Origin of the sequence: Limosilactobacillus reuteri (assembly GCF_013694365.1) — a bacterium.
GTDB lineage: Bacteria > Bacillota > Bacilli > Lactobacillales > Lactobacillaceae > Limosilactobacillus > Limosilactobacillus reuteri_E.
Genome location: NZ_CP059275.1, coordinates 403700 through 461370 on the forward strand (window position 1 = coordinate 403700; position 57671 = coordinate 461370).

The following is a 57671-nucleotide window of genomic DNA, read 5'->3' on the forward strand; positions in this document are numbered from 1 at the left end:
ACAATTCATCGGCAAGTAGAACAGTTGAACCTTCCTGGCTTACCAAAAGATTACTTAGATTACTTCTTTGGTGTCAGCGATGAGATTAAAAAGTTAGCTGATGAATTGAATGAGTATAAGATCAATATGGATGAAATTACGAAGCAACTAATTATCGTTGAGTCAGACCTAGACACATTAAATGACAAGACTGATATTCTTCGTGATAGTGCGGAATTAACAGAACGATTCCAACAATATGCAAATCGATTTAGTGATAACGAAAAGATTGCAGCAGCAGCTAAAAAATCCCAAGAACTTTTTAAGCAGTTTAACTACACGGCAAGCTTAGAAGCAATTGCGACCGTTTTAGAAGAAATAGAACCTGGTAGCTACAAACGAATTGAAGATACCTATTATCGTGAAATTGGTAAAAATTAAATGATCTATTTTGATAATAGTGCGACGACAAAGATACTACCGGATGTTTTGTCGACATACGAAACCGTGAGCCAAAAGATTTGGGGGAATCCAAGCAGCTTACATAATTTTGGTGAAAATGCTTGGAACCTTCAAGAACAGGCACGCCAGCAGATCGCAAAGTTATTCGGGGTTAAGCCTAGTGAGATTATTTTTACTAGTGGTGGTTCTGAAGGAGATAACTGGGTAATCAAAGGAACTGCAATGGCTAAGCACCGTTTTGGCAAACACATTATTACGACTAGTGTTGAACATGCGGCTGTAAAAAATGCATTGGAGCAACTAAAAGACTTCGGATTTGAGGTTACCTATCTCCCGGTTGATAAAGAGGGACGAATCAATCCCGCTGATGTTAAAGCCGCTATTCGTCCAGATACTATTTTAGTGTCTATCATGGCAGTTAATAATGAAATTGGAACGATTCAGCCAATTAAAGAAGTGGGAGAAATCCTTAAAGATTATCCAAACATTCACTTTATGGTGGATGCTGTTCAGGCAATTGGTAAAGGATTAGATGACCAAGTATTTAGTGATCGTGTTGATTTTGCCACTTTTTCTGGTCATAAATTTCATGCTCCACGAGGAACCGGTTTTGTTTACGTCAAGAATGGGCGCAAGTTAGAGCCTTTGATTGCTGGTGGTGGTCAAGAGCGGACACTACGAAATGGAACAGAAAATACACCTGGTAATGTTGCAATGGCAAAAGCAATTCGGTTAGTAAAGGAAAATGAAGCGGAATCAGTAAAACGTGAACAAGCAATTAAAGAACGGATTTACGACCATTTAAGTAAATTTGATCATGTAAAATTGATTTCTGGCCGCGATCAAGGTTTCGCTTCCCATGTACTGTGCTTTGCAATTGTAGGAGTTCGGGGTGAAACGATTGTTCATGCCTTTGAAGACAAGGATATCTATATCTCAACTACTAGTGCTTGCTCGTCTAAAAAGCATTCCGAAGCCGGAACATTAGCTGCCATGAAGGTTCCAGAAGATATTGCAACAAGTGCAGTTCGGATTAGCCTTGGGGATCAAAATACCCTTGAAGAGGCTGATCAGTTTAATAAAACATTTGATGAATTATACGCTGGCTTTAAGAAAATTATTGAATAAGTGCAATATACAGAAATTATGGTTCGTTATGGTGAGCTTTCGACAAAGGGACATAATAAAAAGTCCTTTATTGATCGTTTAGGGGTAAACGTACGAAAGGCCCTTCATAGCTTTGACCAGGTAAAGGTGCATGCACAACGTGATCGGTTGCATGTTGAATTAAATGGAGTTGACTATGATCAAGTGATGAATCGCTTGAAGTTAGTGTTTGGGATTCAAAACTTCTCGCCATCAATTAAAGTTGATAAGACTTTTGAAGCGACTGCAGAGGCAGCAGCGCAGATGATCGCTGAACAAGTTGATAAGCCAATTACCTTTAAAGTGGAAACTCGTCGATCAGATCACCAATTTGCAATTGATACCTTTGAAATGAACAACAAGCTAGGAGGATACCTCTTAGATAAGTTTCCTGATAAATTAAAAGTTGATGTTCATCATCCAGACCTAACTTTACGAGTTGAGATCCGTCTTAATGGGATTTTCCTTTCAAGTGAAACGATTAAGGGTGCTGGTGGTTTGCCAGTTGGTACCGCTGGTAAAGGAATGATGATGATGTCTGGTGGAATTGATTCACCAGTAGCTGCTTACCTTGGGATGAAGCGTGGCGTTTCAATGGAAATGGTTCACTTCTTTAGTCCGCCATATACTAGTCCCCAAGCTTTAGCAAAGGCCAAGCAATTAACTGAACGTCTTGCAAAATATAGTGGAAGTATTAAGTTTATTCAGGTGCCATTTGCCGAAATTCAAGAAACAGTAAAGGAAAAAGTTCCTGAAGGTTACTTAATGACAATTCAACGGCGAATGATGCTTCGGTTGGCAGCTGCCTTAATGATTAAGCGTCATGGTCTGGCTATTTTTAATGGTGAATCATTAGGGCAAGTTGCTTCTCAGACAATGGAAAGTATGCTGGCGATTAATGATGTAACTTCTTATCCGGTATTGCGACCAGTATTGTCATTTGATAAGACCGAAATTATTAAAATTGCCCAAGATATTGATACCTATGATCTTTCAATTCTTCCATATGAAGACTGTTGTACTGTCTTTACACCGCCATCGCCAAAAACCCGGCCAAACGTTGAGCGGGCTCGTGAATACGAAAAACGACTTGATATTGAAGGGTTAATGCAACGAGCTCTTGATGGGATTGAAATTACGGAAATTCATCCTGGTGAAGATTATTTAAACCAAAATGAAGATGTTTTTGCTGAATTACTTTAAATGACAGAAAAAGATATGTCAACCAAGTACGATCCAGCGGCGGTTGAAGAAGGCCGTTATCAATGGTGGATTGATCAAGGATTCTTTAAACCAAGTGGTGACAAAAAAGCTCACCCATATTCAATTGTTATTCCACCACCGAATGTTACTGGTAAGTTGCACTTAGGTCACGCTTGGGATACAACTTTACAAGATATGATCATTCGACAAAAGCGGATGCAAGGCTATGATGTATTATGGGTTCCTGGAATGGACCATGCTGGTATTGCTACCCAAGCGAAAGTTGAAGCCCGGCTTCGTAAACAAGGAATTTCTCGTTATGACCTTGGTCGTGACAAGTTTGTTCAACAAGTTTGGGACTGGAAAGATGAATATGCTGATATTATTCACCAGCAGTGGGCTAAGATGGGTATTTCTGTGGATTATGACCGCGAACGTTTTACCCTTGATGAAGGATTAAATAAGGCTGTTCGAAAAGTCTTTGTTGATCTCTACAATAAGGGCTTAATTTATCGTGGAACTTACATCATCAACTGGGACCCACAAGCACGGACGGCCTTATCAGATATTGAAGTTATTCATAAGGATGATAAGGGTGCATTCTACCATGTTAAGTATCCATTTACTGATGGAACCACTTTTAACGGTAAGGATTACATCGAAATCGCCACTACTCGTCCAGAAACAATGTTCGGGGATGAAGCGGTTGCCGTTAACCCTAATGATGAACGGTACAAGGACTTAGTTGGTAAGAAGGTCATGGTACCACTTGTCAACCGGGAAATTGAGATTATTGCTGACGACTACGTAACACCTGAATTTGGTACTGGGATGGTTAAGATTACCCCAGCTCATGATCCAAACGACTTTAAGGTAGGTAAGCGTCACAATCTTCCTGAACTGAATACAATGAATGAAGATGCCTCAATGAACGAAAATGCTGGTAAATACGAAGGCATGGACCGTTTTGAAGCTCGTGAAGCAATCGTTAAGGACCTTCAAGATCAAGGTTATATGTTAAAAGTTGACCCAATTGTTCACTCTGTTGGTCACTCAGAACGAACAGGGGTACAAGTTGAAGCCCGTCTTTCCACACAATGGTTTGTTAAGATGAAGCCATTAGCCGAAGCAGCTCTTAAGAACCAAGATACTGATGACCGAGTTAATTTCGTTCCAGAACGATTCGAACACACCTTTACGCAATGGATGGAAAATATTCATGATTGGGTTATTTCTCGTCAATTATGGTGGGGTCACCGGATTCCAGCTTGGTATAACAAACAGACTGGCGAAGTTTATGTTGGTATGGAAGCTCCTAAAGATGCCGAAAATTGGGAACAAGATAAGGATGTCCTTGATACATGGTTCTCTAGTGCGCTTTGGCCATTCTCGACGATGGGCTGGCCTAATACTGATTCAGCAGACTTCAAGCGCTACTTCCCAACCAATACTTTAGTTACTGGTTATGACATCATCTTCTTCTGGGTTTCCCGGATGATTTTCCAATCGCTTGAATTTACGGGTCGGGCACCATTTAAGAATGTTCTTCTCCATGGTTTGATTCGTGACGAACAAGGGCGAAAGATGAGTAAATCCTTAGGAAATGGTATTGATCCAATGGATGTTATCAAGAAGTACGGGGTAGATGCCTTACGGTGGTTCTTAATTACTGGTTCAACTCCTGGTCAAGATATTCGTTTTAGCTACACTAAGATGGATGCAGCTTGGAACTTTATTAATAAGATTTGGAACGCTAGTCGTTACGTTATCATGAACCTTGGTGAGATGCCTGCTCCTGTCCTTCCTGATAAGAGTAAGTGGGATTTAGCTGATCGGTGGATTTTGAGTCGGTTAAATGCAACTGTAAAGCAGGTTAACGAACAGTTTGACAAGTTTGAATTTGGTGAAGCTGGGCGGGCGCTTTACAACTTCATCTGGAATGATTTCTGTGACTGGTATATCGAAATGACCAAGGAGAAACTCAATAATGGGACTGACGAAGAAAAGAATGATACTAAGAATATTCTTGGTTATGTTCTTGATCAGACCTTGAAGATGTTACATCCAATCATGCCATTCGTTACCGAAAAATTATGGCAATCAATGCCGCATGATGGTGAATCAATTATGGTTGCAGATTACCCAGTTGCTAATGCCGAACTTGATGATCCAGCCGCAACTGAACAAATGAATAGTTTGATTGAATTGATTAAGGCTGTTCGTAACATTCGAAATGAAGCTAATGCGCCAATGTCTAAACCAGTTGACATTTTGGTAAAAGTTGATAGTGATCACTTGGCACAGATGTTGAATGATAACCGGGATTACATTGAACGCTTCTGTCATCCAGAGAACTTAACTATTGGTAAGGATGTTGAAGCTCCTAAGCTTGCGATGAGCGGTATTTTGACTGGAGCAGAAGTTTACATCCCAATGGCTGAATTAGTTGACCTTGATGAAGAACGAGATCGGATGGAAAAAGAGATTGCTAAACTTGAAAAAGAAGTAGAACGTTCACAAAAGAAGCTTGGCAATGAAAAGTTTGTTAATAATGCGCCGGAAAAAGTTGTTGAAGCTGAACGACAAAAGGCAACGGAATGGCAACAAAAATTAGCAGCTGCTAAAGAACGCCTTCAATCACTTCAACAAGCTTAGATGACTATTCTTAGTCTGGCACGTTTCCAATTTGCCATGACGACGGTTTACCACTTCTTCTTTGTTCCGTTTTCGATTGGAACAGCTTTTATCGTCGCCATTATGGAAAGTATGTATGTCTCAACTAAAGACGAAACATACAAAAAAATGGCAAAATTTTGGGGAAATATTTTCTTACTTAGTTTTGCGGTCGGTGTTGTTACAGGTTTGATTCAGGAATTCCAATTTGGGATGAACTGGTCGGATTACTCACGGTTTATGGGTGATATCTTTGGTGCTCCATTAGCCCTCGAAGCTTTGCTATCATTCTTTATTGAATCAACATTTATTGGCTTATGGGTATTTACCTGGAAAAAGGTTAAGCCAGGGTTGCACCTTTTCTTCATTTGGATGACAAGTTTTGGCTCTTTAACATCTGCTTTATGGATTTTAACTGCCAACTCATTCATGCAACACCCAGTTGGTTATGAAATCAAGGGTGGCCGTGCAGTAATGGTTAATTTTGGTGCATTGCTTAAAAACCCCCAATTATGGTATGAATTTGGACATGTTATCCTTAACGCCATCATGATGGGTGGTATTATTATTGCTGGTTTAACAGCATTCCAACTTCTCAAGAACCAAAAACTTTCTGAAGCTAATAAGAAGTTTTACAAGAAGTCAATGCGTTTAGGACTTTTAGTATCATTGATTTTCTCTATTGGTGGAATTGCGTTAGGGGATGCCCAGATGCAATACTTAATCAAAGAACAACCAATGAAGTTTGCAGCTACTGAAGACGTATTCACGACTACTGGTAAGCATGCACCGTGGACAATTGTTGGTATTGCCGATATGAAAGACCATGAAGTAAAAGGCAATATCGATATTCCCTATGCCCTAAGTATTTTGTCATACCACAAAACTACTGGTGCGGTTACCGGGATGAATGAGCTCAATGCCCAATATAAGAAAAAGTACGGCAAGAATCTTGATTACTACCCACCAGTAAATACACTGTTCTATAGTTTCCGGATTATGTGTGCAGTCGGTGCTTGGATTTTCTTAGTTTCATTAGTTGGATTAATTATGACAAGGGAAAAGAGCAAGAAACCACTTGCACAACGCCGCTGGGCACTTTGGTGTATTGCAATTACCACTTTCTTACCATTTATCGGTAATACTGTTGGTTGGTTTGTAACGGAATTTGGTCGTATTCCATGGACGGTTTATGGCTTGTTTACAATTGCTGAAAGTGTATCGCCAAATGTTTCAGTTGGATCATTGCTAACATCAAATATTGTTTACTTTGTATTATTTACAACTCTTGCAATTACATTAATTTGGTTAATTGTTCTTGAGTTACGTAAAGATCCATCGGAAGCAATTGAACCTAAATTCAAGAAGGTTCTTGACCCATTTGACAAGGAGGCGTTCTAGATGAGTTTTCTTCAATTATTATGGTTTGTATTGATTGGAGTGCTTTTTGCCGGCTTCTTCTTCCTAGATGGATTTGATTATGGGGTAGGAATGGCGGTTGAAACACTTGCTCATAACGAATCAGAACGTGATCAACTTGTGCGGACAATTGGACCAGTTTGGGATGCAAATGAAGTATGGTTAATCACGGCTGGTGGTGCAATGTTTGCATCTTTTCCATATTGGTATGCTAGTCTTTTCAGTGGGTATTACTTAATCTTAATGATTATCCTAGCTGGTTTAATTATCCGTGGTGTTTCTTTTGAATTCCGTAAAAATAGTCCAGTGCCACAAAAGCGGATCTGGGATTGGGCATTGGCAATTGGTAGTGCAATCGTTCCATTTTTCCTTGGTATTATGTTTGTTAGCATGATTCATGGAATGCCAATTGATGCTAACGGCAATTTTCACGCAGGATTCTTTGACTATTTCAACTGGCTTGCAGTTGTTGGTGGGATTGCCTTATTGCTTTTAACCTACTTACATGGAATTAATTATATTGCCTTAAAGACGACTGGTCCGGTTCAGGAACGCGCCCGGAACTACGCTGAATTTTTGTACTGGATTCTTTATGCTGGCGAAGTTGTCTTTGCACTATTATTAATCTTTATGACCGACTTTATGGCTGTTCACCCAGTTGGCACAATCATTATGCTTATATTGATTGTTGGTTTCTCAGTTTTAGCCCAAGTAGAAACCTTTGCTGGTCATGAACTAATTGCCTTTATTTCAAGTGGGTTAACCTTAGTATCTTTAGTTGTATTGATTTTTATCGGTCTCTTCCCACGGGTACTAATTAGTAGCATTAGTCCGAAGTACAGTATTCTTATTCAAAATGCTTCCTCAACAGAATATACGTTGACAGTGATGACGATTGCTACTTGCTGTCTTTTACCATTTGTTTTGGCATATACAATCTGGGCTTACTGGATTTTCCGTAAACGGATTGCAATGCCAGCTATTCCGGAGGTTAAATAAATGATTAAGCTTGTGGGGCTTTATGTCCTGCAAGCTTTTCTTATCCTTGGTCAGGGATTAAGTTTGGCTGCTTTACTAACAGGCTTATGGCAGGGACATTCTCTTTTAAGTCAAATATATGGCTTAGGTGGATTTATTGTTTGCTACCTTTTGCGTCATGGGCTAACCGAAATTGGGAATGATTGGCTTGATAAGTATTCGGCTAATGCTGCCCAAAACTTTCGTCAGCAATTATTAAAAAAAGTCTTTGCGCTTGGACCGGTAATTGTTCAGCGGGAGGGAACCGGTAATATGGTTACTCTTGCTCTTGATGGCATTAAAGAAGTTGAAAATTATATTCGACTCATCTATAGCAAGGTGATCAGCATGATGATTATTCCAGTCATTATTTTGGTTGTCTGTTTTTGGCTTGATTGGATTTCTGGCATTGTTATGTTGTTAGGTTATCCTTTGATTGTTTTATTCATGATTATTTTAGGCTATGCAGCGAAGGCTAAGGCAAATCGACAGTTTGCAGCTTTTCAAATATTGTCTAATCACTTTATTGATTCTTTGCGGGGGATTGACACATTGAAGTACTTTGGCCTTAGTAAGAAGTATTCGCAAAGTATTTATCGGTCAAGTGAGCGTTTTCGCAAGTCAACAATGAGTGTGATTAAAGTAGCGATGTTATCAACGTTTGCTCTTGATTTCTTCACTACATTAGCTATTGCAATCTTAGCAGTCTTTCTTGGCTTACGGTTAATTAACGGTCACTTATTGCTATTCCCGGCACTAGCAATCTTGATTTTGGCACCGGAGTATTTTTTGCCGATTAGGAACTTTGCAAGTGATTACCATGCGACGTTGAATGGTAAAAATTCATTTCATGCGGTTCGGCGAATTCTTGAGATGCCATTACCAAAGAAGCCGACTGTTGAATTACACCAGTGGACAGGAGTCGATGAGTTAAGTTTTGAGAATGTTGAGTTTATGTATCCCCAAAATGGCAGTGAATTAACAAACCTTGATTTAACTGTTAAGGGGAATCAAAAAATTGGCATTATTGGGATGAGTGGGGCCGGAAAGACAACTTTAATTAATCTTTTAAGTGGCTTTTTAGCGCCGACAAGTGGCCAAATTACCATTCAAGGAAAAAAAGTAACGACTTTGGATATTCATGACTGGCAAAAACGGATTCTCTACATTCCACAGACTCCCTATATTTTTGCAGATACGTTAAAAAATAATATTGCCTTTTATACTCCAAATGTCAGTGAAGATAAAATAAAAGAAGCGATTCATGTTGTCGGCTTAGATGATCTTGTTGCTGAATTACCTCAAGGATTAGGGACGATGATTGGCAGCGGCCACCGAGCATTAAGCGGTGGACAGGCACAGCGAATTGCCTTAGCACGAGCATTTCTTGATCCAGAACGTCGGGTAATGATTTTTGATGAGCCGACCGCCCACCTTGATATTGAGACTGAACTAGAGTTGAAAAAAAGAATGCTTCCGTTGATGGAAAATAGGTTAGTCTTTTTTGCTACCCACCGTTTGCATTGGATGAAGCAGATGGACTACATTTTAGTGTTGAAGAATGGCAAGTTAATTGAACAAGGAACGTATCAGCAGTTGCTTGATGAACATGGTTACTTTACAGAACTGATGGACCAAACACGCGGAAAGGAGATAACCCATGAATAAATGAATAAGATTCCTTTACTTAAAGCAATGAAACATGATCGGTGGGTGAAACCCTTCCTAAAGCGTTACAAGTGGACCTTGGTATTAGCAATTACCCTGGGGATTGTTACCTTTATTTGTGCTAGTGGATTGATGTTCACCGCGGGCTATTTAATCAGTAAGTCCGCAACGATGCCTTTTAATATTTTGTTAGTATATGTTCCCATCGTTCTTACTCGTGCCTTTGGGATTTTTAGACCGGTGACTAATTATTTTGAACGATTGGTTAGTCATAATTGGGTTTTTAAAATGACTTCTGCATTTCGTAAAAAGCTTTATGATTCGTTAGAGCAGGATGCCGTTTTCTTTAATAGTAAGTATCGAATTGGAGATATTCTTGGGTTACTTTCAGAAGATGTTGCCCACATTCAAAATTTATATTTACGAACGATTTTTCCAATGTTGGTTGCATTTGGGCTTTATGCCATTATCGTTATTGGAATGGGGATAATTTCTCCACTAATGGGTCTTTTAATGTTAATTCTATTTGGGTTAATCATCATTGCTGTTCCCGTGTGGTCAGTGCTTGTTAATGGTGCACGCCAGCAACTAGAAAAGCAATATACCAATACCTTGTATGCTGATCTTACTGATAATATCATGGGGATTACAGACTGGGTATTTGCGGGGCGCAGTGCGGATTACCTGCAGCACTATGATAAAAGTGAGAAAAACGTACTAGCATCTCAAAAAGCGATGAAACGTTTTGAGCATTGGCGTGATTTTATTCTTCAGGTAATGATTTTATTGGTGGTTGTTAGCCTTATTGTATGGGGAGCAGCACGTTTCGGCAGTCATTGGGGAGGCAGTGCAAATTGGATTGCGGCCTTTGTTCTTTGTGTCTTTCCCCTTGATGAAGTATTGTCTAGCTTGCCAGCAGCTGCTCAAGAAACTAATGTATATACGGATTCATTAAAGCGATTGAATGAATTACCACAACCGCCTGCTCCTTCTAAGGCTAATATTGAGATTGCCGCTCCTTATCATCTTAAAATTACAGATGTTTATTATCGCTATCCTAAAACAGAGAAGATGATCTTGCGGGGGATTAATCTTGATGTTAATCCAGGCGAAAAACTTGCCATTCTTGGTCGCAGTGGGGCTGGAAAGAGTACGTTAGCTAGTTTAATTCGTGGAGACCGGAAGCCTACTTCGGGCACTGTTACTCTTAATAATGTGCCAACGGATGAATTTGGTGATGAGATTTCGAATTATATTGGGATCGTTCACCAATCGCCATATTTGTTTCATACCACAATCTTAAATAATATTCGTTTGGGAAATGAAGATGCGACAGAGGATCAAGTATGGGATGTTCTTGAACGTGTTGGGTTGGCCGCTATGATTAGACGACTGCCAAAAGGACTTCATACGATGGTTGATGAGGCAGGGTTACGGTTTTCTGGCGGAGAGCGTCACCGGTTGTCTCTTGCCCGGATTTTACTCAAGGATGCGCCCATTATCCTTTTAGATGAACCAACTGTAGGTTTAGATCCGGTAACAGAAGAAAAGGTAATTGAGACTTTTATGGAGCAGCTACAAGGAAAAACTTTGATTTGGATTACTCACCATTTACAAGGCATAGAAATGATGGATCAAGTTGTTTTTATCGAGGATGGTAAAATTTCAATGCAAGGCAGCCCGGCAGAATTACAAAAAACAAATGAACATTACCGGGCGTTAAAAATGGCAGATGAGGGTATCTAGATGAAAGAAGTTGTTGTACTTGGAGCTGGTTACGCTGGCTTAAAGACGGTCGTATTATTACAAAAAAAGCTAAAAAATAATGTTCATATTACACTAGTTGATCGTAATAATTATCATTATGAAGCTACTGATTTACACGAAGCTGCTGCGGGAACGCAAAGTGCTTCAAGGATCACTTATCCAATTAGTGATGTTATTAATCCACAAATTACTACCTTTATCCAAGATGAAGTTGTAAAGATCGATCCTGATAAAAAGACAGTTAAACTTGCTGGTCATGAAGAGCTACTGCACTATGATTATTGTGTATTAGGACTCGGCTTTGTTTCAGAAACCTTTGGAATCCCTGGTGCTGAAGAAAATGCATTACCGATGACTAATGTTAAAGAAGCTTTAGCAATTTATGACCATATCATTGCCAAAATGAAAGATTATCGTACCACTCACAATCCTGATGATCTTCAAATTGTTATTTGTGGTGGTGGATTTACTGGAATTGAATTAGCAGGGGCGCTTGTTGACGCTCGAGCAAGTTATGCCAAAATCGCTAGAGTTTCACCAGATGAAATTAAAATTACGCTGATTGAAGCTTCAACAAGATTACTTCCAATGTTTAGTGAAAAACTTGCCGAATATGGGGTAAACCTTGTTAAGAGCCTTAACGTGCAATTGCTTGATGGTTCACGAATTAGCAAGATTGAACCTGGGAAGGTCATCTACAAGCATGGAGATGATGATGAAGAGTCCCTTAATGCTGGTATAATTATCTGGACAACTGGAGTAAGTGGTAATCCATTGATGGAAGAATGTGGCTTTGATGCTAAGCGTGGTCGGGTAATCGTTACTGACCACTTAACAGATCCTAAGCACGATGATATTTACATCATTGGGGATGTTGCTGCCGTAATGCCACCGGATGGTAAACGCCCATACCCAACTACTGCACAAATCGCTCTAGCAATGGCTGATTACACGGCTGAAGACATTGTTAGCCGTATTAAGACTGGCAAGCATGAAGCTAAGCCATTTACTTACAAGTCCTTAGGAACAGTTGCTTCCGTTGGTAATACGCGGGCATTTGGTGAAGCAATGGGTCATGAATTACGTGGATATCCTGCTTCAGCAATGAAGAAAATTATTGCTGACCGTTCCTTGTTAGAAACAGGTGGTTTGAAAGAGCTATTTGCTAAAGGACGCTTTGACTTATATCACTAGATGATTAAAACTTATGATGAAGCATTATCTTTTATTCATGGACGAACACAATTCAAGAAAATTCCAACACTCACACGGATGAAACGATTCTTGGCAGAATTAGGGAACCCACAAGAAGGACTTAAATACATTCACGTTACAGGAACTAATGGTAAGGGATCAACCGTTGCAATGATGCGGTCTGCTTTACTGGAAAGTGGCCTTACTGTTGGAAGTTTTACATCACCTTTTATTACACGATTTAATGAACGAATTGAGTATAATGGAATCCCAATTAGTGATGATGATCTTTTAAGATTAGTTCAAAAAATTGCCCCTGTTGTCAAAAAACTTGATGATACATTAGAAACAGGCGGTCCAACTGAATTTGAAATTGATACAGCATTAATGTTTTGCTACATGGCTGAAAAGAAGCCCGATGTTATATTGCTTGAAGTGGGGATTGGGGGGCTATACGATTCTACTAATGTAATTACGCCAGTTGTTAGCGTGATCACGACAGTTGGCTGGGATCATATGAAGTATTTAGGTGATACTTTAGCTAAGATTGCGGCTCAAAAAGCAGGAATAATCAAAAAAGGTGTCCCAGTTATTTTAGGTGCTCTCCCAACAGAAGCGCGCGAAACTATTCTCGCAGATGCAAAGGAGAAAAAATCCCCGGTTTTTGAATTAGGAAAAGACTTTACTGTTCACAAACTTAATGGTCATCAGTTCCACGCAAAAATTCGGTATCAAGGAAAAAATCTGAAAAAAATAGAAATAATTCTTGGGTTGCCAGGCGACTATCAGATAGAAAATGCAGCAGTTGCTTTGATGGCTCTTGAGCTTTTTATGGAGAAGCGTGGGCTGGCAATTGATCGTCGTGCTTTGATAGCGGGATTAGAAAATGCTGCTTGGCCGGGGCGATTAGAAGAAATAAATACTACTCCTCTGGTCTTACTAGATGGCGCTCATAATCTTCCTGGTGTCCAGGCCCTGGTTCATACTATTAAGAATGATTTTGCCGATCGGGAAGTTTACCTCTTGGTAGCGATTTTGGCTGATAAGCAATATGAATTAATGCTTGGGGAATTAGCAAGCTTGGGGAATATTCACTTAACTGTTACTCACTTTGCTGGCCCCGGTCCAAAAAGACCAAGTGCAGACTTAGCAAAAGCAGTTGCTGATATTCCAACTAAATATCCCATCCAGATTATTAACGACTGGCGATTAGGAATCGGGCAGGTGGCAAGTCAAATGAGTGCGGACGATGTAATGATTATTACTGGTTCTCTTTATTTTGTTTCAGATGTTCGTAGATTCTTTTTAAATTAAATGGAAAATGAAGTGATTAACGAATATACAAAATTAGTCTGGACGGCTATTCCTGATAAACCGGGAACAAAGAAGCAGGAATTATGTCAACGTTTCTTACGTAAGTGTCCTACTCCCCTAGCAATTAAACGGCTTTCACGTATTGAAAAAAATGAGATAAATGAATGGGCGCCAGAAATGCTTAACTTTTTTGCTGCTATTGAATTAGGGAAGATAGTAACTAAAAGTCACGAAGAAATTATTGGCCATGCTTATTCGAGTATCGAATTAGGACGCAAGATGGTTGACCATTTTCAAAGTGAGGAGCAAGAAAGTGTTTGTATTGCCTGTACAGATATCCATAATGAGATAATTGATTGGAAAATTTTGTTTGTAGGCGGCGGATGCGAATGTATTCTTTATCCTGATAAGATTTTTCAATATGCGCTCCGGTGTTCAGCTCAAGGAATTATTATGATCCACAATCATCCGACGGGAGACATTCATCCTTCTAAGCAAGATGAATCTTTTACTCGTCGCTTAGAACGAGGATGTGAGATTATTGGACTTCATTTAGTTGACTTTATGATTGTTGGTCGTGATACATACCATAGTTGGCGTGAAGCTAGTCTCGTTAATGAGCTTAAAAAGTAATTGCTAGGAATTGGAACAAAAAATCTTGGCATTGACCTTGGAACTGCTAATACAATTGTCTACCTTGAAGGTAAGGGTATTGTATTAAGAGAACCATCAGTTGTTGCTCGTAATTCTAAGACTAACGAAGTAATCGCTGTTGGCAGTGATGCCCGTGATATGATCGGACGGACGCCAGAAAGCATTGTGGCTATCCGACCAATGAAAGACGGTGTTATTGCTGATTACGACACAACAGTTGCAATGATGAAGTATTATATTGATAAAGCACTAGGAAATAATGGTAAGCCATATGTTATGGTATGTGTTCCTAGTGGGATCACGGAAGTTGAAAAGCGGGCAGTGATTGATGCTACTCGAGTTGCAGGTGCTCGTGATGCTTATGTTATTGAAGAACCATTTGCAGCAGCCATTGGAGCTGGATTACCGGTTATGGATCCAACCGGTAGTATGGTTGTTGATATTGGTGGCGGTACTACTGATGTTGCTACCATTTCATTAGGTGGTATTGTCTCAAGCCGGTCCATTCGAATGGCAGGAGATAAGATGAATGATGCAATTGTTCAATATGTTCGTCAACATATGAATTTATTAATTGGTGAACGAACAGCTGAAAAGCTTAAGTGGGATATTGGGTCTGCATCTGTTGAAGCTGCTGAAGAAATGGGAACAACACAAGTTCGCGGTCGTGATCTTGTAACTGGATTGCCAAAGACAATGCAAGTATCTGCGAAGGATGTTTCAACGGCCCTCCAAGATGTTGTTGATAGTATTATTACGGCAATTAAAGGAACACTTGAAGAAACTTCCCCAGAAATTGCTGCTGATGTTATTGATCACGGGATTGTATTAACTGGTGGGGGCGCATTATTAAAGCATTTACCAGATGTTATTGCAGATGCAACCAAAGTACCAGTATTTATTGCTAATGATCCCCTTGACTGTGTTGCTATTGGTACCGGCGAGTCATTAAAGAGTATTGATGTAATGAAGAAAAAGTAAATGCAGAAATTTTTTTCCAATCGCCGATTAGTTATTGCTGTGATAATTCTAGTTGTCTGTTTTGGACTAATGGCAGGTTCTGTTTCTTTACGGAATAGACGAAATACACCACCGATTATCCAACAATTTGGAAATGATATTGTTGGCTTTGTTGATAGTGCAGTTGCTCTCCCTGTAAATTGGGCACAGACAAGTATAAGTTCAATAAATGGGTTGATGAATACTTATTCTGAAAACCGTGAACTTAAACAGCAAGTAACTGAATTAGCACAAACTAAAGTCCGTGATCAGACCTTAGCTCATGAAAATAAACAATTAAAACAACAGTTAAAACTTAATAATTCAATGACCGACTATAATACAGTTACAGCGGCTGTGTTAATGCGCACACCATCTTCATGGCAACGACAACTCGTAATTAATAAAGGTCAATCTAGTGGTATTAAGAAGAATATGCCCGTTATGAGTGGTAGTGGGTTAATTGGTCGGATTACAGAAGTAAATAAAACTAATAGTAAAGTTGAATTATTGAGTGATACTAGTGAATCATCAAACCGTTTTGCAATTACCCTTAATGGTCAAAATGGGAAGGTGATTAACGGGATTATCACCGGATATAATGCAAGAAATAACGAGCTTGAAATGGGACAAGTAACTTCTAAAGCTAAAATAAAAAAGGGTACCCGAGTAGTAACCAGTGGAATGGGTGGTGTGACACCAAAGGGACTTTACGTTGGTCGCGTGTCGCATGTCGGTAAAGATGATTATGGCCTCGCCCAGAAAATCTATATTACTCCAGCAACGGACTTTAATGATATTAATATTGTTACAGTTGCTGAAGCAGCTTCGCAGGAGTGAATGTATCGTTTATCACGCTTAAAATATATATTCCCAATTGGCTTATTTGTATGTCTGTTTTTGGACGGAGCCTTAAGCCATGTGTGGGCACCATTATTTTTCAGTTATCCCTATTCAATGGTGAGTGAACTTGTCTTACTATGGTTAGTCTTATCGTACTTCTTTCAAGATGATATTGAGATTCCATTAATTCCATTTGCAATTGCTGCTGGTGCAGTTTACGATTTATACTTTTCGGGAATTTTAGGATTGTATATTTTCTTGTATCCATTAGTAGTCGAAATAACTAAAATTTTATCTCGTTATTTTAGTTCATCATTTCTTTCGATGATTATGATTTTCTTTGTTGATATTGTCATTTTTGAGACGTTTAATTATTGGGCATATTATTTAGTGAATATTACTAATGTTGGTTTTGGCGACTATCTTATTTATACGCTTGCTCCAACGTTAGCATTGAATTTAATTTATTTTGTTGTCCTCTTCTGGCCAATTCGCGCAATATATCGCTGGGCATTAGACGATGATCAAATTTAAATGTCAATGCAATATATAAGTGAAATTCTACCTTCATTATTCCAAGGGGCTGCTCTTACATTACAGATTTTCTTCTGGACATTAGTTGGATCGCTGCCATTAGGAATTTTGGTTAGCTTAGGACTTACTTCTAAAATTAAGCCTTTGAAGTGGGTGTTAGAAATTTATGTTTGGTTAATGCGGGGAACGCCTTTGCTGCTTCAACTAATCTTTGTATTCTATGGGTTACCAATTATTGGCATTGTTTTTGAACGTTACGATGCCGCCCTAGTTGCTTTTATTTTGAACTATGCAGCTTATTTTGCTGAAATTTTCCGTGGTGGTTTCCAATCTGTTGATCAAGGTCAGTTTGAAGCAGCTCGTGTTTTACGCCTAAGCTACTGGCAAACCCTTCGTAAAATTATCATTCCTCAGGTAATAAAAATTGTTATTCCATCAATTGGAAATGAAGTTATTAACTTAGTAAAAGATTCATCGTTAGTTTACGTAATTGGTCTTGGTGATTTACTTCGAGCAGGAAACGTTGCAACTTCACGGGATGTCACACTTGTTCCATTGATGTTAGTCGGATTAATCTATTTGATCCTTGTAGGAATTTGTACATTAATTCTACGGCAAGTTGAAAAATGTTATGCATACTTCAAGTAAATGTTAGAAGTTCGAGATTTAAAAAAGAGTTTTGGTGATCGGCAAATTTTAGATGGGGTTAATTTAACAGTTAAAGATGGTGAGATTCTTTGTATTGTTGGTCCATCAGGTGCTGGGAAAACGACCTTACTTCGTTGTATTACTGGACTGGAAACTCCCGATAGTGGTGAGTTTTTCATTAACGGTCGTCGCTTTGATCCTCAGGGAACAGATGCAGCTGACCGAGTAATCGGTGTGGTTTTTCAAGACTTTAAGCTTTTCCCAAATCTTTCGGTAATGGAAAATATCACGTTAGCGCCGATGATGGTATTGAAAAAGGATAAACAAGAAGCAATTGCTGAAGCGCAAAAACTGCTTGAAGAATTAGGGCTTAATACCAAAGGAAAATTGTACCCCTACCAACTTTCGGGTGGACAAAAGCAACGGGTTGCCATTGCTCGTGCATTAGCAATGAAGCCTAAAATTTTGTGCTATGATGAACCAACATCAGCGCTTGATCCAAACCTCCGAAAAGATGTGGCTAATATTATTTTGGGATTAAAGAAGGACGGAATGACTCAATTAATTGTTACTCACGATTTAGAATTTGCGGAAGATATTGCTGATGATATTTTACGAGTACAACCACTTGATCAACGTCAGAATAAATAGATGAAAAAAGCGAAAGCAATTTGGTTACTTATTTTGTTAGTAGTACCTGTTCTCCTTCTTAGTGGCTGTGAAAGTGTAACAAAGCGTGCTGATACGCAAGATACATGGAACCGGATTGAGCGCCGAAAAAGAGTAATTGTCGGCCTTGATGACAGTTTTGTTCCAATGGATTTTCGCCAAAAGAATGGCAAGCTGGTTGGTTATGACGTTGATCTTGCCCGGGCTGTTTTTAAGCAGTATGGAATAAAAGTTGATTTTCAGCCAATTGATTGGTCAATGAAAGAGACTGAGTTAAAAAATGGTACGATTGACTTGTTATGGAATGGGTATTCTGTTAATCCTAGCCGTGCCAAAAAAGTTGCCTTTAGTCGTTACTATTTAGAGAATCGGCAGATATTAGTAACTAAAAAGAAGAGTAACATTAAAAATCTGAACGGGATGACGGGCAAAACACTCGGGGTGCAGAATGGTTCAACGGGAGTAACCGTTTTGGATGAGAAGCCAAAGTTATTAAAGGATAAAATAAAGAACCATACACCAGTACTTTATGATACATTTCCTAATGCATTTATTGATTTAAATGCAAATCGAATTCAAGGAATTTTAATGGACGAGGTTTATGCTAATTACTATATTAAGCACCAACCAAATAGTAATTCGTATCGCACTTATATTAGCAAAGAGCTGCCAATGGAACATTTTGCAGTGGGAATGCGAAAAGGTGACAAGACCTTAAAGAAGAAAATTAATCAAGGCTTAGGTAATTTGCAGAAAAATGGTGAATTACGGAAGCTTAATGAAAAATGGTTCGGTCAAGATAGTAACTACTTGGGACCGGATAACACTAAATAAGTGGATTTTAATCTTGCTCGTGGCGTGGACTTGCACATTATACCCACAAAACAATTTAAGATGAATCACGTCTTAATAGATTTTGCGACTCCGCAAACACCAACGAATGCTACTGCACGAAATTTATTGGCAAACCTATTAGAGACCAGCACGCATCGCTATCCAACACAGACGGCTTTGGCTCGTCAACTGGCATCTTTATATGGTGCTTATGTTAATTTATATGTTAACCGGCTGGGGACATTGCATACTGTTCGATTGCGAGCAAGTTTTGTTAATGATCGCTTTGTTGATGAAGATTTATTTGAAAAGATTAGTAGCTTAATAAATGAGATCATTTTCCATCCCCTGATCGATGATGGGGAATTTGATGGTCCTACTTTTAGGATTCAATCTAATAATTTAAAAAGTGCGATAAAGTCGCTTTATGACGATAAACAATTTTTGGCTAATCAACGTCTTATGGACTTGTACTACCAAAATGATTCTGTAATGAAGGTTCCTAGTTTCGGTCAAATTGCTGATCTTGAGAACTTAAATGCTAAAAGTTTAGTTTCAACGTATCATTCAATGATTAATGAAGATAAAATTGATATTTTTGTGTTAGGTGACATTGATCCGATACGTGCTCAGCAAGTTATTGCTAAGTTGCCTTTTAAAGATCGCGATATTGCTAATAATTCACCTTTATATCATCAAGCATTGTATGATCAAGTTCAAAGAAAAACAGAATACCAACAAGTAAATCAGGCAAAGTTAAATTTGGCATATTCTTTACCTGTCTATTATTATGATGCTGATTACTATGCTGGTTTGGTTTTCAATGGGCTTTTTGGTGGCACGCCATATTCAAAACTTTTTACGAATGTCCGTGAAAAAGCTAGTTTAGCTTATTATGCCTCTAGCCGGCTCCTTCCATTTAATGGGATTATAAGTGTTCAAACGGGAATTCAAGCGAGTGATCAAGAAAAAGTTCAAAATATGATTCAGGAACAATTGACTGCCTTGCAAAATGGTGATCTTACTACTGAGACGTTAAGTGAAGTTCAAGATAGTTTGATTAACCAATATCGTGCAGGGCATGATTTGGCAAGTAATGTTTTGGAGCAACAATTAGTTACCAAATTAGTCAATGAATCGGATAAGAACTTTATTACTGAAATAAAAAAAGTAACCATAGCTGACGTCATGCGCGTTGCTAAACAAATGAAACTTCAGGCAGTTTATTTATTAAGTGGTGAGAAATAAATGGATAGAGAAGTTTATCAAAAATTTAACCAGTCCATTTATCGTGAACAATTATCAAATGGTTTGAAAGTCCAGCTCTTACCAATGGAAGGCTACCATAAGACATATGCTATTTTAACAGCTGATTTTGGCTCCATTGATAATCATTTTATACCGTACCATCAAAAGGAGGCGATTACTGTTCCGGACGGGGTTGCCCACTTCCTTGAGCATAAAATGTTTGAGAAAAAAGATCATGATGCCTTTGATTTGTTTGGTAAACTAGGAGCTGATTCAAATGCCTTTACTAGTTTTACTCAAACAAGTTATCTTTTTTCGACCACTAGTAATCTCCATGAGAATTTAGATGTTTTATTAGATTTTGTTCAAGATCCCTACTTTACTGCAGAGACAGTGAAGAAAGAGCAGGGGATTATTGGCCAAGAAATTCAAATGTATGAGGATGATCCGAGTTGGCGGCTTTACCTAGGTATTTTAGGCAATTTATACCCTAAAGATCCAATGCGGATTGATATTGCGGGAACGGTTGAATCAATCAGTCATATTACACCAGAAATTTTGATGGATAGTTACCGGACTTTCTATCAACCAACCAATATGAACCTTTTCCTTGTAGGACGCTTAGATCCAGAAGAAACAATGGGATGGATCAAGCAAAACCAAGAACAAAAGATTTTTGCTCCCGCAGAGACACCCCAACGGTTATTTAGCTTGAACGATCCAACTGCTCATGATGTAATTCCATTTCGTTCATTAACGATGGATATTGTTCGTCCCAAAGTGATGGTAGGTTTACGAGGGACCAAGCAATTTGATGATGGTAAAGAACGGCTTCACTACAAATTAGCAATTGATCTTTTGTTAGATGTTTTGTTTGACGATACTTCAGATAATTATTTGCGTTTATATAATAATGAAACATTAGATGACACGTTTAGTTACAATTTTGAAATGCAACGGGGCTTTCACTTTGCGTACTTTAGCTCTGATACTGATCAGATGGAACGCTTTGCAGATGAGGTTATTGATATTCTTGAAAGTGCTGACCAACAAATTGAAGCGGCGCGGACAAGGTTTGAGGGAATTAAAAAAGCAGAACTAGGGCGGTTAATTGGCTTATTAGATTCGCCAGAAGCAATTGCTAATCGTTATGCTGGAGACCTCTTTGCTGGTGCTAGCTTGATGGATGAGATAGCGACCTTGGAAACTATTACGATTGATGATCTTTATCAAGTTGCAAAAGAGTTTATTACTCCGCAAGGTATTTCGGTATACCAAGTTGTTCCGCAACATCAATAAATGAGTGAGAACGAGAACGATCAAAAACGACTAGAAATCGGTAAAATTTTACGAAAAGCACGGGAAGAAAAGGGCTATACCCTTGATGACCTTCAACAAATGACTAAGATTCAAAAGCGGTATTTAATCGCGATTGAAGATGAAAATTTTGATGAACTTCCTGGTGACTTTTATGTTCGTGCGTTCATTAAGCAATACGCCAATACAGTGGGCTTAGATGGTAATGAATTATTGCAAAAATACGATGATCAATTACCACAGACTAAAACGGAAGAGTATTCCGATCACTTGGCTCAAGCAGTTGAAACTCGTGCAAACCAACGAAAAACTGTTAGTGGGAGCGTAGATAAGGTTCGTAACTACATGCCAACGATTATTATTGCTTGCGTGATTATTTTAGTGTTGGCAGCGATTTGGATTACGGCCATTGCTCGCAATCATCGCGATTCTTCTACACGGATTGATAATAGTTCAGTATCTGTTTCTGGAGAGAGTCGTAAGAAGGCCTCTACCTCTGCTAAAAAGGCAAGTACAAAGCAAAGCAAATCAACGGCAATCAAGCTTCAAGAAGCACCTAATCGGAATGACACAAGCGTTACTTACACAGCAAGTCAACTTACTAAAGACACAACGCTACAAATTGAACCAAGTGATCGTTCTTGGATGCAAGTAAGAGCAAATAATAATGACTTATTAAATAGAACTTTGAATAACAATGAAAAAACTAGTGTAAAAATAAGTCGTGACACAACTTCATTAGTAATCACGGTTGGCAATGCCCGGGCAACAAAATTAAAACTCGGTAATCAAGAAATCGACTTTACTAATAATGGCCGTTACCAGAACACGCGGAATGTAACGATTAACTTTGGCCGTACCCAAACAAGCAGCAGTTCAGCAAGTCAGCCGTCAAATAGCTCAAGCCAAGCTTCGTCATCCTCGGCACGTCCTAATAATGCTACTCAACCGTCTGCTGCTAATAATAACAGTCGTCCTCAGACAAATGCTAGTCAACAAAGTAATCAACCAACTCGTTAATTGAATTTACCAAATAAACTAACTGTTATACGTTTAATTATTATTCCCTTTTTCTTATTATTAATGGTGCTGCCATTACAAAGTTGGGGAGCTGTAAGTTTTTGGGGAGCAACTATCCCGATGGCTCAGCTTATTGCTGCTATTTTATTTATTGCAGCAACAATTACTGATAATCTTGATGGACAAATCGCGCGACGGCACCATCTTGTAACTAATTTTGGAAAGTTTACTGATCCGCTTGCTGATAAGTTGCTTGTCATGACTGCATTTATCGTTTTAACTGGAAATGGTGTTGTTCCATCATGGGTAACTTCAATCATTATTTGGCGAGAATTGTCTGTTACGGGCTTACGTTTATTGTTAGTGGAACAAGACGGGGTAGTATTAGCTGCTAAAATGCCGGGGAAGATTAAGACAACTACTCAGTTTTTTGCAATTATCTTCTTACTCTTAAATAATGTTATTTTTGCTATTTGGAATATTCCATTTGGCCAAATAATGTTATATATTTGCTTGTTCTTTACTATTTATTCTGGAGTGGACTACTTCATTCAGGGACGCGACGTCTTTTCGGATGGATTTAAATAGATGGATGCAGAAATTATCTCAGTAGGAACTGAAATAGTCCTTGGGCAAATAGTTAATACTAATGCCGCGTACTTAGCTAAAAAACTGACCCAACTTGACTTACCGGCTACTTATCAAACAACTGTTGACGATCAATCGCAGAGATTAGAGCGGGTTATTAATCATGCTTTGATTCGTGCTCAATTAGTTTTTGTTTGTGGGGGACTCGGACCAACTGCAGATGATGTTACGATGCCTACAGTTGCCAAAGCCTTAGGGAAAGAGCTGTGGACTGACGAAGAACACTGGAAATGGATTCAAAAAACATTTGAGCAACGGCAAATAAAAATGGAACCAGAGAATATTCGTCAAGCCCAGTATCCACGGGGAGGAGAGCCACTTGCCAATCCTGTTGGGCTTGCTCTAGGATGTTGGTATGAAACTAAGGGTAAAGTTGTTGTTGTCTTACCAGGACCACCCGCCGAATTTAAGGCAATGGTTGAAAAGAGTCTGATTCCTAAACTCCAGCAATATTTTCAAACAGGAAAACAAATTACCAGTCGGACATTAAACTTTTTAGGGCGGCCGGAGTCACAATTAATGGATGAAATTGAAGATGCTACTAACGATATACCAGGGATAAGCATTACTTCTTATGTTCAACCAACGGCAATTCAGGTTCGACTCACCGTGCGTGACTTACCAGTGATTGAAGCTGAAGAAAAAATTGATCAGGCACAAAAAGCAATTCTTGCAGTTGAAGAACCATTTTTCTTTGGAGTGGGGGATGACCTTACACTTGCTAAAGTCATCGTTGAACAATTAAAAAGTCGCGGGTGGAAATTGACAGCAGCAGAAAGCTTAACAGGGGGGATGTTCCAAAGTACTATTTGTTCCGTACCAGGAGCCTCGACTGTTTTTAATGGTGGTTTCGTTACTTATGCTGCTAGTGCAAAGGAAAAGTTATTAGGAATTCCCCACGACACGATTGACCAGTATGGGGTAGTGAGTTCTGAAACTGCTGCGGCAATGGCAGAAGGGTGTCGACGAAAATTAAATGTTGAAGTTGGGATTGGCTTTACTGGTGTGGCAGGTCCAGATATGTTAGAAGGACAACCAGCGGGGACGGTCTGGATTGGACTAGCAATGAAGGGACGCCCAACTAAAACCGTTCAATTACATCTTGCATCCTATGTTGGAAGACAGGCGATTCGTACATTAAGTGTTCAGTATGGACTTCAATTAATTTACCGTGAACTAAAAAAATAATTGGCTGACCAACGAAAAGCAGCATTAGATGTTGCTATCAGAAAGATCGAAAAGAACTTCGGTAAGGGCTCTATTATGCGAATGGGTGACGCCACTGATATGAAGGTTGCTTCAGTTTCTAGTGGTTCCCTTGCTATTGACAAGGCACTTGGAATTGGTGGATATCCTCGTGGTCGGATAGTTGAAATTTATGGCCCTGAAAGTTCTGGTAAGACTACTGTAGCATTACATGCAGTAGCAGAAGTACAACGTCAAGGCGGAACAGCAGCCTATATTGATGCTGAAAATGCTCTTGATCCTCAATATGCAGAAGCCTTGGGTGTTAATATTGATGACCTATTGCTTTCACAACCTGATAGTGGTGAAGAAGGATTAGAAATTGCTGATGCATTGATTTCCAGTGGGGCAGTTGACTTAGTAATTGTTGATTCAGTTGCAGCATTAGTTCCTCGTGCTGAAATTGATGGTGATATGGGTGATACCCATGTTGGGTTACAAGCTCGTTTGATGTCTCAGGCTCTTCGAAAACTTTCTGGTGAAATTAATAAGACAAAGACAATTGCTATCTTTATTAACCAAATCCGTGAAAAGGTTGGAGTGATGTTTGGTAACCCTGAAACAACAACTGGTGGACGGGCACTTAAATTTTACTCAACTATCCGGATGGAAATTCGTCGTGCGGAACAAATTAAGAATGGTACGGATGTTATTGGAAATAAAGCTAAAGTAAAGATTGTTAAAAATAAGGTTGCTCCGCCATTCAAACGTTGTGAAGTTGACATTATGTATGGTGAGGGAATCTCTAAGACTGGTGAATTGCTGGATATGGCAGTTGAAAACGATCTTGTTGACAAGAGCGGTGCATGGTATTCATATGGTAATGAACGGATTGGGCAAGGTCGTGAAAATGCTAAAAAGTGGCTTAAGGAACACCCAGATAGCATGAATGAATTAATGGATAAAGTTCGTGTTGCAAATGGGATGGAACCGTTAAATGAAAAGTCAACGAAAGAAACTGCTGATGATAAAGCCAGTGGTAAGACCGGTGAAAATAAACAAGAAACAATTGAAGAAGCAAGTAAAGAATAAGTGAAAATTTTAATGTTCGCCGCGCTTGCTATGGTTGTCGGAATTATTGTCGGCTATGTAATTCGCAAGGTTTCATATGAAAAACAAGTTGCAGAAGCACATAATGATGCTAAAGGTATTATTTCTAAAGCAAAACAAGAAGCAGTAACGGCGAAAAAAGAAGCTATTTTAGAAGCGAAAGAAGAGAGTCATCAATACCGCGAGAGAGTGGAAGATGAGTTAAAACAGCGGCGGAGTGAGGTCCAACGACAAGAAGACCGATTACTCCAACGGGAGGCTTCTTTAGATCATAAGGATAGCGCTCTAGAAAAAAGAGAGAATGCAGTTGGTGTTCGTGAACGTAAATTAGATCAAGAAAAAGAGCAGCTTCATCAATCAAAGGAACAAGCAGAAGCCTTAATTGAACAACGCAAACAAGAAGTTGAAAAAGTTGCTCAAATGTCACAAGAAGATGCTAAGCAGTTATTATTATCTGAAGTAAAAGAACAGTTAAAAACTGAACGAGCAGTAATGATTCGTGACAGTGAACAAGAAGCTGAACTTTCTGCAGAACGTAATGCAAAGAAATTAATTGTTGAAGCAATTCAGCGTAGTGCTGCGGATGTTGTCTCAGAGACGACTGTTTCGGTTGTTAATCTTCCTAATGATGATATGAAGGGAAGAATAATTGGTCGTGAAGGTCGAAATATTAGAACTTTAGAGACGTTAACAGGTATTGATTTGATTATTGATGATACGCCAGAAGCTGTCGTATTGAGCGGCTTTGATCCTGTACGACGTGAGATTGCTAAGATCGCGCTTGAAAAATTAATTCAAGATGGTCGTATTCATCCTGCACGAATTGAAGAAGCAGTTGATAAGGCTCGTAAGCAGATGGATACTCAACTACGGGAGACTGGTGAGCAAGCATTGTTTGATCTAGGAATTCATTCAATGCATCCAGACCTAATTAAGACGGTCGGAAGAATGAAGTACCGGACTAGTTACGGTCAAAATGTCTTAGACCACTCAATCGAAGTTGCTAAGTTAGCCGGAATTATGGCTGCTGAACTTGGGGAAGATGTTACATTAGCAAAACGTGCTGGCCTCCTTCATGATATTGGGAAGGCAATTGATCATGAAGTTGATGGTTCACATGTTGAGTTAGGTGTAGAACTAACCCGCAAGTATAAAGAAAATAAAGTGGTTATCAATACGATTGCTTCTCACCATGGAGATGTCCCTGCTAATTCTGTAATTGCTGTTCTTGTACAAGCAGCAGATGCAATTTCAGGGGCCCGTCCTGGTGCTCGAAGCGAGTCATTAGAACAATACATTCAACGTTTAAAGAAACTAGAAAGCATAGCAAACAGTTATGATGGTGTCGACCATAGTTATGCAATTCAAGCTGGTCGAGAACTTCGCGTGATTGTCAAACCGAAGAAGATTTCTGATTTGCAGGCAACAACTTTGTCACATGATATTAAGAACAAAATTGAAAAGCAATTAGAATATCCAGGACATATTAAAGTAACCGTTATTCGGGAAGTTCGAGCAGTTGATTATGCTAAATAAGTGGCAAAAAAAACAACACCAATGATGGAACAATATCAAAAGGTAAAAGATCAATATCCAGATGCCTTTTTATTTTACCGACTTGGTGATTTTTATGAGCTATTTAATGACGATGCGGTTAAAGGAGCGCAACTTCTTGAGCTAACCTTAACAACGAGAAACCATAGTGCAAAAAATCCAATTCCAATGTGTGGAGTACCCCATCGCGCAGTTAACAACTATATTGATATTTTAATTGATAAGGGTTATAAAGTAGCAATCTGTGAACAGATGGAAGACCCTAAAAAGGCGAAGGGAATGGTTAAACGAGCCGTTACCCGTTTAATTACACCTGGAACGCAAATGGATTTAAATGGTGAACAAGCACGTGATAACAATTATCTTGCAGCGATTAGTGGACAAAATGGGGTATTTAGTATTGCCTATACCGACTTATCAACTGGGGAGCTTAAAACGACAAGCTTAAATAATGCAAATGACGCGGTTAATGAATTGGTTAATCTCCAAAGCAAGGAAGTAGTTGTGGACGGTGAGTTGCCAGCTGAAATAACAACTCAATTTAAGCAACGAAATATCCTTCAATCACATCAGCCAACGGTCCTTAAAAATGCTGAGATTAGTTATCTTACTCAAGACCTTGATGATCAAACTCAACAGCACGTTGTTGCATTACTTGTGTCATACTTATTAACGACCCAAAAACGCTCTTTGGCCCACCTGCAGAAAGCAATTGCATATCAACCAAGTTCTTTTATGAAGATCGACCACTATTCAAAAACAAATCTTGAATTAATGCGCAATATGCGAAGTGGGAAGCGTCAGGGGACCTTGGCATGGCTTTTAGATGAGACAAAAACAGCAATGGGCAGTCGTCTTCTTAAACGGTGGATTGACCGGCCGTTGATTAATCAAAATGCAATCAGTGAACGACAAGATAAAGTCCAAGAGTTATTAGACCACTATTTTGAGAGAAGTAATTTGCAGCAAGAGTTAATTAAGGTATACGACCTTGAACGCTTAGCAGGACGGATTGCCTATGGAAGTGTTAATGGGCGTGACCTTATTCAACTTAAGACTTCCTTAAAGCAAGTTCCTAAAATAAAATACGTTTTAGAAACCCTTGATTCACCTGTCTTTGAAGAATTGCAAAAACAATTGGATCCCTTGGACGATGTGGCAGATTTAATTGATCAATCAATTGTTGAAGAACCGCCAATTGCTGTTACTGAAGGTGGCGTGATTAAGGATGGCTATAATGACCAATTAGACCAATACCGTGATGCGATGAATAATGGAAAACAGTGGATTGCGGACCTGCAAGAACATGAACGGAAATTAACGGGCATAAATAACCTCAAAATTGGTTATAATCATGTATTTGGCTATTATATTGAGGTTACAAAAGTTAATCTTGATAAGCTTCCTAAAGATCGCTATGAGCGTAAACAAACATTAGTTAATGCTGAACGTTTTTCTACTCCAGAATTAAAAGAAAAAGAGGCATTGATAATGGGAGCGCAAGAAAAGTCAACAGCCTTGGAATATGATATTTTTGTTAAAATCCGTGAACAAGTCAAGGGACAAATTACACGCCTGCAAAAATTAGCACAACAACTTGCGGAATTAGATGTACTCCAAAGCTTTGCGGTTGTTAGTGAAGACTACCACTTTGTCCGTCCTAAAATGAATACTGGTCACGTATTAAAAATTAAAGATGGTCGTCACCCAGTTGTGGAAAAGTTTATGGGACACCAGGAATATGTGCCTAATAATGTTTTGATGGGAGAAGATACCGATATTCTCCTGATTACTGGGCCAAACATGTCAGGGAAGAGTACCTATATGCGTCAGCTAGCATTGATTGCGGTAATGGCACAAATTGGTTGCTTTGTCCCTGCTAAATCCGCTGAATTGCCAATTTTTGATCAAGTCTTTACGCGCATTGGGGCAGCTGACGACTTAATCTCTGGTGAAAGTACCTTCATGGTTGAAATGATGGAAGCCAATAATGCTTTGACCCATGCCACGGATCGTAGTTTGATTCTCTTTGATGAAATTGGCCGGGGAACCGCAACTTATGATGGGATGGCATTGGCGCAAGCGATTATTGAGTACGTTCATCAGCATGTTCGTGCTAAGACGCTATTTTCAACTCACTATCATGAACTGACAGCTCTTGAGAATAGCTTGACGCGGCTTAAAAATGTCCACGTAGGAGCAACGGAAAAAGATGGGGAGTTAGTATTCTTGCATAAGGTAAGTGCAGGTCCTGCAGATAAGTCTTACGGAATCCACGTGGCTAAACTAGCGGGAATGCCATCCTTATTGTTAAAACGTGCAGATACTATTTTGCAAAAATTAGAGCAAAAGGATGTAAAACTACCGAATGCGCCTAAACCGGCAACAGATAATTACCATACAGAACCAATATCAGCAAAGATAAATGAAGCGGCACCGGTAAAGAAAGAGTCTGCACCAGTTGTTGAAGATAATGGTCAACTTGAATTATTTGCTACTCAACCTGAGAAAAAAGAATCGAGTGTTGATCGGCGGATTTTACATCAATTAAAAGAACTTAATTTAATGGGGATGACACCCATGGATGTAATGAATCAAATTTATAAGTGGCAGCAGAAATTGAAATAAATGGGAAAGATTCATGAATTAGATAATATTTTAGCCAATCAAATTGCTGCCGGTGAAGTAATTGAACGTCCGGCATCAATTGTAAAAGAATTAGTTGAAAATTCATTGGATGCCCATAGTCACCGTGTAGATATTATTGTTGAAAATTCAGGTTTAGACAGTGTGCGCGTGATTGATGATGGTGACGGAATCGCTGCTGAAGATATTAGACTAGCATTTCACCGTCATGCAACCAGTAAGATTAATTCTCGCCATGACCTCTTTAAGGTGCAGACGATGGGATTTCGTGGTGAAGCGTTACCTAGTATTGCTTCAGTCGCTGATGTAACGCTTACGACTGCGCAAGCTGGTCAAGAAGAAGGAACAATGATTCATTTGCGAGGAGGAAAAGAATTAGTAGTGAAGCCGGCTGGTGCGCGTCAAGGAACCGATATTAAGGTAACCGACTTATTCTTTAATACTCCTGCGCGATTAAAGTACTTAAAATCACCTCAAACGGAGCTAACCAGAATTACGGACATCATTAACCGACTTGCCCTTGCAAATCCAGCGGTTGCTTTTAGCTTTACCCATAATGGGCGGGAATTATTTCGGTCGGCAGGTAATAATAATTTACAACAAGTAGTTGCCGCAATTTATGGCGTTCAAGCAGGACGTAAGATGCTTGAGATAAGTGGTGCAGATGATGATTTTAAGGTTAGTGGTTTTGTTTCCTTACCAGAATTAACACGTGCATCACGTCAATATATAACAATCACAATCAACCATCGGTATATTCGTAATTTTGAATTAACAAAGGCAATTACTCAGGGATATGAATCAAAACTAATGGTTGGTCGTTATCCGATCGCGGTAATTAACATTGATCTGGACCCTGTTTTAGTTGATGTGAATGTCCATCCAGCTAAACGCGAGGTTCGTTTGAGCAAAGAACAGCAATTAATAAAATTGATTGCTGAAACGATTCGGCAGCGGATAGCAGTTGAGAACTTGATTCCGGATGTCGATGCTGACCAATTTATTCCTAATGATGATGAGGTAGCGGACCTTGATCGCCGGTTAAAGGAAGCATCACCTGTTTATCACGCCGCACCGATTTCGGCAGTGCCGGCAACAGAAAAGGCAGCAACTGAGATTTCAACTCCAGCAGCTGATAATCCAGCACATGCTGACGCGCTTGATAGTGAGATTCCAGCACCGATCGTTATCCACCATCTTGAAGATTTAAATACGCCCGCAATGCAAAAATTTGATGAGCGTTATCAAAATGAAGGTGAAGTTACGCCATTTTCTGCTCCAGTTCCCACTATGACTAAGAAGCCAGTAAAACCTGCAAATATTGAATTGGATGTTCATGATAAACAAGATCAGCAGCAAAATCGGTTTCCTGATCTTCAATATATTGGTCAACTTCAGGGAACCTTTTTATTAGCACAAGCAGGAGATGGTCTTTACATTGTTGACCAACATGCTGCTCAGGAGCGAATTAATTATGAGTATTACCGCCAAAAAATTGGGGAAGTGAGCGCTGATCAGCAAAATTTCTTGGTTCCGCTTGTTCTTAATTATTCGACTGTCGACGCAATGACAATTAATCAGCATCTCGATACGCTTGCAGCGGTCGGATTAGAATTAGAGTCATTTGGTCAAAATAGTTTTATTTTGCGCTCCCATCCAACCTGGTTTAAAGAGGGGCAAGAAGAAGACACGGCCAAAGAAATGATTGATTGGTTAATTAAGAATGGAAAGCTAACCGTCAAAGAATTTCGAATGAAGACAGCGATTATGATGAGCTGCAAGCGGGCTATAAAGGCTAACCACCACCTTGACGAACGGGAAGCTAAAGCCTTGCTGAAACGGTTGCCGCAATGTGAGAATCCTTTTAATTGTCCACATGGGCGTCCGGTAACTGTTCATTTTAATGATCAGGATTTAGAAAAAATGTTTAAACGAATTCAGGATTCACACACCCCATATGCAGACGATTTTGATGATCATGAATTTTAATTGTACGAATACTTAACAGGCCTTGTAACTGTTGTTGCACCACAATATATCGTTGTTGATGTTAATGGGGTTGGCTATAAATTATTAGTTGCTAATCCCTATCGTTATCAAGAGGATCGGACTAAGAAGGTCCAAGTATATGTTTATCAAGCAGTTCGTGAAGATAATATTTCCTTGTTTGGCTTCACAGATCAAAATGAAAAAAAACTATTTATGCAATTAATCAATGTTTCTGGAATTGGGCCAAAGAGTGCTTTAGCAATTTTAGCGAACCCTGATCATCAGGGACTTGTTGATGCAATTACTAATAATAATGTTAACTATTTAACTAAGTTCCCAGGAATCGGGAAAAAGACAGCTTCGCAAATTGTGTTAGACTTACGTGATAAGCTCACTAATGAAAGCAGCAGCTCATTATTTGCAACAACTCAGCTTACCGTTGATGCAACAGTAAATCGTGAGTTGAAAGATGCTTTGGAAGCATTGGCTGCATTAGGATACAAGGAACGGGATATTAAAAAGGTTCAAAAGACATTAATGAAAGAAGAACAAATGGCAACTGATGAATACTTAAGACAAGCATTAAGGTTGCTTAACTAGATGGAAAATGATCATGGTATTTTATCAGATCACCCATCAGGAGAAGAAGAAAGCCAAGTGGAGATAACTCTTCGACCACAGAAACTAAGGGAATATATTGGTCAACCTAAAATCAAGCACGAACTAGAAGTATATATTAAGGCGGCCCAATCCCGAGAAGAAGCCCTTGATCATGTATTGTTATATGGTCCTCCAGGATTAGGAAAGACAACTTTAGCGATGGTAATAGCTAATGAGATGGGTGTTAATATCAAAACAACTAGTGGACCGGCGATCGAAAAGCCAGGAGATTTGGTTGCTTTATTGAATGAGCTGAAACCAGGGGATGTCCTTTTTGTTGATGAAATTCACCGGTTACCCAAAGTTGTGGAAGAAATGCTTTATTCAGCGATGGAAGATTACTATATTGATATTGTTATTGGTGAGGGACCGACTGCGCACCCCGTTCATTTTCCCCTTCCTCCATTTACATTAATTGGGGCAACGACACGAGCCGGAATGTTATCGGCACCATTACGTGATCGTTTCGGAATTGTTGAACACATGAACTACTATACTCAAGATGAACTGACAAAAATTATTTTTCGTTCTGCCAAGATTTTCCATACTAGTATTCAAAATGAAGGGGCCCATGAACTATCTCTTCGTTCACGTGGCACGCCGCGAATCGCAAACCGCCTTTTAAAACGGGTACGTGATTTTGCCCAGGTAGCAGGGAAACAAAGCATTGATTCAGCAATTGTTAAGCAAGCATTATCGCTGCTCCAAGTTGATGATCGGGGCTTAGATGAGATTGATCGGAAAATGTTGTTAACGATGATCAATTTCTACCATGGAGGTCCAGTGGGATTAAAAACAATTGCAGCAAATATTGGTGAAGAAACTAATACGATTGAAGAAATGTATGAACCATATTTGTTACAGATCGGCTTTATTAGTCGTACTCCTCGCGGCCGGTTAGTGACACCGACAGCATATGAACATTTAGGAATTGAATATCCAACTGATAGAAATTGAATGAGTAAGTTAGAATTTACAATTAATCAAAGCGATGGCCAAGCACGAACCGGAATTTTGCAGATTAATGGACGACAAATTGAAACACCGGCTTTGGTTGCCAGTGGAGATGAACTAGCAAAATTATCACCCAACCAGCTTAATCAGGCTGGTGTAAGTGCAGTTAAGACAAGTGGATTAAAGCGTTGGCTAAAATATGATTCGATGACTGAAAAATTAGGAGACCTCCACCAACTTTTTCAGTGGGATGGCCTTTTATTTGTGGATTTAGAAACTGAGGAGGCCTATCACTTAGCAAAGCCACGCGGGAAAAAACATGATGGCGTTCGTTTTCATGATCCGATAACGGGACAACTAAAATTCTGGCAACCAGAAACTGCTCTTCAAGTTCAAGAAGCGCTCGGGGCTGATATTTTTCAAAGCTTTGACCAAGCAACAGATTATTATGCGCCAGTTGACGATTTAAAAGTAGGGGTAAAACAAACTAATGACTGGTTATCTGTTGTTAAGCCCCAAAAAGGCCAAGCCCTTGGTTCAATTGTTGGTGGCGGCTTAAAAGATTTACGGACAGCCAGTATTAAGGCGGTCGATGAGGCTGGGTTAAGCGGCTATCGGTTGAGTGGGATCCCTAGCAGCTTAGATGATCAAGAGTTTAGTCGAATCATTAATGAAATTACGCCTAAACTAGGAGAGGAGAAACTGCGCTACCTCCCTGCTGCACTTTCTTTTGACCAGCTGATAGAGGTAATTTTAGCAGGAGTTGATTTAATTGATAGCAATCTAGCAGCTAAAAAAGCGGCTAATGGGATTGCATTAGTTAATCAAGGAGTGACAGTTCTTCATCTTGATCGTCAACATTTTAGCTTCGATTCACAAGTGCTTGATCGTCAATGTGCGTGTGCAACTTGTCGCGCGGGCTATTCAAAAGCACTACTCCATAGCTTAATTACCAATCAAAGTTTTTACGGTGAACAACTTTTGCTGCAGCATAATCTGTTTACCCTCAATAAATTAATGAGTAGTCTCCGACAAGCAATTAAAAATCATCAAACAAAAAAATTTGTTCAAGAATTATTGCAGAATCAATAGGTGAATAGTTTGAGTAGTTTTGTTCTTGGTGCTGCTTCATCTAATAATGCAAGTGGTTACTCAGGAATTATTTTAATCATCTTAATGGTAGCATTAATGTACTTCTTTATGATTCGCCCACAACAAAAGCAACGTAAAGAACACCAAGAGATGATGAATGAATTACACCCAGGTGATGAAGTTGTTACGATTGGCCGGATGCATGGTAAGATTGATTCAATCAATAAGGCTGACCGGACAGTTACTTTAGATTGTGAAGGGATCTACCTTACTTTTGATATGGTGGCAATTGCCCGTGTTATTAAACGAGCAGATGCACCAGCTAGTGAAGTTCCCCAAGATAATAAAGCTGTTGCTAGTTCTGCCGCTGACAGTTCTGCAGATGCTTCAGCAGATAGTGCTGCTAGTGAACCTACATCTGCAGCGAGTGCTAGCGATGAACAAAAAGGCAGCGAAGAAAAGTAAATGGCAGATCCATTAACAGCAATTTTTGAACAAATCAAAAAATACAATAAAATAATTATTCATCGGCATCAACGCCCTGATCCAGATGCAATTGGCTCACAAGTTGGCCTTGCGGAAATTTTGCGGGCTTCATTCCCATATAAGCAAATTTATGTTGTAGGGAAGCATATTCCAGGGTTTGATTGGATCGGTGAGATGGATACGATTGACAATCAGACATTCGATGATGCATTAGTAATTGTTACGGATACAGCAAATGCGCCACGAATTGATGATCGGCGCTTTGATAATGGGGACGAGCTTATTAAGATTGATCACCATCCTAATGATGAACCCTTTGGCGATATTATGTGGGTTGAACCAGATGCTTCTAGCTGTTCGGAAATGATTTATAGTTTTTATCAACGATTTGCAAAAGAATTAACGCTTCCCCAGAAAGCTGCTCATGCCTTATACGCAGGAATTATTGGCGATACAGGTCGTTTCCTTTATCCAGCAACAACTCCACGAACGATGCTAGTTGCAGGTTCGTTAATGGCAGCCGGCGCAAATGCCGCGGAAATTAGTCAGCACGAAAATGAAATTACCTTACCAGTGGCCCGGTTATCAGCATACGTTTATGAAAATTTGCAGATATTAGATAATGGAGCCGCATATGTTATCTTAACCAATGAAATTTTAGAACAATTCGGATTGACTGAAGCCGGGACATCCGCAATTGTTTCTTTACCAGGTCGAATTCATGATGTTATTGCCTGGGCGATCTTTGTAGAACAAGAAGATGGCCATTATCGCATTCGTCTCCGTTCAAAGGGACCAACAATTAATGAATTAGCTAAGCAGCACGATGGGGGTGGACATCCACTTGCTAGTGGCGCTAAGGCTAAAGATGAAGCAGAAATTAAACAAGTGATTGATGAATTGGACCAATTAACACAAAGTTATGCAAACCAAAAATGAATGAGTGATAAAAAATTTGCTGATTTTCAGTTACAACCTTATCTGTTAACAGCAATTCAAAAAATTAATTTTCGTCAACCAACACCGGTCCAACAACGAGTAATACCAGTGATTATGGCTGGACGAAGTGTTGTGGGGCAATCAGCAACTGGTAGTGGAAAAACACATGCCTTCCTCTTGCCGATTTTTTCAAAGATTAATCCAGAAGATCAAACCGTTCAAGCAGTAATCACAACTCCTAGTCGGGAATTAGCATACCAAATTTATAATGCGGCAAAGCAACTTAATAAGTATGCTCCTCATCCTCTTACCATTCACAATTATGTCGGTGGTACAGACAAGCAGCATCAAGTTGACCAATTAAGTCGAAAACAGCCTCAATTGGTCATTGGAACTCCGGGAAGAGTATTAGACTTAATCAAGAGTCAGGCATTGGATATTCACACAGCAAAAATGTTTGTGGTGGATGAAGCGGACATGACCCTAGATATGGGATTCTTACATGAAGTTGACCAAATTGCCAGTCATTTTCCTGATGACCTTCAAATGATGGTTTTCTCAGCAACGATTCCGCAGAAACTGCGCCCATTCTTAAAAAAGTATATGGAAAATCCAGTAGTTGAAGAGATTCCTACTGAAGCAGTAATTAATCCAGATGTTGATAATTGGTTAATGTCAACTAAGGGGCAGGACCGTAACCAGCTAATCTATCGTTTGCTGACTCTTGGTGAACCATATCTTGCATTGGTATTTGCTAATACAAAAGAACGAGCAGTTGAATTAACCCAGTATTTAGAAAATCAAGGGCTCAAAGTAGCGATGATTCATGGGGGACTAGAAGCCCGTCGTCGTAAACGGACAATGCGGCAAATTCGTGATCTTGAATATCAATATGTTGTAGCAACTGATCTAGCAGCTCGTGGAATTGATATTGATGGAGTATCACTAGTAATCAATGACGACTTGCCAACTGATCTTGAATATTTTGTTCATCGGGTTGGTCGTACCGGGCGAAATGGGATGAAAGGAACAGCCATTACCTTATATGAACCAGCAGAAGATGATTTAATTGCTAAGCTTGAGGAGCGCGGAGTTAAATTTGTACCAAAAGAATTAAAGAATGGTCAACTAGTAACTACCCATAACCGTAATCGTCGGAAGCATTATAAGCGGCGGCAAAATGAACTTGATCCGTCAATGAAGGGTTACGTAAAAAAAACTAAGAAGAAGGTTAAACCTGGTTATAAGAAACGAATTAAAAAGGCGATTAAAGAAGACGAACAGCAAAAACGAAAGCTAGAATTACGGCATAAAATTCGGAAAGCTAAGCGTGCACGACAAAAACAACATCGCCGTGAACGAAATGCCCGTTGAATGAAAGAGTTAAAGAAGCTAAATAGTGCTCAAGTACGGCGGATGTACTTGAAGTTTTTTGAAGAGCATGGCCACCAAGTTATGCCGAGTGCATCATTAGTTCCAGTAAATGATCCAACATTACTATGGATTAACTCTGGAGTTGCCACAATGAAGAAATACTTTGATGGGAAAGTTGTTCCTGATAATCCACGGATGACAAGCTCACAAAAGAGTATTCGAACGAATGATATTGAAAACGTTGGTAAGACTGCCCGGCACCATACCATGTTTGAAATGTTAGGTAACTTCTCTGTTGGTGATTACTTTAAAAATGAAGTAATTCCATGGGCTTGGGAATTACTAACAAGTGATGAATGGTTTGGTTTTGATCCCGAACGGCTATACATTACTTATTATCCTAAAGACCATGACGCTTACAATCGCTGGCGTGAAGTAGGCGTTGCTGAAGATCACTTAATTGCTGATGAGGATAACTTCTGGGATATTGGTCAAGGTCCATCTGGTCCAGATACGGAAATTTTTTATGATCGTGGTCAAGAATTTAATAATTTAGCCGATGATGATCCAGAAAACTATCCTGGCGGTGAAAATGAACGCTACCTTGAAATTTGGAACATTGTCTTTAGTCAATTTAACCATACGCCTGAAGATACTTATGAACCACTTCCTCATAAAAATATTGATACGGGGATGGGGCTTGAACGGGTTGTTTCGATCTTTGAAAATGCCCCTACTAACTTTGAAACCGACTTATTTATGCCATTAATCAAGCAAGCTGAAGAGTTTAGTGGTACTAAGAAGTATGGTCAAAATAAAGAAGACGATATTCAATTTAAGATTATCGCTGATCATATTCGGACAATTACCTTTGCGATCGGGGATGGCGCCTTGCCTTCAAATGTTGGTCGTGGATACGTTATTCGGCGGTTGCTTCGGCGAGCAGTTGTTGCTGGAAAGAAGTTGGGAATCGATGAACCATTTTTAGCAAAGATGGTTCCAACAGTCGGCAAAATCATGGAAGATTACTATCCTGATGTTCTTAAAAATGCTGACTATATTGCTTCAGTTATTGAATCAGAAGAAGACCGCTTTAGTGCAACCTTAAATGGCGGATTAAACTTGTTGAATAACGTGATTGCTGAAGCTAAGGAAAGTAAGACCAACGAAATTGATGGACGAACAGCCTTTAAGCTTTATGACACTTATGGCTTCCCAATTGAATTAACCAAGGAATATGCTGAAGATGAAGGACTAACAGTTGATGAAAAGGGCTTCCAAGCAGCAATGATGGAGCAGCAAAATCGTGCTCGTAATGCCCGTGATATGGATAACGGGATGGGTGTTCAAACTGATTTATGGACTTCATTCAAAGAAGATAGCAAATATGTTGGCTACACTGATTTGACCGTTGATAATGCAAAAGTTATCGGCTTAGCACATGATGGTCAACAAGCGGATGAAGCACAACCAGGTGATAAGAACATTGAACTAATTTTTGATGTAACGCCATTCTATGCAGAAATGGGAGGTCAAGTCGCTGATACTGGTGACATTATTGATAACTATGGTAAAAAAGTTGGCCGTGTGGTTGATGTCCAACACGCACCAAACCAGCAAAATCTTCATCGAGTAGAATTAACTGCCCCTATTAAAAAGGGTGCCCGTTACAAACTAGTTGTTGACCATATTCGTCACCTTAAGATTGAAAAGAACCATACAGCAACGCACTTGTTAGACCAAGCATTACGGAACGTTCTTGGTGGTCATACTCAACAAGCCGGATCATTAGTTGAAGAACATTACCTACGTTTTGACTTTAACCACTTTGGTCAAGTAACTGCTGAGGACCTCAAGAAGGTTGAGAACATGGTTAATGAGCAAATCTGGAAGGAAATCCCAGTCAAGACAGTTGAAACTGATATTGATTCTGCTAAGGAAATGGGTGCTATCGCCTTATTCTCAGATAAGTATGGTGATAAGGTTCGGGTTGTTAAGATTGGTGACTTTAATACTGAGTTCTGTGGTGGTGATCACGTTAAAAATACTAATGAGCTTGGTCTCTTCAAAATTGTTTCTGAAGGAGGAGTTGGTGCTGGAGTACGGCGGATCGAAGCAGTAACTTCTAGTGATGCCTTTAAGTTCCTCCAAGATCGTGATGACCTCTTAACAAAGAGCGCTGCTAGTTTGAAGGTTGCTCAGATTAAGGAAGTTCCTCACCAAGTAGAAACATTACAAAATGAACTTAAAGAAGCTCAAAAGCAAAATGAGTCTCTTCAAGCTAAGATTGCTGCTCAACAAGCTAATAATGTTTTTGAAAACGTTCAAGCAACTAAGAATGGAAGTTTAATTGCTGCCGAAGTTCAAGTTGCTGGAATGGGTCAATTACGGCAACTTGCTGATGCTTGGCGCTCAAAGGCTCTTTCTGATGTTCTAGTTCTTGCTACAGCCAGTGATGGTAAAGCAAACTTATTAGTGGCTGTTAGTGATGATAAAACTAAGGAAGGCTTAAAAGCTGGTGACCTTATTAAGGCGATTGCACCAGCCATTAATGGTGGCGGTGGAGGTCGGCCAAACCTCGCCCAAGCTGGTGGAAAGAATCCAGCTGGAATTAAGGAAGCCTTAAGTCAAGCTAAAGGTTACCTCGATAAGTAAATGGCTACAAATGATAAAACGATGTTCTTTGATTTTGGTCAAGAACGTCAAGAAGATATTAAGCAAACATTAAAGACGGTTTATGAATCATTAGAAGAAAAGGGATATAACCCGATTAACCAAATTGTTGGTTATCTTTTATCTGGTGATCCTGCTTATATTCCGCGTTTGAATGATGCACGTAACTTGATTCGTCAACATGAACGTGACGAAATTATTGAAGAGCTTGTTCGGTCATACCTAAAGAATAACGGTGAAACTAAATGAATGAGATTAATGGGATTAGACGTTGGCTCTAAAACGGTTGGCATTTCTGTAAGCGATCCTCTCGGTTGGACGGCCCAAGCAGTTGAGATTATTCCAATTGATGAAGAAAACGAAATTTTTGGGATTGATCGTGTTGCCGAGCTAGTGAAAAAAGAACAGGTAGCTGGGTTTGTAATTGGCCTTCCTAAAAATATGAATAATACAGAAGGCCCTCGTGTTGAAGCATCTCAGCACTATGGCAAGCTATTACAACAACGTTTTCCAGATATTCCTATTGACTTTCAAGATGAACGTTTAACGACGGTTGAGGCACACCGAATGCTAGTTGAAGAAGCGGACATTTCACGTGCTAAGCAGAAAAAAGTTATCGATGAAGTTGCAGCAACATTCATTTTACAAAGCTATTTGGATCGCCATGGCCGCCTTGTGAATAAGCTAAAATGAATGAGTAAACAAGAAAATAACGAAGACATGATTACGTTAATTGATGAAAATGGTAATGAACAATTATTTAAGGAATTGTTTACGTTTGATTCTGATGATTATGGCAAATCCTATATCTTTATCTATCCAGCGGAACAAGAAAATGACGATTCCGTTGACATTCAAGCTTACATTATAGCTGATAATGAAGATAACGATGGACAGGACCTTGTCCCAATTGAAGATGATAAGGAATGGGACATGGTTGAAGAAGTATTAAATACTTTCCTTGATAATGATGGCAACTTCAAGGCCTAAATGATTTTAACAACCTTTATTATTTTGATTTTAATGGGGTGCTTTATTAATGGTCATCGCCGCGGATTATTGACAATGACGTTAATGCTGGGGACATATATAGTAGCTTGGATTGTTGCTCGCCAGGGAGCCCAATTGATTGGTGGCTGGTTAAAATCGTTATTACCAAGTATTGGAACCCCGGCAACTTTTTCCGAGAGCTTGCTTGCAAATGTAAATAGTAATCTTTTCTTTTATAATGGGATTGCATTTATGATAATTTTTACAATTGTTTCAATTCTTTGTCACTGGGGAATTCGTCAGTTAAACTGGATAAAGAGGATTCCAGTGGTGGGAACAGTTGATAAGATCGCAGGTGGGTTAATCTCATTTTTAATTGGCTATTTGATTATTTACGTTGTTTTACTAATTATGCAATTATTTCCAGCAGGTTGGTGGCAAATGCAAATAGCAAACTCGGAACTAGCGCGTTTTATGATTAATCAAACACCAGGAATAGCGCATTTAGTAATTGATACGCTAGTACAGGGAGGATAAATGAATAGCAAAATTTTAGAAACATTAGAATTTGATCGAATAAAAGGACAACTGGCACAATACCTTGTTTCTGCCGCTGGTCATCGCGAATTGACGCAGCTTGTTCCACAGACTGATTATGAGGCAGTCAAAGAACTTTTGACAGAAACTACTGATGGGGCCGATATTTTAAGGTTAGAAGATGGGATTCCTATTCCGCAATTAGCTGATATCAAACCGCAATTGAAACGTTTGAAAATTAAGGCAAATCTGAACGGCACGGAATTAGCTCAAATTACTAAAGTGCTGCAAACTAGTATGAGTGTAAAAAACTTTTTTGATCAGATGCGGGAGAAAAAAATTAAACTACGGGTTTTAACTACCCAAGTTGACCGCCTAGTTACAATTCCTTCAATTACCCAGCGGCTAGTTCGTTCGATTGATCCTGATGGACGGATAAATGATGAGGCATCAGCTAAACTCCATGGTATCCGGCAATTAATTACCCAAACGGAAACAGAGATTCACCAACAAATGGAAAGGTATACTCGTGGGAAAAATGCGAAATACTTAAGTGACCCTATTGTCACAATGCGGAATGACCGCTATGTAATTCCAGTAATCGCCCGCTATCGAAATAAATTTGGTGGGGTTGTTCATGACCAAAGTGCTAGTGGACAAACATTATATATTGAACCTGCAGCCGTTGTGGAGACCAATAATCGGTTACGACAAGCGCAAATAGAAGAACGGCAAGAAATGCAACGCGTATTAATTGAGTTATCACAAATGATTGCTCCTTATCGACATGATATTGGTCAGAATGAAGCAATTCTTGGACACCTTGACTTTATTAATGCAAAGGCACGCTGGGCACATGATACTAAGGCAACGCTACCGCTCTTAAGCAAAGAAAATCATGTTTCATTACGGAAAGCGCGTCATCCCCTGATCGATCCCCAACGAGTAGTGACAAATGACATTAAGATTGGGGAAGATTACCAAGCGATTATTATTACTGGACCCAACACTGGTGGTAAAACCATTACGCTTAAAACTTTAGGAATTATTCAATTGATGGGACAATCTGGCCTATTTATTCCCGCAGAAGAAGGCAGTACAATTGGGATCTTTGATAATGTATTTGCGGATATCGGTGATGAACAATCATTGGAACAAAATCTGAGTACTTTCTCTGGTCATATGGATGGAGTAAAAGCCATTCTTGAACAAATTACAAGTCGTAGCTTAGTCCTTCTAGATGAGCTTGGTGCTGGGACTGATCCCAAAGAAGGGGCTGCTTTAGCAATGGCAATTCTTGATAATATTGGCAGTAAAGGAACCATGGTTGTAATTACTACCCACTATCCTGAACTTAAAGTTTATGGTTATGATCGTGCTAAGACGATTAATGCTAGTATGGAATTTGACCAAGAAACTCTTAAGCCGACGTATAAATTACTACTAGGGATTCCTGGGCGGTCAAATGGATTAGAGATTGCTCAGCGATTAGGAATTAGTCCCCAGGTTATTGATGAAGCACGGACATTTGTTAGTGATAATAGTCAAGACCTTAACAATATGATTGGTGATTTAGTAGAGCAACGGAAAAAAGCACGTGAAGAAAGTGAAAAGCTAGCAAAACTAGTAGCCAAAAATGAAAAAGTTCAGCGTGACCTTGATGAGAAACTCACCCGCTTTAATGAACAGCGCGATAAGCTATACGAACAAGCACGTTCAAAGGCCAACCATCAAGTTTCGATGGCTAAGAAAAAGGCTGACCGAATTATTCATCATTTGCGCCAGTTAGAAGTTCAGCAGGGCGGAAATGTAAAAGAAAATGAATTAATTGATGCACAAGGGCAATTAAACGCTCTTCATCATGATAATCCACGGTTGCAACACAACTCTGTATTACAACGGGCTAAGCAAAAGCATGATTTGCATAAAGGTGATGCAGTCTTGGTGAAATCTTATGGTCAATATGGAGAACTTTTATCTAAGCGAGGGAACCACAAGTGGGAAGTTCAGATTGGAATTCTTAAAATGGAAATTGATGAGAATAATCTTGAAAAAGTAGCTAAGAAAGATCTTCCACGAGAAAAAGATGCAAAGCGGCGACCACGAGCTGCTGTGAGAACGACACAAACACGAAAGACCTCGGCTCGTCTTGATTTGCGCGGTCATCGCTATGAACAAGCAATGAGTGAGCTAAGTAACTTTATTGATCATGCATTGTTGAATAATCTTTCAACGGTAACAATTATTCACGGAAAAGGGACCGGTGCTCTTCGTAAGGGAACACAACAATATTTGCAAAGCAATCCACGAGTTAAATCATTCTCCTATGCTTCCCCTAATGCTGGTGGGGATGGGGCAACAATTGTTAATTTATAAATGGCTGTAAACGTAACTACAGATCAAACCTTTGAACAAGATACTGCCACTGGTGTCGATTTAATTGATTTTTGGGCAACTTGGTGTGGTCCCTGTCGGATGCAATCACCAGTAGTTGATGCATTATCTGATAAGATGCCCGATATTAAATTTTTTAAGATGGATGTTGACCAAAATCCAGAAACTGCACAAAAATTCCGGATTATGAGTATCCCTACATTAATGGTTAAGAAAGATGGTAAGGTAGTAGACCAAATCATTGGTTACCATAGTGAAGATCAATTAAAGCAAATTTTACAACAATATGTTGATTAGATGAGTCAGAAATTATATAATCAGTTAATAGCCGGTCATCAAGGACTAGGAGCTGGAACAATGCGCGACGTGATTTTACCAGCTATCCTGGGTAAAGAGACCGATGAAATGCTATATTGGATTGGTAAAGATCTCGCTCGAGTATATCCTGTTGCTACAGCCGAGGATCTAGTATATCTCACTAATCAACTTGGCTTTGGCCGTTTAGCTTTACGTAAAAAAAGCAATACTTCTCAAGTTTGGCGGTTATCAGGGGTAATTGTAAAGGAACGGATTCAAAGAGACGAAGAGGAAACCTCCTTTGGTTTAGAGTGTGGTTTTCTTGCTCAAGAAGTAGAGTTTCAACTTGGAACGGTTGCAGAGGCAAAGATCTTTGACTGGCACCGTGATTATGTTGATATTTTGATTCAAAACGATCCACAAAGTTCAGCTGATAATGAACGATCTGAGATGGTAACATTCATTACTGTTGATCGCCCTGACGAAAAAGAAGACGCCCTCAAAAAAGAAACTCGTCATTCCCTACTAAAGCGACGAAAAAAAGATAAAAAATAAATGGATAAACGACCAATCGGAGTTATGGATTCAGGATTAGGCGGCCTATCTGTAATTCGTGTACTTCGTGAACAACTGCCCCAAGAATCTGTAATTTTTGTGGGTGACCAAGGGCATTTTCCATATGGAACTAAAACAAAAGAACAGATTCAGCAATTAGCATTACGTATTGGAAAATTCTTGTTAGAACAAGACGTAAAAATGATGATAATTGCATGTAATACCGCGACTGCAGCAGCTCTTCGACTTCTTCAAAACGAATTACCAATTCCAGTAATTGGGGTAATTAAACCAGGAGCCATGGCTGCTACCCAACATCATTATAAAAAAATTGGGGTAATTGGCACTGAATCCACTATTAAAAATGGCGCTTATGCTAAAACATTAGCTAAACTTAATCCTGATCTAAGTGTTATCAGTTCTCCCGCACAGCCACTTGTCTCAATTGTTGAGCATGGGCAAACAGGAACAAGTGAGGCACAAAAAGCTGTTGACACTGAATTAGAAGTATTTGATAACCAATCGATTGAAGCTTTGATCCTTGGGTGTACTCATTTCCCGTTTTTACAAAAAGAAATTCATAATAAATTAGGATCTAATGTTCAGTTAATTGATCCTGCATTTGAGACAATCAGACAGGCAAAGGAATTGTTAACTGGCAAAAATCAGTTGAGTGATAATTTAGCGTCAAGTATCAACCTTTATTCAACGGGAGATGCTAAAGACTTAGTTGCTGGTGCACAACAATGGTTACCAAACGGATACAGTAAGTGTGCACATATTGAATTAAACGAGGAAGGTTAAATGAAAACAATCGTAATCGCAACAAAGAATACCGGGAAAGCGCGTGAATACCAAGATATGCTTGCTCCCCTAGGAATTGAAGTAAAAACATTAGCCGATTTTGCACCAATAACAATTAATGAAAATGGTAAAACATTTGAAGAAAATGCAACAATTAAAGCCACTACAGCTGCTAATCAACTCCAACTACCAGTTATGGCAGATGATTCGGGCTTAATGGTTGATGCTCTTGGAGGTGCTCCAGGTGTACACTCAGCAAGATATGCTGGTGATCATGATGATGCTGCTAATAATGCTAAACTCTTATTGGCGTTAAAAGAGGTACCGGATGAAAAAAGGACTGCTCACTTTCATACTACCATCGTCGGAATTAAGCCTGATGGAACCAAATTAGTTGCCAATGGTCGGGTTGATGGCCATATTCTTCATCAACTCACAGGAAAAAACGGTTTTGGTTATGATCCGCTTTTTTATGTTGATGAATTAGGCAAATCAATGGCCCAATTAACAGCAGACCAAAAGAATCAAATTAGTCATCGGGGACGCGCATTACGATCATTTATGAAGCAATTTAATGATTGGTGGTAAATGAAAATACTAGTTGTAAGTGATAACCATCGAGAAGAAAAAATTTTGACAAAGATTGTTCAAAAAATGGGGAATCAAGTTGACCTAATGATTCACTGTGGGGATTCAGAATTAGCTCCTGATCAGGAACCGATGAGCAATTTTAAGGCAGTGAAGGGGAATAATGATTATGGTTTGTCGTACCCTAATGAGTTGGTAATTAATGCTGGGCAAGAGCAGCTCTATCTAACTCATGGTCATTTACAGCGGGTCAATTTTTCTCTGACCCCTCTGATGCTTACCGGCCAAGAAAAAGGTGCCTCCATTGTGTGCTATGGGCATACTCATCAGTTAGGAGCCGTTTACGATCATCAAATGCTAATAATTAATCCTGGGAGCATCAGTTTTCCTCGTGGTGAATATGCTAAACTCGGGGGAACTTTTGCAATTATTGATGCGCAGCCTGAGCGGTTTATTGTTGATTATTATAACCGCGAGATGGAAGCTGTTCCTGAATTACATTGTGAATTCAGGCGTCAGAAATAAGTGATTGATCAGCGTTTGCAGACTTTATTGCTGAAAAATAAGCAGAAGTTTATGATCCCTGCCAGTTTAGTTGCAACAGTAAATCAAAGCAACAGTTTAGATCATGCATTTTTAGTCCTTACTAAGGATCGGTACGCTAAAATTATTGTGATTGATAATAAAAACCGTTACTGTGGTCAAGTTTCTTTGGCGATGATTACTGACCGATTATTGGAGACAAAACGGATCAATGTGGAGCGCTTAAACGAATTAAAGGTCAGGGATGTGATGCAAACCGATGCGCCAGTTATCCAAGATCCAACTGATATAGAAGAAAATTTACACCTCTTAATTGATCAGTCATTTTTACCGGTGGTGGACGATCATAATTACTTTTGCGGAATTGTGACGCGTCGTGAAGTATTAAAGGCGGTCAATTATACAATGCATACTTTTGGGAAATAAATGAGTATTAAATTAATCGCTACTGATATGGACGGAACCTTTTTACGAGATGACCATACTTACAATCATTCTTTATTTGCAAAGGTCTTTCGCCAACTTGAACGCCATAATATCTACTTTGTCGCTGCTAGTGGATCCAGCTTTCCACGTTTGCAACGAGAATTTAAAGACTACACCGCCAAGATGGGATTTATTTCGCAAAACGGTTCAGTTATTCATTTAGGAAGCAAATTATTTAAATCTTTTCCTATTAATCAAGAATCTTTAGCCCGGGTTATTCATGTCCTTGACCGTTTCTATGGTCCACAAGATATTAATCAATTAGTAATCTCTACTAGTGAAAAATCTTATGTTGATCAGGGGATGAGTGCTCATGATTTCAATATTGTGAAACTTTTTTATGAAAATGTAGAGCGTATCCCTGATATCCGACAAATTTTCACTCAACGGCCAACTGAAGATTTTACCAAGATATCGATTAATTTTGCTAACCATATCGATCTAAAAAAAGTTGCAACAACCTTAGATGGTTACTTACCACCATCCTTAATCATGGAAAATTCAGGCTTTAATACTGACTTAATCGGTAATGCTGCTGCAACTAAACAAAACGCTCTTTCTCTTTTGCAGTCTCACTTTAATTTAAAGGCAAATGAAATTGTTACGTTTGGTGACAATGAAAATGACCTCGGGATGTTAGCAATGACGAGTCAAAGTTACGCAATGCAAAATGCTCAACCAATTATTCAAATGCAAGCTGCCCACACCACAACAATTGATAATAATCATGATGGCGTCTTGCAGACTATTAATCAGTTAATTAAAAATGAATGAATGATCACTGGTGCCACTTCACTTACATCAAAACAAACGGAACAATTAAAAAAAGCTTTTACAGATTTATCCTGGCACGAAATTTCACAACAGCTTTTAAGTAAATTTCTTTTAATTATCGTTACGTTTGTCTTATTTTTAATACTTTTATGGGTAGGACGAGTTATCATTGTCCATCTTTTTCAAGAATCAAAAAAATACAATGTACTAAAAAATAGCAATCGGATGGCAACGGTAAAAGCCCTTGTCTTAAATATTTATCGTTATACTTGTTATTTTTTCTTATTATACGCCATACTATCAGAAATTGGCGTTCCAGTAGGGACACTGATTGCCGGAGCCGGAATCTTTAGTTTAGCATTGGGGCTTGGTGCGCAAAGCCTTGTTAGTGATATCGTGACTGGATTTTTCATCCTCCTTGAGCAACAATTAGACGTTGGCGACACTGTCCAAATTGGGCAAATCAAAGGAACAGTAACTGCTCTTGGTATTCGTACTACACAAGTTACTAGTTCTGACGGAACACTTAATTTTATTCCTAACCGTAACATTACTATTGTTCAAAACCTTTCACGAAATAATATGGTTAGCAACGTTGATATTCGGATTACTTCGAAAACCCCTCTTAGTAAGGTAGAAGAAATTATTACGCAAGTTAATAAAAAACTAGTTCCACAAATAAAGGCACTACAATTAAAACCAGTTATTGTCGGACCAGTCGTTACCCCAGACGGTGCGCTCGTTTTTCGTGTGACGATAACAGCAGTCAGCGGAAAACAATCAACTGTTGCTAGTCGCTTTTTGGCAGCATATCTTAAAGAATTACGAACAAATAATATTCCAATTGCCTGGGAGGGAGTACCTAATGAGTATTAAATGACTTTTGGCCAGTTGGCAGGGTTAATTGCGGCAATCGCATTCTTAATCTTAGTCATTTTTGCATGTATCCTGTTGAATCAATTGAGTAAGACAATGAAAGAAACAAATAAAAGTATTACAACTTTAACGCGGGATGTTCATTATCTTAGCCAAGAAATGGAGGACGTGCTAAGTAACACGAATACATTGTTAGACGATATTAACCGTAAATCAGAACAACTAGATCCGGCGGTTAAAGCGGTTGCAGATGTAAGTCAGAGTGTTTCGGAAGTGAATGCCTCACTTCAAGAAATGGTCGAGAAAGCCCGGTTGCACCGCGAGAAGCGACAATTTGACCGGAGTATTTTTAAATTTGCAGGAAAGACACTTGTTTTCGATGCTTTCAACAAATTTAGACAGCATCGGAAGCAAAAGAAAGGAATGATAAATAATGAGTAAATGAGTAAAAAATTACTTGCTGGGATATTATTAGGTGGAGTCGCAACATATGCTGCATGGAAGAAAATGGCGCCGGCTAAAAAAGAGGCATTGAAAGAAAGCGTTGATGAAAAGATTAATAAGGTTGCTGATTATGTGACTGACTATACCTTAGACGCATTAGACATTGTCGATGACCTTATGAGTGATTCTAACTTGAATGATAAGGTGAGCGGCGCTGCGGATGCTGTTAATAATGTTAAGGGTAAGGTAAAAGATAGCGCCAATAAAGTAGTTAATCATATGACTAATGATGACTTTGATAAGCAAACTGCTGATATTCGTGAGGAATTAGCGAAGAATAAAGAAGCAGATGAAGATAATAACGATATTATTATCGATGCTACTAGTGATCAAAAGCCAGCATCTACTGAAGACGATGAAGCAGATCAAGATGACGCTAATGCAGCCGATAAATAAGTGACAAAACTTAATCAATTACAAAGCGCTCTTACTGAAAAGGGATTAGATGCTGCTTATATTAGTGATCCAATGACCATTAATTACCTAACTAGTTTCTACAGCGATCCAGTAGAACGGGTATTAGCACTAGTCCTTTTTGCCGACAGTGAGCCATTTCTGTTTGCACCAGCGCTTGAAGTAGAAGCAATAAAGGATACTGGTTGGAAATATCCGGTATATGGGTATTTAGATCACGAAAAACCTTTTGAGCTTATTGCTGAACATATCAAAAATCATGCTGGTTCACCAATTAACTGGGGAATTGAGGGAGAATCACTAACTGTTGACCGTCTTCGTGCCTTAGAAGAAGTCCTCCCCAATGCTCATTTTAATACTGATCTCTCTCCTTTAATAGCAAAAATGCGAATGATTAAAAGCGATGATGAGATTACTAAGTTAAATGAAGCAGGGAAATGGGCTGATTTCGCTTTTAAAGTAGGATTCGAAGCAATTCAAATTGGTAAAACAGAACAAGAAGTTGCTGCCGATTTAGAATACGCTCTTAAACAACATGGGATTAATAAAATGAGTTTTGATACGCTAGTTCAAGCAGGTCCTCATGCTGCCGAACCTCATGGAGCTACCTCCAGTAATAAGATCCAAAATAATCAGCTCGTCCTCTTTGACTTAGGAACAATTGTTGATGGCTATATTAGCGATGCTTCCCGAACAGTGGCTGTCGGAAAGTTAAATGACAAACAAAAAGACATCTACAAGGTATGTTTAGAGGCTCAATTGGCCGCTCAAAATGCTGCGAAGCCGGGAATGACTGCTGAAGAATTAGATAAGATCGCTCGTGATATCATTACTGTAGCTGGTTATGGCGAATACTTTATTCACCGCCTCGGGCACGGAATGGGTAGCAGTGAACACGAATTTCCATCAATCATGGAAGGAAATCAGCTAGTTCTTGAACCTGGAATGTGCTTCTCCATTGAACCTGGCATTTATATTCCAGGTTTTGCCGGCGTCCGGATTGAAGACTGTGTTCATATTACAGAAGATGGTTGCGAACCATTTACGCATACAACTAAAGAATTACTAACTTTCCCTCATTAAATGGAAAAACAATCAGTAACAATTTATACGGTTGCCCGAGAAGCTCGTGTCTCAATGGCCACTGTTTCACGAGTAGTAAATGGCAATCCAAATGTAAAACCAGAAACTAGACAAAAGGTTTTAGATGTAATTAAGCAACTTAATTATCGTCCTAATGCAGTTGCACGGGGATTAGCTTCTAAAAAGACAACGACTGTCGGGGTAGTTATTCCTAATATAACTGATCCATACTTTGCGGAATTAGCATTGGGGATTGATGATGTTGCTTCAATGTATAAGTACAATATCATTTTAACTAATTCTGATTCTGATGATGAAAAGATCCTGAAAGTGGTGCGGAGCTTGCTTGCTAAACAGGTTGATGGACTTATCTTTATGGGTCATGATGTTTCTGATGATCTGCGAAATGAATTTGAAAGCACAAATACACCAGTTGTAGTAGCTGGTTCTGTTGTTAATGATGATGCTTTACCAAGCGTTCGGATTAACTACCAAGCAGCCGCCAAGGAAGCGACAGAATTTCTGCTAAAACATGGTGATCAACAAGTTGCCTATATTACTGGTCCATTACGATACTCAATTAATGGCGAAGACCGGCTCAATGGATATAAAGAAGCATTGGCAAATAATAATGTGCCATTTAATGAATTATTAGTAATTGAAACGGACGGGTCTTATCAGGCTGGATATGCAAAGGCACAAGAAGTTATCGAAAAGGGATTAAAGGCTGCTTATGTAACAGATGATAGTTTAGCTGCTGGTCTCTTAAACGGGCTTACGGATGCTGGTATTAGCGTTCCAGATGATTTTGAACTAATTTCTTCTAATGACACCAATTATACAAAGGTTGTCCGGCCAACAATCACTTCGATCACTCAACCTCTTTATGATCTTGGTGCCATTTCAATGCGGTTGTTGACAAAACTAATGGATGGCGATGACAGCAATGATGATGAAAAAAATGTTATTTTAGATCATGGCTTTGTTGAACGCCAATCAACTCGTAAGTAGGTGACAACCCGAAGTGAATTACGAGCACAACGACAAGAAAAAGTTGAGAAGCCAATAGAAGAAACACCGAAAAAGCATCATTTTCTATACTGCTTATGGGGTGTAATCTGTGTGACTTTACTCGGGCTAACATTACTAATTAATTCGACACTTTTAAATGTTAACTTTGTAAAAGAAGAAGTTACAAATTCGTCGCTTGAATCAGTTATGTTAAACCAGGTTAACAGTAGTCTAATTCAGTACGGGATTTCAACTTCTGTCTTAAAGAAAAGCGATACTGATAAGCTAATTAACCAGGCAATTGATCAGGTATATGCAGGTGAAAAAATTAATCTTGACCTATCACCTATAGTTAATAATGTGGGCGCATCTGTTAATTCCCAATTAGCTCAATATGGTTTGTCTACTTCCATGTTACCAGCAGGCAGTTCTTCAGCAATTGCTGGTAACATTAATTCGATGGTTAACAGTCAGTTAAATGCTCCCGAAGTTGCACAGTTAATTAATGGGATTAAAATTGCTAAAACGGTTGTTAATATTATTTTAGTGATTTCAATTATCAGCCTCGTTATATTGATTCTTAAGGGGTTATGGCAGCATCACTTAATTGGTAGTTTTAGGTGGATTTGTCTGTGGGGAACTATTTTATACACAGGAATCGTTATGACTATTCATGCGATTGCCCTTCAAATGGGTGCAGGCCAACCAGACATAAGTCCCTTTATTTCCCAGGTTGCTAATGATTTTCAGCAGACTGGATTTCACGGTTCAATGATGATGATTGTCATTAGTATTGTGTTATTTATTCTGCACTTTGTAAAACGAAAATGGCAACCTCGCCAGTAAATGTCAGGACATTCAAAATGGCATAACATTCAGGGACGTAAGAACGCCCAAGATGCTAAGCGTGGTAAGATTTTCCAAAAGATTTCACGTGACTTATACCAAGCAGCTAAAGCAGGTGATCCTGATCCAGCGAACAACGCTCAATTACGGCTTGTAATCGATAAGGCACACGCGGCCAACATGCCTAAGAAAAATATTGACCGTGCTATTGCTAAAGCTTCAGGTATTGGTGGAGCTAAGTTCGAAGAAGTTACTTATGAAGGTTATGGACCAGGTGGGGTAGCAGTAATGGTTTCTGCTCTTACTGATAACAAGAACCGGACTGCATCTGCTGTTCGTTCAGCATTTAGTCACTCTGGCGGTTCATTAGGTGCTAGTGGATCAGTTTCATACATGTTCGACCGTAAGGGATTAATCGAAATTCTCCGTGATGGTCTTGATAAGAGCGAAGATGATATGTTAATGGATGCTTTAGATGCTGGAGCTGAAGATATGAAGGCAACTGAAGAAAAGTTCCAAATCTTCACAGATCCAAGTAGCATGACAGATGTTCGTGATGCTCTTCAAGAACAAGGCTACGAATTAGATACTGCTGAAGTTACCATGATCCCTCAAAACCGGACAGAGGTACCTGCAGATAAGGCAAAGCAATACCGTCATTTGATTGATGAATTAACAGAAAACGATGATGTTGCTGATATTTACGAAACTGGTATTTTACCAGACGAAGATGACGATGAAGAATAAATGCCGAGTTTTGAAGAAGAATTAGCAAGAATGATTCGCAAGCAACCGAGTGACCTATATATCTTACCTTATGATAGGTATTATCAATTATCCTTAGCGATAAGGGGGACCCTATTACCTTTTAAACAGGTTACGCGTGACTATGGTCAACGTTTTATCTCATATTTAAAATATTGCGCCAATATGGCAGTTAGTGAGCATCGACGACCCCAGCTAGGCGCTTTTAAATTTACTTATGCTCACCAAAAGATCAATTTACGCTTATCAAGTGTTGGTGATTATCAAGGGAGGGAATCACTAGTTATTCGCTTTATATATCCTCTTAATGATATTAGGTTTAATTTTTTAGTTCCTCATCAGTGGGAAAGATTACAGAAATACCGTCAACAACGAGGTTTAATTCTTTTTGCCGGGCCAATGGGGGCTGGTAAAACAACTACCATGTATCAGCTTGCTCGACAGCTATTGCCGAAACAAATTGTATTAACAATTGAAGACCCCGTAGAAATTGATCATCCGGGATTTATTCAATTGCAAGTAAATGAATTAGCGGGGATGAACTATGAAAGTTTATTAAAATTGGGATTACGGCATCGCCCAGATGTATTTATCATTGGAGAAATTCGTGATTCACAGACAGCAGCTATGTCTGTCCAGGCCGCATTAAGTGGTCACTTAGTTTTGGGAACTATCCATGCTCGAAATGCTTATGGAGTTGTTTCTCGCCTTCAACAATTAGGGATAGATTCTTATTACCTTCAGCAAGTATTAACGGCAGTATCTTATCAGCGTTTAATTCCGTTGGTGAATGGAGAACAAGCCATCTTATGTGACCTGTTAAATCGACATCAATTTAGTGGTTTGCTTAGTGGCACCAAGAAAGGAGGAATATCTGATGAATGGTCAAAAGCTCTTCAGCAGGCTGTGGAAAATGGCGAAATTACGGAGAATACTGCACGTCAATACCAACAAGGTTAAATGGCGAAATTACGGAGAATACTGCACGTCAATACCAACAAGGTTAAATTCAATCATCAGCAACAAGCAGATTTTTTCCTTTTATTAGCAGATTTATTAAGTGTTGGCTTTTCTGTCAAAGAAGCACTTGATTTTATCAAGGCTGTCAATCCGAAGCTAGGTCCTTGGATTGCTTCTATAGATAAACGAATGCAAAAGGGAGCGAGTTTTGCCCAGAGCCTGCAGTCAGAAGTAAAAGACGATTTGTTTTATCAATTACTATTAGCAGAAAAGCATGGTAATTTAACAAAAACATTGAGTGAAGTAGGAAAGATACTTACAGCACGAGAACAGCAACGAAAAAAATTATTTAGTCTCCTGCAATATCCGCTAATTCTTTTAGGGATGCTAGGGGTGGTGATTTGTGGGTTAATTTTGTTTGTTTTTCCAGAATTGAAAGTCTGGCAAGGCGAGAGGCAAACTTTGCCGCTAATTCACATGATTACGTTAGGAGCAACGTATCTTTTTACCGTTATCTTTATTAGCGCTGTATTTCAGGGGCTAAGATGGCATCAAATGAATAAGGAACAACGGCTAATTAAGATCTGTACAATACCGATGATCGGAAAATGCTATTGTTATTATTTTCAATATTATTTAACTAGTATATTAGGATCAATGTTGCAACAAGGATTATCGTTGGCTGAAATTTGTGAAATTACCCAGAGCTTTGATAGAAAATCAATTCTTTATATTTTTGGTAACAAAATAATGACTACTATTCAACATGATGGAGATATTTCAAAAGTGGTGGCTACCTACTCTTTTCTTCCTAATGAATTAATTGTTTTTATGAATAAGGGGGCGACCAGGGAAAATATGGGACGGGACTTAATTGTTTTCGCGAATTTAAAATTTAAGGCCCTTACAACTGCAATTGAACATTTATTGATTTTTGTTCAACCAGTTATCTTTAGCATTATTGCAATCATAATTGTTATTTTATATCTTAGTATCTTATTGCCAATCTGTCATTCATTCCAAGGAGTTTATTAAATGAAAATTTTAAAGAAAAAACAATCAGGCTTCACCTTGCTCGAAATGTCAATCGTCTTATTTATTATTAGCCTACTAGTATTGATTATGCTGCCCAATCTCTCTCAACAGCGAAAGCATGCTAATAGTATTCATGGAAAAGCGATGACATCTGTAATTCAGACCCAAATTGATGCATATGAAAATGAAAATGGAACTGATAATGTCAGTTTAGAGGAATTGAATAAAGCAAATTATCTGACTGATGCGCAGGTTCAACAGGCCCATCACGAAAAAATTGTAATTGTTGATGGGAAGGCAATTCAGCGATGAATGAATTTTCGTGAAGAAGGGTTTACGTTTCTCGAAGCAATTATTGTTTTAGGAATAACGGCCCTCCTTTTACTAATTACGATTCCAAATTTTACAAAAACGCGTCAAAAACTAGCTGAAGAACAATTTTGGCAATCATTGCGTCAAGATTGGCAGTGGGCGCAATTAAAGTGTGAGAGTAAACATCAATTTGTTGTAATTCGCCACGACAAAAATAACGAAATGATTACTTTTCGTATAAATGATCAAACGAGAGAGACAAAAGAAATCCTTATTCCCTCAACACTGAATGTTGAGTGGTTTGGTGAACTTTATCTTACGCCAAATGGCTATACGCGCCCCTGTACCCAGCGTTTTAAATCATTAATCGATGGTCACTATTACTACATGAAGATTCAATTAGGATGGGGAGGATACCGAATTGAGAAACGCTAATTGAGAAACGCTAAAGTAAAAGCATTTATGATGGCAGATAGTTTAATTAGTTTATTTATTGTAGCGATGGGGATAAATTTATTTTTTATTTGCGAAAAACAATTGTGGTTACAAAATAGAAATCTTCAGCTAAAAATGGCCGCAACGAGGTTAGGAAAAGAGGCTAGTGATTTATATGCGGTTAAAAAGCAATCAGTTATTTTAAGCCGTGGTGATTTAACCGCAAAAGCAACGGTCCAAAGGGTGGTTGTTTATAATAATGATCGATGCCTTTGTCGGGTTGAAAGATGAATGAAGAAGGGGGCCTTTACTTTAATAGAAGCGACTTACGCGTTAATTATTTCTTCATTAGTGATTATCAATATAAGTTTAGTTACTACTAGCATGAGACAAGTAGGTAAAATGAACTTAGAATCAACAATCACTTGGCATTTGTTTTTACGGGAATTAGAATCAGTCAATCATCGTTTTGAATTAATGGAGGTTCGTGATAATTGGTTATTACTGTACAGTCAGACAACTGATCAAAAGTATGAATTAAGAGAAAACCATGCTCTATACCTAACGTGTCAGAATAAAGGTGGTTATATGCCATTGTTAGATAACATTAAGAATCATGAATACTCGTTTACGCAACTTGATTCCCAACGAGTATTGATTAAGGTGACAAGGAAGGATGGAGAGAAAGCAAGTGCAATTGTTAAGTTTTATCCACCAAAATAAGTGAAGCCAGAAATTATCCGACAAATTATCCAGCTGAGTTTTTTGAAAGTAATTCGAAAAGATGCAATTCAGGCTAATCATCAAATGACTCCTGATACAATTGGCTTAATCATGGCTTTCTTAATTGAAAAGGTTACAAAAATCAAGGAGATTAAGACTGTTTTTGATCCAGCCGTTGGGACAGCTAATTTATTAACGACTGTGATGAATCAGCTTAAAGTAAATGGAGATAAAGACATCGTTGGTTACGGAATAGATAATGACGAAGATATGTTGGGAGTTGCGAGTGTAAATACAGAATTACAACACCTTAATGTAAAGTTGTACCATCAAGATGCTGTAACTGCTTTAGATATTTCTCAATGTGATTTAGCTATTTCTGATTTGCCAATTGGTTACTATCCGCTTGATGAAAACGCCAAAAACTATCAAACACGGGCTAAAGAGGGTCATTCATATGTTCACCATTTGTTGATTGAACAATCTATGAATTATCTTAAGCCCGGTGCATTTGGGGTATTCTTAGTGCCTAGTAGCTTATTCCAAACTAAAGAATCACAATCATTTGTTAAATGGATTCAGTCTGTTGCCTATTTACAAGGACTTATCAATTTGCCAGCAGAACTTTTTGCTAATCCGAATGCGCAAAAATCAATTTTGTTATTGCAGCGCCAAGGTGGAGATAGCAAACAAGCAGTTAAAGTTTTGTTGGGTGAGTTTCCTTCATTTAAGGATAAAGCAAAATTTGCTTCATTCATGGATGATATCAGTAAATGGGTAACAACGAATTTACGTTAAATGTCAAAAACAATTGCAGTTAA

Annotated in this window: 60 protein-coding genes (2 of these 60 running past the window's edge); all 60 read left to right on the forward strand. The window is 38.9% G+C overall.

Going from position 1 to position 57671, the window contains the following annotated elements; translation table 11 throughout:
- Tightly spaced (at most 12 nt apart), the 60 genes in view from ezrA to HHK02_RS02705 form a layout consistent with a single transcriptional unit that may run on beyond the window.
- Positions 1-420 carry the 3' portion of a septation ring formation regulator EzrA gene (gene ezrA, locus HHK02_RS02410; RefSeq protein ID WP_035160188.1) on the forward strand. It extends 1284 nt beyond the left edge of the window, so 420 of the gene's 1704 nt are visible here — the last part of the coding sequence; its start codon lies off the left edge, out of view; it ends in the stop codon at positions 418-420.
- Positions 421-1569: a cysteine desulfurase family protein gene (locus tag HHK02_RS02415; protein WP_181462712.1), complete on the forward strand. Its 1149-nt coding sequence runs from the start codon at positions 421-423 to the stop codon at positions 1567-1569.
- Positions 1570-2790 carry a tRNA uracil 4-sulfurtransferase ThiI gene (thiI, locus tag HHK02_RS02420; RefSeq protein WP_003671958.1) on the forward strand — a complete coding sequence of 407 codons (1221 nt, stop codon included), beginning with the start codon at positions 1570-1572 and terminating at the stop codon, positions 2788-2790.
- Positions 2791-5445 carry a valine--tRNA ligase gene (locus HHK02_RS02425; RefSeq protein WP_163622441.1) on the forward strand — a complete coding sequence of 885 codons (2655 nt, stop codon included), beginning with the start codon at positions 2791-2793 and terminating at the stop codon, positions 5443-5445. It begins immediately after the preceding gene.
- Positions 5446-6864 (forward strand): cytochrome ubiquinol oxidase subunit I, encoded by a 1419-nt coding sequence (locus tag HHK02_RS02430; protein WP_181462713.1) that lies wholly within the window; start codon positions 5446-5448, stop codon positions 6862-6864.
- Entirely contained in the window at positions 6865-7881 is a 1017-nt protein-coding gene (gene cydB / locus HHK02_RS02435; RefSeq protein WP_181462714.1) for a cytochrome d ubiquinol oxidase subunit II, read from the forward strand.
- Positions 7882-9567, forward strand: coding sequence for a thiol reductant ABC exporter subunit CydD (gene cydD, locus HHK02_RS02440; protein WP_181462715.1), 1686 nt, complete (start codon positions 7882-7884; stop codon positions 9565-9567).
- Positions 9568-11313, forward strand: a complete 1746-nt coding sequence (cydC, locus tag HHK02_RS02445) for a thiol reductant ABC exporter subunit CydC (protein WP_181462716.1) — start codon at positions 9568-9570, stop codon at positions 11311-11313. It begins immediately after the preceding gene.
- Positions 11314-12528 (forward strand): NAD(P)/FAD-dependent oxidoreductase, encoded by a 1215-nt coding sequence (locus HHK02_RS02450; protein ID WP_181462717.1) that lies wholly within the window; start codon positions 11314-11316, stop codon positions 12526-12528.
- On the forward strand, positions 12529-13842 hold the full coding sequence (locus tag HHK02_RS02455; protein ID WP_181462718.1) for a bifunctional folylpolyglutamate synthase/dihydrofolate synthase: 1314 nt from the start codon (positions 12529-12531) through the stop codon (positions 13840-13842).
- The gene (locus HHK02_RS02460) at positions 13843-14475 is read left to right on the forward strand and encodes a JAB domain-containing protein (protein ID WP_003671949.1); all 633 of its coding nucleotides are present in this window, start codon (positions 13843-13845) and stop codon (positions 14473-14475) included.
- Positions 14476-15477: a rod shape-determining protein gene (locus tag HHK02_RS02465; RefSeq protein WP_003666650.1), complete on the forward strand. Its 1002-nt coding sequence runs from the start codon at positions 14476-14478 to the stop codon at positions 15475-15477.
- Complete coding sequence (gene mreC / locus HHK02_RS02470) at positions 15478-16335, forward strand: rod shape-determining protein MreC (RefSeq protein ID WP_035160182.1); 858 nt, start codon at positions 15478-15480, stop codon at positions 16333-16335.
- Complete coding sequence (gene mreD, locus HHK02_RS02475; protein WP_003666652.1) at positions 16336-16872, forward strand: rod shape-determining protein MreD; 537 nt, start codon at positions 16336-16338, stop codon at positions 16870-16872.
- Positions 16873-17520 (forward strand): amino acid ABC transporter permease, encoded by a 648-nt coding sequence (locus tag HHK02_RS02480; protein WP_003671946.1) that lies wholly within the window; start codon positions 16873-16875, stop codon positions 17518-17520.
- Entirely contained in the window at positions 17521-18171 is a 651-nt protein-coding gene (locus HHK02_RS02485) for an amino acid ABC transporter ATP-binding protein (protein WP_003667608.1), read from the forward strand.
- Positions 18172-19023, forward strand: a complete 852-nt coding sequence (locus tag HHK02_RS02490) for an amino acid ABC transporter substrate-binding protein (protein WP_078009164.1) — start codon at positions 18172-18174, stop codon at positions 19021-19023.
- On the forward strand, positions 19024-20271 hold the full coding sequence (yfmF, locus tag HHK02_RS02495) for an EF-P 5-aminopentanol modification-associated protein YfmF (protein ID WP_181462719.1): 1248 nt from the start codon (positions 19024-19026) through the stop codon (positions 20269-20271).
- The gene (gene yfmH, locus HHK02_RS02500; protein WP_085719249.1) at positions 20272-21570 is read left to right on the forward strand and encodes an EF-P 5-aminopentanol modification-associated protein YfmH; all 1299 of its coding nucleotides are present in this window, start codon (positions 20272-20274) and stop codon (positions 21568-21570) included.
- Complete coding sequence (locus tag HHK02_RS02505) at positions 21571-22608, forward strand: helix-turn-helix domain-containing protein (protein WP_078009167.1); 1038 nt, start codon at positions 21571-21573, stop codon at positions 22606-22608.
- Entirely contained in the window at positions 22609-23196 is a 588-nt protein-coding gene (gene pgsA, locus HHK02_RS02510) for a CDP-diacylglycerol--glycerol-3-phosphate 3-phosphatidyltransferase (RefSeq protein ID WP_181462720.1), read from the forward strand.
- The gene (locus HHK02_RS02515; protein WP_181462721.1) at positions 23197-24444 is read left to right on the forward strand and encodes a competence/damage-inducible protein A; all 1248 of its coding nucleotides are present in this window, start codon (positions 23197-23199) and stop codon (positions 24442-24444) included.
- The gene (gene recA, locus HHK02_RS02520) at positions 24445-25533 is read left to right on the forward strand and encodes a recombinase RecA (protein WP_078009169.1); all 1089 of its coding nucleotides are present in this window, start codon (positions 24445-24447) and stop codon (positions 25531-25533) included. It abuts the gene before it with no gap.
- Between the two features lie 12 nt (positions 25534-25545).
- Positions 25546-27087 carry a ribonuclease Y gene (gene rny / locus HHK02_RS02525; protein WP_011953420.1) on the forward strand — a complete coding sequence of 514 codons (1542 nt, stop codon included), beginning with the start codon at positions 25546-25548 and terminating at the stop codon, positions 27085-27087.
- Positions 27088-29733, forward strand: coding sequence for a DNA mismatch repair protein MutS (gene mutS, locus HHK02_RS02530; protein ID WP_181462722.1), 2646 nt, complete (start codon positions 27088-27090; stop codon positions 29731-29733).
- Positions 29734-31740 carry a DNA mismatch repair endonuclease MutL gene (mutL, locus tag HHK02_RS02535; protein WP_152697276.1) on the forward strand — a complete coding sequence of 669 codons (2007 nt, stop codon included), beginning with the start codon at positions 29734-29736 and terminating at the stop codon, positions 31738-31740.
- Positions 31741-32340 (forward strand): Holliday junction branch migration protein RuvA, encoded by a 600-nt coding sequence (gene ruvA, locus HHK02_RS02540; protein ID WP_003671929.1) that lies wholly within the window; start codon positions 31741-31743, stop codon positions 32338-32340.
- Entirely contained in the window at positions 32341-33357 is a 1017-nt protein-coding gene (ruvB, locus tag HHK02_RS02545) for a Holliday junction branch migration DNA helicase RuvB (protein ID WP_078009172.1), read from the forward strand.
- Positions 33358-34446 carry a tRNA-ribosyltransferase family protein gene (locus HHK02_RS02550; protein ID WP_152738642.1) on the forward strand — a complete coding sequence of 363 codons (1089 nt, stop codon included), beginning with the start codon at positions 33358-33360 and terminating at the stop codon, positions 34444-34446.
- The gene (gene yajC / locus HHK02_RS02555) at positions 34447-34911 is read left to right on the forward strand and encodes a preprotein translocase subunit YajC (RefSeq protein WP_003671925.1); all 465 of its coding nucleotides are present in this window, start codon (positions 34447-34449) and stop codon (positions 34909-34911) included.
- Complete coding sequence (locus HHK02_RS02560) at positions 34912-35871, forward strand: DHH family phosphoesterase (RefSeq protein WP_011953421.1); 960 nt, start codon at positions 34912-34914, stop codon at positions 35869-35871.
- Positions 35872-37245, forward strand: coding sequence for a DEAD/DEAH box helicase (locus HHK02_RS02565; RefSeq protein ID WP_181462723.1), 1374 nt, complete (start codon positions 35872-35874; stop codon positions 37243-37245).
- On the forward strand, positions 37246-39900 hold the full coding sequence (alaS, locus tag HHK02_RS02570) for an alanine--tRNA ligase (RefSeq protein ID WP_181462724.1): 2655 nt from the start codon (positions 37246-37248) through the stop codon (positions 39898-39900).
- Positions 39901-40167: an IreB family regulatory phosphoprotein gene (locus tag HHK02_RS02575; RefSeq protein ID WP_003666685.1), complete on the forward strand. Its 267-nt coding sequence runs from the start codon at positions 39901-39903 to the stop codon at positions 40165-40167.
- A complete protein-coding gene (gene ruvX, locus HHK02_RS02580; protein ID WP_003666687.1) occupies positions 40168-40611 on the forward strand; it encodes a Holliday junction resolvase RuvX in 444 nt (147 codons plus the stop codon). It abuts the gene before it with no gap.
- The gene (locus HHK02_RS02585; RefSeq protein WP_003666689.1) at positions 40612-40908 is read left to right on the forward strand and encodes a DUF1292 domain-containing protein; all 297 of its coding nucleotides are present in this window, start codon (positions 40612-40614) and stop codon (positions 40906-40908) included.
- The gene (locus tag HHK02_RS02590) at positions 40909-41445 is read left to right on the forward strand and encodes a CvpA family protein (RefSeq protein ID WP_003666690.1); all 537 of its coding nucleotides are present in this window, start codon (positions 40909-40911) and stop codon (positions 41443-41445) included.
- Positions 41446-43821 (forward strand): endonuclease MutS2, encoded by a 2376-nt coding sequence (locus tag HHK02_RS02595; RefSeq protein WP_180874928.1) that lies wholly within the window; start codon positions 41446-41448, stop codon positions 43819-43821. It abuts the gene before it with no gap.
- Entirely contained in the window at positions 43822-44136 is a 315-nt protein-coding gene (gene trxA, locus HHK02_RS02600) for a thioredoxin (RefSeq protein ID WP_003666692.1), read from the forward strand.
- A complete protein-coding gene (locus tag HHK02_RS02605) occupies positions 44137-44691 on the forward strand; it encodes a YslB family protein (protein ID WP_011953423.1) in 555 nt (184 codons plus the stop codon). It begins immediately after the preceding gene.
- Positions 44692-45495: a glutamate racemase gene (murI, locus tag HHK02_RS02610; RefSeq protein WP_003667643.1), complete on the forward strand. Its 804-nt coding sequence runs from the start codon at positions 44692-44694 to the stop codon at positions 45493-45495.
- Positions 45496-46083, forward strand: coding sequence for an XTP/dITP diphosphatase (locus HHK02_RS02615; protein WP_152701662.1), 588 nt, complete (start codon positions 45496-45498; stop codon positions 46081-46083).
- A complete protein-coding gene (locus HHK02_RS02620; protein ID WP_181462725.1) occupies positions 46084-46608 on the forward strand; it encodes a YfcE family phosphodiesterase in 525 nt (174 codons plus the stop codon).
- Positions 46609-47052 (forward strand): cyclic-di-AMP-binding protein CbpB, encoded by a 444-nt coding sequence (cbpB, locus tag HHK02_RS02625; RefSeq protein WP_003671910.1) that lies wholly within the window; start codon positions 46609-46611, stop codon positions 47050-47052.
- A complete protein-coding gene (locus tag HHK02_RS02630) occupies positions 47053-47886 on the forward strand; it encodes an HAD-IIB family hydrolase (protein WP_003671908.1) in 834 nt (277 codons plus the stop codon).
- Entirely contained in the window at positions 47887-48762 is an 876-nt protein-coding gene (locus HHK02_RS02635) for a mechanosensitive ion channel family protein (RefSeq protein ID WP_181462726.1), read from the forward strand.
- Positions 48763-49203 carry a DUF948 domain-containing protein gene (locus HHK02_RS02640; RefSeq protein ID WP_181462727.1) on the forward strand — a complete coding sequence of 147 codons (441 nt, stop codon included), beginning with the start codon at positions 48763-48765 and terminating at the stop codon, positions 49201-49203.
- The gene (locus tag HHK02_RS02645) at positions 49204-49662 is read left to right on the forward strand and encodes a hypothetical protein (protein ID WP_078009180.1); all 459 of its coding nucleotides are present in this window, start codon (positions 49204-49206) and stop codon (positions 49660-49662) included.
- Entirely contained in the window at positions 49663-50763 is a 1101-nt protein-coding gene (locus HHK02_RS02650; RefSeq protein ID WP_168240223.1) for a M24 family metallopeptidase, read from the forward strand.
- Positions 50764-51774, forward strand: coding sequence for a catabolite control protein A (ccpA, locus tag HHK02_RS02655; RefSeq protein WP_181462728.1), 1011 nt, complete (start codon positions 50764-50766; stop codon positions 51772-51774).
- A complete protein-coding gene (locus HHK02_RS02660) occupies positions 51775-52620 on the forward strand; it encodes a hypothetical protein (RefSeq protein ID WP_181462729.1) in 846 nt (281 codons plus the stop codon).
- The gene (locus HHK02_RS02665) at positions 52621-53367 is read left to right on the forward strand and encodes a YebC/PmpR family DNA-binding transcriptional regulator (RefSeq protein ID WP_153706347.1); all 747 of its coding nucleotides are present in this window, start codon (positions 52621-52623) and stop codon (positions 53365-53367) included.
- Positions 53368-54345 (forward strand): competence type IV pilus ATPase ComGA, encoded by a 978-nt coding sequence (gene comGA / locus HHK02_RS02670; protein WP_181462730.1) that lies wholly within the window; start codon positions 53368-53370, stop codon positions 54343-54345. It abuts the gene before it with no gap.
- Positions 54346-55380: a type II secretion system F family protein gene (locus HHK02_RS02675; RefSeq protein ID WP_181462731.1), complete on the forward strand. Its 1035-nt coding sequence runs from the start codon at positions 54346-54348 to the stop codon at positions 55378-55380.
- The gene (gene comGC, locus HHK02_RS02680; RefSeq protein WP_003667658.1) at positions 55381-55692 is read left to right on the forward strand and encodes a competence type IV pilus major pilin ComGC; all 312 of its coding nucleotides are present in this window, start codon (positions 55381-55383) and stop codon (positions 55690-55692) included.
- Complete coding sequence (locus HHK02_RS02685) at positions 55693-56127, forward strand: hypothetical protein (RefSeq protein ID WP_168240225.1); 435 nt, start codon at positions 55693-55695, stop codon at positions 56125-56127.
- The gene (locus HHK02_RS02690; protein WP_181462732.1) at positions 56128-56418 is read left to right on the forward strand and encodes a hypothetical protein; all 291 of its coding nucleotides are present in this window, start codon (positions 56128-56130) and stop codon (positions 56416-56418) included.
- The gene (locus HHK02_RS02695; RefSeq protein ID WP_168240227.1) at positions 56419-56850 is read left to right on the forward strand and encodes a ComGF family competence protein; all 432 of its coding nucleotides are present in this window, start codon (positions 56419-56421) and stop codon (positions 56848-56850) included.
- A complete protein-coding gene (locus HHK02_RS02700) occupies positions 56851-57648 on the forward strand; it encodes a class I SAM-dependent methyltransferase (protein ID WP_181462733.1) in 798 nt (265 codons plus the stop codon). It begins immediately after the preceding gene.
- Positions 57649-57671, forward strand: the beginning of a protein-coding gene (locus tag HHK02_RS02705; RefSeq protein ID WP_003671880.1) for an acetate/propionate family kinase. The gene runs 1174 nt beyond the window's last position; the window shows 23 of its 1197 coding nt (coding positions 1-23); the start codon lies at positions 57649-57651; its stop codon lies off the right edge, out of view.

Bases quoted from the DNA above. Each gene is read 5' to 3' on its own strand.
- HHK02_RS02685 (WP_168240225.1), top strand. From the start codon at position 55,693: ATGAATTTTCGTGAAGAAGGGTTTACGTTTCTCGAAGCAATTATTGTT.
- HHK02_RS02425 (WP_163622441.1), top strand. From the start codon at position 2,791: ATGACAGAAAAAGATATGTCAACCAAGTACGATCCAGCGGCGGTTGAA.
- comGC (WP_003667658.1), top strand. From the start codon at position 55,381: ATGAAAATTTTAAAGAAAAAACAATCAGGCTTCACCTTGCTCGAAATG.
- rny (WP_011953420.1), top strand. From the start codon at position 25,546: ATGTTCGCCGCGCTTGCTATGGTTGTCGGAATTATTGTCGGCTATGTA.
- HHK02_RS02645 (WP_078009180.1), top strand. From the start codon at position 49,204: ATGAGTAAAAAATTACTTGCTGGGATATTATTAGGTGGAGTCGCAACA.
- HHK02_RS02565 (WP_181462723.1), top strand. From the start codon at position 35,872: ATGAGTGATAAAAAATTTGCTGATTTTCAGTTACAACCTTATCTGTTA.
- HHK02_RS02505 (WP_078009167.1), top strand. From the start codon at position 21,571: ATGAGTGAGAACGAGAACGATCAAAAACGACTAGAAATCGGTAAAATT.
- HHK02_RS02675 (WP_181462731.1), top strand. From the start codon at position 54,346: ATGGCGAAATTACGGAGAATACTGCACGTCAATACCAACAAGGTTAAA.
- HHK02_RS02595 (WP_180874928.1), top strand. From the start codon at position 41,446: ATGAATAGCAAAATTTTAGAAACATTAGAATTTGATCGAATAAAAGGA.
- murI (WP_003667643.1), top strand. From the start codon at position 44,692: ATGGATAAACGACCAATCGGAGTTATGGATTCAGGATTAGGCGGCCTA.
- HHK02_RS02480 (WP_003671946.1), top strand. From the start codon at position 16,873: ATGTCAATGCAATATATAAGTGAAATTCTACCTTCATTATTCCAAGGG.
- HHK02_RS02615 (WP_152701662.1), top strand. From the start codon at position 45,496: ATGAAAACAATCGTAATCGCAACAAAGAATACCGGGAAAGCGCGTGAA.
- HHK02_RS02590 (WP_003666690.1), top strand. From the start codon at position 40,909: ATGATTTTAACAACCTTTATTATTTTGATTTTAATGGGGTGCTTTATT.
- cydC (WP_181462716.1), top strand. From the start codon at position 9,568: ATGAATAAGATTCCTTTACTTAAAGCAATGAAACATGATCGGTGGGTG.
- HHK02_RS02640 (WP_181462727.1), top strand. From the start codon at position 48,763: ATGACTTTTGGCCAGTTGGCAGGGTTAATTGCGGCAATCGCATTCTTA.
- HHK02_RS02695 (WP_168240227.1), top strand. From the start codon at position 56,419: ATGAAGAAGGGGGCCTTTACTTTAATAGAAGCGACTTACGCGTTAATT.
- mutL (WP_152697276.1), top strand. From the start codon at position 29,734: ATGGGAAAGATTCATGAATTAGATAATATTTTAGCCAATCAAATTGCT.
- HHK02_RS02560 (WP_011953421.1), top strand. From the start codon at position 34,912: ATGGCAGATCCATTAACAGCAATTTTTGAACAAATCAAAAAATACAAT.
- HHK02_RS02630 (WP_003671908.1), top strand. From the start codon at position 47,053: ATGAGTATTAAATTAATCGCTACTGATATGGACGGAACCTTTTTACGA.
- HHK02_RS02490 (WP_078009164.1), top strand. From the start codon at position 18,172: ATGAAAAAAGCGAAAGCAATTTGGTTACTTATTTTGTTAGTAGTACCT.
- HHK02_RS02635 (WP_181462726.1), top strand. From the start codon at position 47,887: ATGATCACTGGTGCCACTTCACTTACATCAAAACAAACGGAACAATTA.
- cydD (WP_181462715.1), top strand. From the start codon at position 7,882: ATGATTAAGCTTGTGGGGCTTTATGTCCTGCAAGCTTTTCTTATCCTT.
- HHK02_RS02460 (WP_003671949.1), top strand. From the start codon at position 13,843: ATGGAAAATGAAGTGATTAACGAATATACAAAATTAGTCTGGACGGCT.
- ruvX (WP_003666687.1), top strand. From the start codon at position 40,168: ATGAGATTAATGGGATTAGACGTTGGCTCTAAAACGGTTGGCATTTCT.
- HHK02_RS02585 (WP_003666689.1), top strand. From the start codon at position 40,612: ATGAGTAAACAAGAAAATAACGAAGACATGATTACGTTAATTGATGAA.
- HHK02_RS02605 (WP_011953423.1), top strand. From the start codon at position 44,137: ATGAGTCAGAAATTATATAATCAGTTAATAGCCGGTCATCAAGGACTA.
- HHK02_RS02430 (WP_181462713.1), top strand. From the start codon at position 5,446: ATGACTATTCTTAGTCTGGCACGTTTCCAATTTGCCATGACGACGGTT.
- HHK02_RS02515 (WP_181462721.1), top strand. From the start codon at position 23,197: ATGGATGCAGAAATTATCTCAGTAGGAACTGAAATAGTCCTTGGGCAA.
- HHK02_RS02455 (WP_181462718.1), top strand. From the start codon at position 12,529: ATGATTAAAACTTATGATGAAGCATTATCTTTTATTCATGGACGAACA.
- HHK02_RS02665 (WP_153706347.1), top strand. From the start codon at position 52,621: ATGTCAGGACATTCAAAATGGCATAACATTCAGGGACGTAAGAACGCC.
- HHK02_RS02450 (WP_181462717.1), top strand. From the start codon at position 11,314: ATGAAAGAAGTTGTTGTACTTGGAGCTGGTTACGCTGGCTTAAAGACG.
- HHK02_RS02415 (WP_181462712.1), top strand. From the start codon at position 421: ATGATCTATTTTGATAATAGTGCGACGACAAAGATACTACCGGATGTT.
- HHK02_RS02485 (WP_003667608.1), top strand. From the start codon at position 17,521: ATGTTAGAAGTTCGAGATTTAAAAAAGAGTTTTGGTGATCGGCAAATT.
- ruvB (WP_078009172.1), top strand. From the start codon at position 32,341: ATGGAAAATGATCATGGTATTTTATCAGATCACCCATCAGGAGAAGAA.
- mreC (WP_035160182.1), top strand. From the start codon at position 15,478: ATGCAGAAATTTTTTTCCAATCGCCGATTAGTTATTGCTGTGATAATT.
- comGA (WP_181462730.1), top strand. From the start codon at position 53,368: ATGCCGAGTTTTGAAGAAGAATTAGCAAGAATGATTCGCAAGCAACCG.
- yfmH (WP_085719249.1), top strand. From the start codon at position 20,272: ATGGATAGAGAAGTTTATCAAAAATTTAACCAGTCCATTTATCGTGAA.
- HHK02_RS02620 (WP_181462725.1), top strand. From the start codon at position 46,084: ATGAAAATACTAGTTGTAAGTGATAACCATCGAGAAGAAAAAATTTTG.
- ccpA (WP_181462728.1), top strand. From the start codon at position 50,764: ATGGAAAAACAATCAGTAACAATTTATACGGTTGCCCGAGAAGCTCGT.
- mreD (WP_003666652.1), top strand. From the start codon at position 16,336: ATGTATCGTTTATCACGCTTAAAATATATATTCCCAATTGGCTTATTT.
- alaS (WP_181462724.1), top strand. From the start codon at position 37,246: ATGAAAGAGTTAAAGAAGCTAAATAGTGCTCAAGTACGGCGGATGTAC.
- HHK02_RS02575 (WP_003666685.1), top strand. From the start codon at position 39,901: ATGGCTACAAATGATAAAACGATGTTCTTTGATTTTGGTCAAGAACGT.
- HHK02_RS02550 (WP_152738642.1), top strand. From the start codon at position 33,358: ATGAGTAAGTTAGAATTTACAATTAATCAAAGCGATGGCCAAGCACGA.
- cydB (WP_181462714.1), top strand. From the start codon at position 6,865: ATGAGTTTTCTTCAATTATTATGGTTTGTATTGATTGGAGTGCTTTTT.
- trxA (WP_003666692.1), top strand. From the start codon at position 43,822: ATGGCTGTAAACGTAACTACAGATCAAACCTTTGAACAAGATACTGCC.